General features: G+C 46.8%; 42 protein-coding genes (2 of these 42 cut by a window edge). 30 read left to right on the top strand and 12 right to left on the bottom strand.

Going from position 1 to position 57,671, the window contains the following annotated elements; translation table 11 throughout:
* Both QZW47_RS17315 and QZW47_RS17310 read left to right on the top strand, forming a co-directional pair.
* Positions 1–517, top strand: partial view of a type IV pilin-like G/H family protein gene (locus QZW47_RS17315; RefSeq protein WP_293129014.1) — the 3' portion only. It extends 383 nt beyond the left edge of the window; the window shows 517 of its 900 coding nt (coding positions 384–900); the start codon falls outside the window, past its left edge; the stop codon is at positions 515–517.
* 14 nt (positions 518–531) lie between these two features.
* Positions 532–1,401, top strand: a complete 870-nt coding sequence (locus tag QZW47_RS17310) for a sulfurtransferase (protein WP_293129013.1) — start codon at positions 532–534, stop codon at positions 1,399–1,401.
* Positions 1,402–1,774: 373 nt separating this feature from the next.
* Here QZW47_RS17310 and QZW47_RS17305 read toward each other — a convergent pair.
* Both QZW47_RS17305 and QZW47_RS17300 read right to left on the bottom strand, forming a co-directional pair.
* Positions 1,775–3,345, bottom strand: a protein-coding gene (locus QZW47_RS17305) for an IS5 family transposase (protein WP_293129012.1) whose coding sequence is annotated in 2 segments (ribosomal slippage) — positions 1,775–2,754 and positions 2,754–3,345 — 1,572 coding nt in all. Because the reading frame shifts where the segments join, the coding sequence is not laid out codon by codon here.
* Positions 3,346–4,285: 940 nt separating this feature from the next.
* A complete protein-coding gene (locus QZW47_RS17300; protein ID WP_293129010.1) occupies positions 4,286–4,633 on the bottom strand; it encodes a hypothetical protein in 348 nt (115 codons plus the stop codon).
* Positions 4,634–4,873: 240 nt separating this feature from the next.
* Between QZW47_RS17300 and QZW47_RS17295 the strand changes: the two genes are divergently transcribed.
* On the top strand, positions 4,874–5,836 hold the full coding sequence (locus QZW47_RS17295) for a cation diffusion facilitator family transporter (RefSeq protein ID WP_293129008.1): 963 nt from the start codon (positions 4,874–4,876) through the stop codon (positions 5,834–5,836).
* A 326-nt stretch (positions 5,837–6,162) separates the two neighbouring features.
* On the opposite strand, the gene QZW47_RS17290 is transcribed toward QZW47_RS17295, so the two are convergent.
* Complete coding sequence (locus tag QZW47_RS17290; RefSeq protein ID WP_293129007.1) at positions 6,163–6,339, bottom strand: hypothetical protein; 177 nt, start codon at positions 6,337–6,339, stop codon at positions 6,163–6,165.
* A 36-nt stretch (positions 6,340–6,375) separates the two neighbouring features.
* On the opposite strand from QZW47_RS17290, the gene QZW47_RS17285 reads away from it, so the two are divergent.
* A complete protein-coding gene (locus QZW47_RS17285; protein WP_293129006.1) occupies positions 6,376–6,702 on the top strand; it encodes a UPF0175 family protein in 327 nt (108 codons plus the stop codon).
* Positions 6,695–6,874 carry a hypothetical protein gene (locus QZW47_RS30170; RefSeq protein WP_366930893.1) on the top strand — a complete coding sequence of 60 codons (180 nt, stop codon included), beginning with the start codon at positions 6,695–6,697 and terminating at the stop codon, positions 6,872–6,874. Before QZW47_RS17285 ends, QZW47_RS30170 begins: the two co-directional genes overlap by 8 nt.
* A gap of 246 nt (positions 6,875–7,120) precedes the next feature.
* On the opposite strand, the gene guaA is transcribed toward QZW47_RS30170, so the two are convergent.
* Together guaA and cbiD are read right to left on the bottom strand one after the other, a co-directional pair.
* Positions 7,121–8,734: a glutamine-hydrolyzing GMP synthase gene (gene guaA, locus QZW47_RS17275; protein WP_366930892.1), complete on the bottom strand. Its 1,614-nt coding sequence runs from the start codon at positions 8,732–8,734 to the stop codon at positions 7,121–7,123.
* Positions 8,735–9,066: 332 nt separating this feature from the next.
* A complete protein-coding gene (cbiD, locus tag QZW47_RS17270; RefSeq protein ID WP_293129005.1) occupies positions 9,067–10,188 on the bottom strand; it encodes a cobalt-precorrin-5B (C(1))-methyltransferase CbiD in 1,122 nt (373 codons plus the stop codon).
* A gap of 450 nt (positions 10,189–10,638) precedes the next feature.
* On the opposite strand from cbiD, the gene QZW47_RS17265 reads away from it, so the two are divergent.
* Positions 10,639–11,046, top strand: a complete 408-nt coding sequence (locus QZW47_RS17265) for a hypothetical protein (RefSeq protein WP_293129004.1) — start codon at positions 10,639–10,641, stop codon at positions 11,044–11,046.
* 629 nt (positions 11,047–11,675) lie between these two features.
* Positions 11,676–13,109: an MFS transporter gene (locus QZW47_RS17260; protein WP_293129003.1), complete on the top strand. Its 1,434-nt coding sequence runs from the start codon at positions 11,676–11,678 to the stop codon at positions 13,107–13,109.
* Between the two features lie 329 nt (positions 13,110–13,438).
* Here QZW47_RS17260 and rpsD read toward each other — a convergent pair whose 3' ends face one another.
* On the bottom strand, positions 13,439–14,047 hold the full coding sequence (gene rpsD, locus QZW47_RS17255; protein WP_293129002.1) for a 30S ribosomal protein S4: 609 nt from the start codon (positions 14,045–14,047) through the stop codon (positions 13,439–13,441).
* A 157-nt stretch (positions 14,048–14,204) separates the two neighbouring features.
* Between rpsD and QZW47_RS17250 the strand changes: the two genes are divergently transcribed.
* From QZW47_RS17250 to QZW47_RS17235, 4 genes are all read left to right on the top strand, one after another.
* The gene (locus QZW47_RS17250) at positions 14,205–14,852 is read left to right on the top strand and encodes a hypothetical protein (RefSeq protein WP_293129001.1); all 648 of its coding nucleotides are present in this window, start codon (positions 14,205–14,207) and stop codon (positions 14,850–14,852) included.
* Between the two features lie 450 nt (positions 14,853–15,302).
* Positions 15,303–15,563, top strand: coding sequence for a hypothetical protein (locus tag QZW47_RS17245; RefSeq protein ID WP_293129000.1), 261 nt, complete (start codon positions 15,303–15,305; stop codon positions 15,561–15,563).
* A 683-nt stretch (positions 15,564–16,246) separates the two neighbouring features.
* On the top strand, positions 16,247–19,144 hold the full coding sequence (locus QZW47_RS17240) for a Calx-beta domain-containing protein (RefSeq protein WP_293128999.1): 2,898 nt from the start codon (positions 16,247–16,249) through the stop codon (positions 19,142–19,144).
* 554 nt (positions 19,145–19,698) lie between these two features.
* Entirely contained in the window at positions 19,699–20,037 is a 339-nt protein-coding gene (locus tag QZW47_RS17235) for a rhodanese-like domain-containing protein (RefSeq protein WP_293128997.1), read from the top strand.
* 130 nt (positions 20,038–20,167) lie between these two features.
* Here QZW47_RS17235 and QZW47_RS17230 read toward each other — a convergent pair whose 3' ends face one another.
* A complete protein-coding gene (locus tag QZW47_RS17230; RefSeq protein WP_293128995.1) occupies positions 20,168–21,892 on the bottom strand; it encodes an AAA-like domain-containing protein in 1,725 nt (574 codons plus the stop codon).
* 480 nt (positions 21,893–22,372) lie between these two features.
* Between QZW47_RS17230 and metK the strand changes: the two genes are divergently transcribed.
* The 3 genes from metK to QZW47_RS17215 all read left to right on the top strand — a co-directional run bounded on the left by metK (position 22,373) and on the right by QZW47_RS17215 (position 28,365).
* Positions 22,373–23,635 (top strand): methionine adenosyltransferase, encoded by a 1,263-nt coding sequence (gene metK / locus QZW47_RS17225; RefSeq protein WP_293128994.1) that lies wholly within the window; start codon positions 22,373–22,375, stop codon positions 23,633–23,635.
* A 1,042-nt stretch (positions 23,636–24,677) separates the two neighbouring features.
* On the top strand, positions 24,678–25,841 hold the full coding sequence (locus QZW47_RS17220; RefSeq protein ID WP_293128993.1) for a family 10 glycosylhydrolase: 1,164 nt from the start codon (positions 24,678–24,680) through the stop codon (positions 25,839–25,841).
* A gap of 640 nt (positions 25,842–26,481) precedes the next feature.
* On the top strand, positions 26,482–28,365 hold the full coding sequence (locus QZW47_RS17215) for a HEAT repeat domain-containing protein (protein ID WP_293128992.1): 1,884 nt from the start codon (positions 26,482–26,484) through the stop codon (positions 28,363–28,365).
* Between the two features lie 589 nt (positions 28,366–28,954).
* Here the strand turns inward: QZW47_RS17215 and QZW47_RS17210 are convergent.
* Positions 28,955–29,125, bottom strand: a complete 171-nt coding sequence (locus tag QZW47_RS17210; RefSeq protein WP_293128991.1) for a hypothetical protein — start codon at positions 29,123–29,125, stop codon at positions 28,955–28,957.
* A 216-nt stretch (positions 29,126–29,341) separates the two neighbouring features.
* Here QZW47_RS17210 and QZW47_RS17205 point away from each other — a divergent pair, with 216 nt between their 5' ends.
* Positions 29,342–31,429, top strand: a complete 2,088-nt coding sequence (locus QZW47_RS17205) for a HAMP domain-containing sensor histidine kinase (RefSeq protein ID WP_293128990.1) — start codon at positions 29,342–29,344, stop codon at positions 31,427–31,429.
* 861 nt (positions 31,430–32,290) lie between these two features.
* Here QZW47_RS17205 and mnmG read toward each other — a convergent pair.
* Positions 32,291–34,207 carry a tRNA uridine-5-carboxymethylaminomethyl(34) synthesis enzyme MnmG gene (mnmG, locus tag QZW47_RS17200; RefSeq protein ID WP_293128989.1) on the bottom strand — a complete coding sequence of 639 codons (1,917 nt, stop codon included), beginning with the start codon at positions 34,205–34,207 and terminating at the stop codon, positions 32,291–32,293.
* 277 nt (positions 34,208–34,484) lie between these two features.
* Between mnmG and QZW47_RS17195 the strand changes: the two genes are divergently transcribed.
* The gene (locus tag QZW47_RS17195) at positions 34,485–34,904 is read left to right on the top strand and encodes a retroviral-like aspartic protease family protein (protein ID WP_293128988.1); all 420 of its coding nucleotides are present in this window, start codon (positions 34,485–34,487) and stop codon (positions 34,902–34,904) included.
* 189 nt (positions 34,905–35,093) lie between these two features.
* Positions 35,094–38,381 carry an ATP-binding protein gene (locus tag QZW47_RS17190; RefSeq protein ID WP_293128987.1) on the top strand — a complete coding sequence of 1,096 codons (3,288 nt, stop codon included), beginning with the start codon at positions 35,094–35,096 and terminating at the stop codon, positions 38,379–38,381.
* Between the two features lie 92 nt (positions 38,382–38,473).
* Here the strand turns inward: QZW47_RS17190 and QZW47_RS17185 are convergent, their stop codons facing one another.
* On the bottom strand, positions 38,474–38,608 hold the full coding sequence (locus QZW47_RS17185; protein ID WP_293128986.1) for a hypothetical protein: 135 nt from the start codon (positions 38,606–38,608) through the stop codon (positions 38,474–38,476).
* A gap of 371 nt (positions 38,609–38,979) precedes the next feature.
* Between QZW47_RS17185 and QZW47_RS17180 the strand changes: the two genes are divergently transcribed.
* The 10 genes from QZW47_RS17180 (at position 38,980) to QZW47_RS17135 (ending at position 53,490) form a co-directional block, all read left to right on the top strand.
* The gene (locus QZW47_RS17180; RefSeq protein ID WP_293128985.1) at positions 38,980–39,138 is read left to right on the top strand and encodes a hypothetical protein; all 159 of its coding nucleotides are present in this window, start codon (positions 38,980–38,982) and stop codon (positions 39,136–39,138) included.
* A gap of 302 nt (positions 39,139–39,440) precedes the next feature.
* Positions 39,441–41,681, top strand: a complete 2,241-nt coding sequence (locus QZW47_RS17175) for a response regulator (RefSeq protein WP_293128984.1) — start codon at positions 39,441–39,443, stop codon at positions 41,679–41,681.
* 155 nt (positions 41,682–41,836) lie between these two features.
* On the top strand, positions 41,837–42,166 hold the full coding sequence (locus tag QZW47_RS17170; protein ID WP_293128983.1) for a hypothetical protein: 330 nt from the start codon (positions 41,837–41,839) through the stop codon (positions 42,164–42,166).
* Between the two features lie 201 nt (positions 42,167–42,367).
* Complete coding sequence (psbB, locus tag QZW47_RS17165) at positions 42,368–43,897, top strand: photosystem II chlorophyll-binding protein CP47 (protein WP_293128981.1); 1,530 nt, start codon at positions 42,368–42,370, stop codon at positions 43,895–43,897.
* A 145-nt stretch (positions 43,898–44,042) separates the two neighbouring features.
* Positions 44,043–44,138 carry a photosystem II reaction center protein T gene (locus QZW47_RS17160; protein WP_096830854.1) on the top strand — a complete coding sequence of 32 codons (96 nt, stop codon included), beginning with the start codon at positions 44,043–44,045 and terminating at the stop codon, positions 44,136–44,138.
* A 364-nt stretch (positions 44,139–44,502) separates the two neighbouring features.
* On the top strand, positions 44,503–45,060 hold the full coding sequence (gene nrdR, locus QZW47_RS17155) for a transcriptional regulator NrdR (RefSeq protein ID WP_293128977.1): 558 nt from the start codon (positions 44,503–44,505) through the stop codon (positions 45,058–45,060).
* Between the two features lie 267 nt (positions 45,061–45,327).
* Entirely contained in the window at positions 45,328–46,470 is a 1,143-nt protein-coding gene (locus QZW47_RS17150; RefSeq protein WP_293128975.1) for a 30S ribosomal protein S1, read from the top strand.
* Positions 46,471–47,486: 1,016 nt separating this feature from the next.
* Positions 47,487–48,851, top strand: coding sequence for a chemotaxis protein CheB (locus QZW47_RS17145; protein ID WP_293128973.1), 1,365 nt, complete (start codon positions 47,487–47,489; stop codon positions 48,849–48,851).
* 489 nt (positions 48,852–49,340) lie between these two features.
* The gene (locus QZW47_RS17140; protein WP_293128971.1) at positions 49,341–51,980 is read left to right on the top strand and encodes an ATP-binding protein; all 2,640 of its coding nucleotides are present in this window, start codon (positions 49,341–49,343) and stop codon (positions 51,978–51,980) included.
* Between the two features lie 760 nt (positions 51,981–52,740).
* Positions 52,741–53,490: an HAD family hydrolase gene (locus QZW47_RS17135; RefSeq protein WP_293128969.1), complete on the top strand. Its 750-nt coding sequence runs from the start codon at positions 52,741–52,743 to the stop codon at positions 53,488–53,490.
* Positions 53,491–53,548: 58 nt separating this feature from the next.
* On the opposite strand, the gene QZW47_RS17130 is transcribed toward QZW47_RS17135, so the two are convergent.
* Positions 53,549–54,052 carry a GNAT family N-acetyltransferase gene (locus QZW47_RS17130; protein ID WP_293128968.1) on the bottom strand — a complete coding sequence of 168 codons (504 nt, stop codon included), beginning with the start codon at positions 54,050–54,052 and terminating at the stop codon, positions 53,549–53,551.
* A gap of 574 nt (positions 54,053–54,626) precedes the next feature.
* The gene (tsaD, locus tag QZW47_RS17125) at positions 54,627–55,715 is read right to left on the bottom strand and encodes a tRNA (adenosine(37)-N6)-threonylcarbamoyltransferase complex transferase subunit TsaD (RefSeq protein WP_293128966.1); all 1,089 of its coding nucleotides are present in this window, start codon (positions 55,713–55,715) and stop codon (positions 54,627–54,629) included.
* Between the two features lie 335 nt (positions 55,716–56,050).
* Between tsaD and QZW47_RS17120 the strand changes: the two genes are divergently transcribed.
* The 3 genes from QZW47_RS17120 to QZW47_RS17110 all read left to right on the top strand — a co-directional run.
* On the top strand, positions 56,051–56,539 hold the full coding sequence (locus tag QZW47_RS17120; protein WP_293128964.1) for a Photosystem I reaction center subunit III: 489 nt from the start codon (positions 56,051–56,053) through the stop codon (positions 56,537–56,539).
* A 119-nt stretch (positions 56,540–56,658) separates the two neighbouring features.
* Positions 56,659–56,787 (top strand): photosystem I reaction center subunit IX, encoded by a 129-nt coding sequence (gene psaJ / locus QZW47_RS17115; RefSeq protein ID WP_172188099.1) that lies wholly within the window; start codon positions 56,659–56,661, stop codon positions 56,785–56,787.
* A 266-nt stretch (positions 56,788–57,053) separates the two neighbouring features.
* Positions 57,054–57,671, top strand: partial view of a carbon-nitrogen hydrolase family protein gene (locus QZW47_RS17110; RefSeq protein ID WP_293128960.1) — the 5' portion only. 195 nt of this gene lie beyond the right edge of the window; only the first 618 of its 813 coding nucleotides appear in the window; the start codon lies at positions 57,054–57,056; its stop codon lies beyond the right edge, outside the window.

Below are 57,671 nucleotides of genomic sequence, written 5' to 3'. Positions count from 1 at the left end.
TTTTGTAGGCGGAGTATTTTTGATAGGAAACAACATCCAAAGAATTCTGTGCGAAGCCTCTGTTGCGGGTACAGCAAGACCAGCTAATCCTATCAATAAAAATGGCGTTTTAACTTGCGGTGCAAATACCGCTATGTCTCAACTTGCCAACCAACCTATTCAGACCAACGCAGCAGACGCAAAACAATATCTTAGGGCACTGAACAGAGCTCAGCAAGCCTACTATATAGAAAGGGATAGTTTTACAAGTTCTATTACCAATTTAAATACTGGTGTACCTCCTAAAACTGACAATTATAGCTACTCAATTAGCACGGGGAACAAAGCTGTATTTAATTATGGGATATCGCGGCAACCTAACCTTAAAAGTTTGGTGGGCGGCGTATTTGTGATAGGAAACGCTACCCAAACAATCTTGTGCGAAGCGTCTGTTGCGGGCAGAGCGATACCAGCTAATCCTACGAATAAAAATGGCGTTTTAGCCTGCGGTGCAAATACGACAAAAATTTCTCAATAAATTATCTCGAATTTATGTGTAATTTGTCCGATAATTGGATACTAAGCGCAGATTTAGCTAAGGAATTGCTGTCAGGAGGTGCTACTCTGCTCGATGCTCGTCAACCTATTTTAAAGTGGTTTTGCCCTCTCCCATCAGCTATTCCCGTAACTTGGCAGCAATTTTCGCGATCGCACTTTCCGCATCAAGGCCAAATTATCGAAGATGACACAATCTTAACAGAAAAACTGCAAGCGCTGGGAATTTGTCAAGACCTACCTGTCATCGTCATCGCCGATTCAGTGAAAGGGTGGGGCGAAGACGGGCGAATTGTTTGGATGCTGCGAACTTTGGGACACGAAAAAGCCGTTTTTGTAGATGGAGGATATCGAGCTTTAGTCAAAGCTGGAATTGCTCAAATAAAAGGTGCAAATCATCCACCGCAGCCGGGAGACTTTATCGTATCTCGCCGCTCGAATTGGGAAATTCAGCAAGATGAGTTAAAAGCTATTTTAAGTAATGCTAATTTAGTAGTTATTGATGCAAGAGAGCCGCGAGAATATGCAGGAAAAACGCCTTATGGAGAACAGCGGGGCGGCCACATTCCCGGCGCGGTTAACCTTTATTACAAACAGTTGATGGACAAGCAGGGACAACTGCTGACTCGCGGCGAAATAGTCGCTATTTTGCAGCATAAAGGTGTTTCGCTGTCAACTCAACTTGTGAGTTATTGTAGTGGGGGAATTAGGTCTGCATGGTTGACTTGTGTCTTGACAAATGCTGGATTTAATGCTAAGAATTATCCAGGTTCAATGTGGGAATGGTCGGCTGCGCCTGCTGATAGATATCCGTTGGAAAAAAGTCGTAGGGTGCGGAGCGTCGATTTGAGATTTATAGGTTTGTAGTGAGGACTTCAGTCCGCATCAAAATCTGAGGGATTCTGTCGTAGTCGTAGGGTGCGTCAGCTTGGAGCTTTTAAATCGTAGATGAAATAACTATAGCTGACGCACCCTACAGTTGGATTTGCCGTCGTAGGTGCCTCAGCTTGGAGCTTTTAAATCGTAGATGAAATAACTATAGCTGACGCACCCTACAGTTGGATTTGCCGTCGTAGGTGCCTCAGCTTGGAGCTTTTAAATCGTAGATGAAATAACTATAGCTGACGCACCCTACAGTTGGATTTGCCGTCGTAGGTGCCTCAGCTTGGAGCTTTTAAATCGTAGATGAAATAACTATAGCTGACGCACCCTACAGTTGGATTTGCCGTCGTAGGGTGCGTCAGATTGGAGCTTTTAAATCGTAGATGAAATAACTAGGGCTTGCTGAAAAAGTCAGAAAACGGCATTTACAAAGATGAGTGAATTTGCGATTACCTTGACCTGATAAATTTTGCTCATATTGTTTGGGCGAAATATAGCTTTTCCTGATTGTTAAAAGCCGAAAATATGCGAAAAGGTTGTTGTTATGAAATAAACCGAAAAAAAGCCAAAAAGCCTGCCGCAGCAGGGCAGAAAGATTCATTACCAAAAAAGTTATGGCGATGCCTGTTTCAGATGTATTATCAAGTTTAGCCATGACTCTAGCGAGGCTGAATCTTCTTTTGGCTTCTCCAAATTTTCCTTCTATTAAGTTACGAATTCTCTCGTCATCTTGAGCTTGTTTTTTTTTTGACTTATTAATATTCTTGGGTCGTCTTCCTAGGGGAACACCACTCATTCTGATACCTCTTTCTTTGCACCATGCTCGATTTTCTCGCGTTCTATATATCCGATATACATGAATTGATTCTGGGTAGAATCCCGTGAATCTTTTAAATTCTTCTACTTGTGCTTGTAAGTCTAAAGATTCATTAAAATTATCCCAACTAATTCGGTCTAAAAACACATAGCCGTTACGACAACTTGCTGATAGTTTCGCCCCCAACTCAACGGATTTCCCGGCTTTCCCTCTGACGATGGGGCGAATATGTGGTTGTTTTAAACTTACTATTCTATCGGGAATACTCTGTTTTTTATTTTCATACATCCATAACTGTTGGCGGTAAACTTCTGTGGCTACTAACAGCATTTTATAATGAGATTTACTTAGTAACTCTAGCTGACCCATTTTTTCAATATGAGCCAAATTTCTGTAGATGTATTGAAGTTGTTTCTTAATTGCTTGTTTTCGTTCTTTCCGTAATGGCTTCCGGTTTTTGGCTATTGTTAAGTATTCTTTTCTGGCTCGGTTACGATAGGTTCTTGGTTTTTTTTTACAGGTGACTGATTTTTCTTATGCAGAGCGTCTATAATTTTTTCGGTATGTTCTCTTGCTTGATTTAATAGCCCTAAGTCTGTGGGATATTTGATGTCGGCTGGTGCTACTGTTGCATCTAATATTAATTTGCCTTGGTTTTTGGGTTGACTTGTTTCTGATGACTTGTTTTCCGTTGACTCTGCTGGCATTTCGGTCTGGTCTTTGACCATTTTTTCGTTGATTTTATTAACTAGGTTCACACCTATTCTTTGTCTAAAATGAACAAACATTGATGAGTCAAATGGTGAATCATCACTATAAGATGTCAGACCTATAAAGTATTGCAGGTATGGGTTTTCTCTTATTTGTTCTACTGTTTCTGCGTCGCTAGTTCCCAACCGTTCTTTAATAATTAATGCTCCCAGCGCCATCCGAAACGATTTCGCCGGAGCTCCGGTTGACACTGTAAAATTTTGAGCATATTCGGTTTCAAATTCTGACCACGGAATTAATTTTGCCATGATTACCCAACGATTATTTGATGACAATTTCCCCTGGAAGGGAAATTCAAAGTTGGATGGCGGCTGTGGTGTTGGGTCAACTTTTCGGTACATTACGAAAGTGATGGTGTGCAGGGGTTTTGACCCATTTTAGCTGCATTGCTTGCACTTTTTGAGGATTAAAACGAGCCAACGTCTCTTGCTGTAAGGGTTTTAGGCTTTTTCAGCAAGCCCTAACTATAGCTGACGCACCCTACAGTTGGATTTGCCGTCGTAGGTGCCTCAGCTTGGAGCTTTTAAATCGTAGATGAAATAACTATAGCTGACGCACCCTACAGTTGGATTTGCCGTCGTAGGGTGCGTCAGATTGGAGCTTTTTAATTGTAGATGAAATAACTATAGCTGACGCACCCTACAGTTGGATTTGCCGTCGTAGGGTGCGTCAGATTGGAGCTTTTTAATTGTAGATGAAATAACTATAGCTGACGCACCCTACAGTTGGATTTGCCGTCGTAGGGTGCGTCAGCTTGGAGCTTTTCAATTGTAGATGAAATAACTATAGCTGACGCACCCTACAGTTGGATTTGCCGTCGTAGGGTGCGTCAGATTGGAGCTTTTTAATTGTAGATGAAATAACTATAGCTGACGCACCCTACAGTTGGATTTGCCGTCGTAGGGTGCGTCAGATTGGAGCTTTTAAATCCTAGATGAAATAACTATAGCTGACGCACCCTACAGTTGGATTTGCCGTCGTAGGGTGCGTCAGATTGGAGCTTTTAAATCCTAGATGAAATAACTATAGCTGACGCACCCTACAGTTGGATTTGCCGTCGTAGGTGCCTCAGCTTGGAGCTTTTAAATCCTAGATGAAATAACTATAGCTGACGCACCCTACAGTTGGATTTGCCGTCGTAGTCGTAGGGTGCGTCAGCTTGGAGTCTGTGAATTAACGATAAAATAAAGGTAGCTGACGCACCCTACTAAGCTTTGGCAAAATCCGCTAATAAATTAGCAATTAAACCTTGACAAACGATCGCGCTTCAGGTCGATCGTCTCAACCGACTTGTTCGATATACTGAGCGAGATCGTCGCGTAGGCGGCTGAGTTCGGCTTCGGTGGTGAGGCGCAGGCGATCGTCCCTAACCGTAATCAGCACTTTCGCCGCAAAAGGCGTCGCCCAGATATTCGGGTTGCAGAAAACCTCCAAAAATACATCCCCTGCATACCGATATTCCATCGGTTTTTGGGGAGAGGCTTTACCACCAGCGGTTTTGGCTGCTACGGCTTTCAAGCTGTCCATCAAAGTGGCGATCGCACCTTGCAAATCCCGCGCGGCTTGCGGGGAAAAGCTAAAGGAGACAGAACCTTCAACTAAATTCAGTGTGAGAGGGGAAAGAGACATGGGCAATGAAATTTAACATACGATTGTTAATGATAAAATATACACTAACCTAAAAGAAGTACCTGCCAGCTAAATTGGGCGGCGAGAATGCGATTAATTAAAAATTATCTCAAGAAGCGCGCCTAAATTAATGAAGATAAATCTAGTCGTCAGCCCAATTTTGTAATAGTTTTAACCTTTATGACAGGATCGGCTTTAAACTAGAAGCCAGAAAACTTGATGGCTGATAGAGGAGATTCTATGGTTGCCGATAACCGTTCCGAAGTCCGCAAGGTTTTAATCATTACTTTATTGCTAAACTTGCTGGTGATGGCAATTAAAGCAGTCGTGGGATGGCTGACTGGTTCCCTCAGTTTGCTCGCAGATGCCTTGCACAGCGTCACGGACAGCGCTAATAATATTTTAGGATTGGTAACTAATCATTATGCCAATCCGCAGCCCGATCGCGATCATCCCTACGGACATCAGAAATATGACGCTCTCGGAGCTCTGGGAATTGCTGTTTTTCTGGGAATTGCCTGTTTTGAAATTCTCAGCGGTGCTGTCGAAAGGTTGCTACACGGCGGTAAAGCTGTCAAGATATCCCCAAATGAACTGTGGATTTTGCTGCTGGTACTGGGGATTAATATTTTTGTCACTTTTTACGAGCGCAGAGTTGGCCAACGTCTGGGTAGCGCGATTTTGGTGGCTGACGCCCAACACACGATGAGCGATGTTTGGGTGACAATTATGGTAATTGGCGGGTTGATCGGTGTTTGGCAAGGCCAGATTTTAAAGATACCTCAACTCCAATCCCTAGACGTGTTTTTGTCTTTTCCTGTGGCTCTTTTGGTATTTAGCAGCGGTTGGAAAGTTTTAAGGGAAAATCTGCCTTGGTTGGTGGATGAAATGGCGATCGCACCGGAAGTTATTCAGGCGATCGCCATGGATGTACCCGGAGTTATCAACTGTCACTCGATCGCCTCCCGCGGGCTGATCGGGCGTCAAGTGTTTATTGATATGCACATGATCGTCAATGCTGTGGATGTAGAAACTGCTCACCAGATTACAGAAGAAGTAGAAGACCGTTTGGAAGAACGTTTTAGCCCTGTACGCATCTTAATTCACGTTGAGCCGCCCGCTTACAATTCCGACCAAATTACCTACGATGCTAAAGAGCACGAACAAGTGCGAGGGCACCAGCAAGAACGAGGAAATATTTAGGCTGTATTTTCAGCAAACAGCAAGTTGAGGGATGGAGGAGGAAGGCGATTTTGGCGATCGCAATTCCTCAATTTTTTTAAATGCTATCAATGGATTTAAGGCGAGCGCACTTAATTTAGTTGCAGTTTTCCACAGCAAAATGCGGGTTTTCCACAGAAAACAGCAAGTTTTCCACAATAACTTGGATAATTGTCGGTAATAAATTATTGGTACAAGCTGGCATTTTTTGGGATTTGGGCAGCGATTTCTTGCCACAAGTCCCAAGCTAGCAGAATTTAGACTTGTGCACCGAAAGCTTCCAACCACCGAGCGCGGGTAGCAGTTTGTCACTCGGTAAGTGACGGGGAATCAGCACCGTCGCTTCCGGGAGAGTCGATGATTTCTAAAAAAGTCGATCGGCATTCTGGGTCGAGCGTGTATTCTATGATTAATGTGGCGGCGCGATCGCTCTCAAATTTTCTATACCCACCGCTCGCACCCGATCGCTTTTCCTCTTCAACCATGTTCTAAAATAAAAACAGCCGCCATCAGCGCCCACTATGCAAATCACCCTGACTCTACCCGAAAGTCTCACCCAAACCGATACCTTCAACCAGAGTGACTGGCTGCGGGAAATCGCGATCGCCCTTTGCCAACAAACCAACCTCACCCTCGCCCAAGCCGCCCAACTAGCCCAAATTTCCCCATCAGAATTGCAACAACTGCTAACTAACCGCGCCATTTCTGCAACGACGGAATCTGACGCGATCGATCCCGACAACGAACCAGAGGAACTCATTTTAGAAAGCCTCCATCGCTCCCTCCAACAAGTTCGCGATGGCAAAGTTCATCCGATTTCTGAACTCTGGGATGGCATAGATGTCTAATGAGTTTACCAACTTCGATATCCTATTTTCTGATGAATTTAAAGCTCGGCTGCGAACCCTAGCAAAACGGTATCGCAGCATTCAAAGCGATCTACAGCCACTGATTCATGAACTCCAAGCTGGGAACTTAATCGGCGATAAAATTGTGGGAACTGGATACACCACTTTCTAGGTTAGACTCAAAAATAGCGATATTCAAAAAGGTAAAAGCGCAGGCTATCGTGTGATCTACCAACTAAAAGAAGCAACTATTATTCTTCTAGTTACCATCTACTCGAAGTCCGATCAAGACAGCATTGCCGCAGACAAGATTCGCGACATTATTGTCAATTTTGACAACACAATACCCTAATTTATTTCATTATTTTGGGCGAGACGGACAAATGTATTGTCCGTCCACTCAATAGCTAACTAGCAATCATTCCCACTCGATCGTACCAGGCGGCTTAGAAGTAATATCGTAAACCACCCGGTTCACGCCCTTAACCTCATTCACAATCCGGTTCGAGATCAATTCCAGCAAATCGTAGGGAACCCGCGCCCAGTCAGCCGTCATCCCATCTTCGCTCTTAATAAATCGCAGAACGATCGGGTAAGCATAGGTGCGCTGATCGCCCATAACGCCTACACTGCGAATGGGAAGCAAAACTGCAAAAGCTTGCCAAAGTTCATGGTACAATCCGTGTCGGTTGATTTCTTGGCGCACGATGAAGTCAGCATCCCGCAAAATATTCAGTCTCTCGGCGGTAACTTCTCCCGTAATCCGAATCGCCAATCCCGGGCCGGGGAAAGGTTGTCGGTTGACGATTTCTTCGGGAAGCCCGATCGATCTACCGACTTTTCGCACCTCATCCTTGAACAACTTTCGCAGCGGTTCGATCAGCTTAAAACACAAATCCTTAGGTAATCCGCCCACATTGTGGTGGCTTTTGATTTTAACAGCAACTCGTTCGCCGCTTTTCGGGTCTACATTTGTATCAGCCGACTCAATCACATCCGGGTAAAGAGTACCTTGGGCGAGATAATCGAAGGGGCCGAGGCGCTTCGATTCTTCTTCAAATACACTGATAAATTCGTGGCCGATCCGCTTGCGTTTTACTTCAGGATCGGTAACACCTTCAAGTTGAGCCAAAAAGCGATCGCGAGCTAGAACATACTGCACCGGAATGTGGAATTCCTCTTGAAATAATTTCACCAACCGTTCCGGTTCATACTTACGCATAAACCCTTGGTCGATAAACATACAAGTAAGTTTGTCGCCGATCGCCTGGTGCAACAAGAAAGCCAAAGTTGAAGAATCCACCCCGCCAGATAGAGCCAACAAAACTCGTTGATCTCCTACTCTAGCGCGAATTTCGCGAATAGTTTCCTCGACAAAAGTAGCTGTCGTCCAAGTCGGTTCGCACTCGCAAATATGGTAAACAAAATTGCGAATCAAAGCTTGTCCGCCGATCGAGTGCACCACTTCTGGGTGAAACTGCACGCCGTACAAACTTTTCTCGTGGTGAGCAACAGCAGCAGACGGAGTATTATCTGTGTGAGCGAGAACCTCAAAACCAGGCGGCAACTCGTTACAGGAGTCTCCGTGACTCATCCACATCGTCGCGCCTTCTTCGACATTTGTCAGCAAATCCGTTGGATTGTCAATAAATAGCGATGCTTTGCCGTATTCGGCCAACTTAGCCCGCTCAACTGTCCCGCCGAGTTGCTTTACCATCAACTGCATCCCGTAGCAGACGCCCAACACTGGTATGCCCAAATTCCAGATTTCCGGGTCGCATTGAGGAGCTCTTTCATCGTATACAGAACTCGGCCCTCCTGAAAGAATAATTCCTTTAGGAGCGATCGCTTTTAACTGTTCTGCCGTAGTGCGGTAAGAAATAACTTCTGAATATACTTGAGTTTCGCGAATGCGTCGAGCAATCAGTTCGGAATATTGCGAACCGAAGTCGAGAATCACGATCATCTGGCGATCTATTTGCCCCAGAGAAGAGTTTGTGAGGTCTGATTCAGTTTCTATTTGAGTAGTCACGGTTATTGCGTAGTTACTAATTGCTAATTGGGCAGAGCGTAGCGGAGGTATTTGTCGCAGACATAGTGCAAGACTGAAGTCGGCGAGCGACCGTTAGTCGCTAGGAATAAATCTTATTTGTACTAGATCGCTGTTAGCGATTTTAGTCAATTCATCGGGCCTGCGACCAGCATAGATTTACTTCGAGCTTTACCCTAATCAATTGAACTATTACATCAAAAATTGCGTCCAGCAACCTAGTATAATTAAGGTCTAGGGACTGAGAGTTATTACTTGTTAAATATTATCCCCGACTGATGTTTTAGACAGAAATCAGAGATATTCACACTACATTAACAAATTTGCGTCAAAAATGTATCTCCTGTGTCACTTTTAACAATAATTTTGCGATCGCGCCCAAACATCACCGAACCCACGGGGATACGCTGGTTAGTGTGAGTAAAAATGCAATCAGACGATCGCAAGTCGATTTCTCGGGCAATGTCGCCGTAAATGCGATCGACCCAATTGCTCCCAGTTGCTGCATCCAAAGCCCGCAGTTGTCCGAGAGCATCCTCGGCTGTCGCGGCAGCAAAAATCGCGGAACACGCATCGGCGGGCATTCCAGCTTGAGCACAGAAGGCTGTCAGAATTTCCCGGCGCCCGTCAGCGAGGTGGTGGTGAGTGTGAAAAATCCCCGCCGCCAATTTCATCAATTTACCGTGATAGCCAAACAGCAAGATCGATCGCACGCCCTGACATCCAGCCTCTGCCAGCAGCGGGCCGAGCCAGTTAGCAGTTTTCACCAGCCGCTGGGGATCGATGCCCAGTTGTCGGGCCAAATCCAAGCCGTTTTCGCCGATGCAGAAAACTAAAGTGTCAAACAGTTTGGCTTTTTCTTGCAGTTGTTGGCGGTAAATTTCCAACTGTCCCGGGGCGCTCAGCGGTTGAGAAATGCCAGTTGTACCCAGCAGCGAAAGTCCTTCTACGACGCCGAAAGCTTCGTTAGAAGTGCGGGCCGCCAGTTGGCGCCCTGACGGCAGAATTAGGGTGACAGTAATTTTATCTCCCCCTGCGAGTTCTCGGCTCAGATTCGATCGCAGCAGCCGCATCGCATAATCATAGATTGCCGCTCCACCACCTGCCTTGTGATGTCCAATTCCCTCGCCCCCAACAATCACAATCTGCTCCCCCTCTCCCCCTCTGCACAATTCCACCATCGCCCAAACGGGGGTATTGCGAGTTAGATCGAGGTTATCCCCCGGAGCGGAGCGAGTCACGGCCAAAGCGGTACCAGTTTTGAGTACAGACGCTTGTTCGATCGCAATTTCTGCCGTGATTGGCGGTTCCAGTAAATCTACTGAGACACTATCTACAGACTCAGTACCCTCACGCAAGCAGCGTAGTGCTGCAAGCGCGGCCGCACAGGCAAATACTGGCAGTGTATACCCCGATAAAGGTTGAGTGTTTGTCACGATCGGATTTGAAAATCAGTAAATTTGCCGGCGATCGACATCACACTGTAGTAGTGATGCCCCTCAAACACTTAAGCATAATTCTAGGGTTTGATATTATCAGCAGTTAGCATGATTTTTGTCAAGCGATAATTTTGTCCTACCAGTTGCCGATCGCAGCAACACTCTTTTGGAAGCGCGATCGGCAACAATTCACAGCAAACCCTGACTCGCACGTGCGGCAGATTGTCGTAAAACACCGGAAATCTAGTGAAGTGAAGGTATCCCCACCGAATTGGCCAGGGCGTGTTGGAGTAACCAGCAGATTCCAGAAATTAAGTACAAATACTGTAAACAAATTCAAAAAACCAGATGGTGATAGCAATCTTCCAAACACCTTGTATCCTTTTTCCCCCCATCTCCCCCGTACTGAGTACAGCGATGGCAGCGGTTTCCGAGGGAGAAAAAAAGATGAATAACCCCACTACCCTGACGCCTGCATTTGTTGTTTCCGATTCAATCCCTCAACTCGCCAAAGAAACCAACCCATCCAACACCATTGTTTTGCAACCCAAGGGCTGTCTCGGCGGCTCAGCACTGCTAGATTTCCAAATTAATTTGGAACAGGCTTTAGAAAATGCTGCCCTGAGAGTTGTCGTGGATATGGAGCAAGTTGATGCTGTTGCGCCAGAGGGAATAGCCGCGCTCGCCCGAGGCTTGGAGTTAGCAGCTATACTCGGCAAGTCGATCGTCTTTCATGCTATAGATTTAGCTAGCTCTAAAAATTTGAAAGCCGAGTGGACGATCTCGGAGGAAATATGTTTTGGCCCTTGGGGCGACTTATTTGACAGGGAATTCGAGCAATTTTTGGTAGGGTAAATGCTGCGATCGCTTCTTGGTTAAGCCCTAAAACCTGGGTTTTTACGATCGGTAAATTTATATCCCCCAAGCGGTCGATGCCCCAGGCAGCACTTGCCATTTATATTCATAATAATTACCCGGAAGTGCCAGTCTAGCTTTCAAGCTAACATCTTGAAAGCGCGGCTGGCTTTATCTTAGCCTGGTTAGCTCAGCTATTCCTAGCAGAAAGATTAAGTTGTACAGACGCCAGTGCCCGAACAATAATTTAATCTCCAGCAAGCCTAAAACCTAGAAAAAACAACGATTTGGTAATGACAAAATCTAAAATAAAACATCTATAGCAATCGCCACAGCGGTGAGGACATAAATAACCTCATGAATAGAGCCTATATCCCATAGCAGAAACGGTTTGATTTCCTTGACGAAGCAACTCTTCGACTTCGCTTTTCGCGCTCTTCTGTCCACTCTTCGACTTCCCTCGACTTCGCTCGGGACAAGTCGCTTTTCGCGCTCTTCTGTCCACTGTCCACTGTCAACTGTCCACTGCCATAACATCAACCACTAGCAAGCCCAAAACTTATACCAAGCAACGATTTGGCAATTACCAAATCTAAAATCTAAAATCTAAAATCTAAAATCAGATGACTATGGTTGAACCAGTTGCAGAGTTAAATCAGCCTCTATCTCTTCAGACTCCAGAAATACTAGAAAAGACAAGCTCTCAGCTCGTTCTACCTGCAAAAACAGCTCTCCAAATTTCTAAACAAGACATTCGCTCTACCCTGAGATCCTCAACTTTAGATGGCGTCTTTGCCACTATATTCGAGTCTGCCACCACCGGCGTGATCCTCAGCAGTTTCTTGCTGCAACTCGGCGCTACCAGCGTGGAAATAGGCATATTATCTGCTATTCCGATGGTGGTAAATTTCTTGCAACCACTCGGAGCATACATTGCCGATCGCACAACCAGCCGCCACTGGTACAACCTAGGGATTTTCGGCGTGTCGCGGCTACTGTGGCTGGTACTCGTAGTGGCAATTATTTGGGGCCCAGGGCACGCCGAGGAGCACCAACTGCTCGAGTGGACGCTCGCAACTGTCATCGCCGCTAACGTGCTGGCAGCTTTTGCTACTTCTAACTGGTTTAGTTGGATGGCTGCTGTGGTTCCTCACCGTTTGCGAGGACGCTATTTTGGCTTTCGGAACAGTGCTACCAGCTTAGTTACTTTGCTGGGAGTGCCGCTGATGGGACTGTTCGTGTCAACTTGGGGTGCAGATCCAATTTTCGGCTACGGTGTTGTGGTATTTTTGGGTGTTTTGGCGGGAATGATTAGTTTGGGATGTCAATTTTTCATGGTGGATGTCAACCCACAGGCATACCGCAAAGACGCAGAGAGCGATCGACTTTCCGAAAAAAAAGCAAGCAAACAGATAACAGATTTTGTACCTTCAGTTCTGAAAGATTCTAATTTCTTAATGTTTCTGTTTTACTTCAGCCTGTGGACGTTTGCAGTTAATCTGAGCGCGCCTTTTTTTAATATCTACCTGCTGAAAGATTTAAGCTTGGATGTGAGTTTGGTCACGATTTACAACAGCTTGAGTTCCGGGGCAAATCTGCTGCTGCTGCTGTTTTGGGGCAAGTTAGCCGATCGCTGGGGAAATCGCCCTTTGCTGATTGCGGTGGGGCTGGTGGTGGCCGTGACGCCTTTGCTGTGGCTGGGTACGGGCAATTACCCGTTTGCCGTTTGGGTGTGGCTGCCGCTGCTGCACTTGCTAGGGGGAACGACTTTAGGGGCGATCGGGCTGTGCACTAACAACATTCAAATGGAGATCGCGCTGATCGAACAACCATCGACTTATTTTGCGATCGCCGCAGCAGTTTCGGGAGTAGCTGGGGCTTTGGGAACTACCGTCGGCGGCTTTGTTGCCGAACTTCCCGGCATGAGTTTGGGGGCATTGTTTGCCCTCTCCGCTGCCGTGCGGCTGCTGGGCTTGCTGCCTTTAATTTTCGTGCGAGAGCCCCGCAGCTTGTCATTGAGGGCGATCGTCCCAACTTTTCGACTATTCAACTTCAACGATTAATACGATCTCAAGCGATCCCAAAGGTTTGTAGTGAGGACTTTAGTCCGCATCTATAGAAGGACTAAAGTCCTCACTACAAACCTTTGGGATTCCGGGTAAAGCAACACATAATATAACGGCCAACAATTAACTGTTAAAAGTTAATCATTGACCGTCACAAAGCTTTTTTTCAGCCTTCAGCATAGCTGTGTATTCCTAAAAAATTAGTCCTCAGTCCTTAGCCCTCATTATTCAGTAGCAATCAACCAATAACTAGAGACTAAGCCAATTATTAATTTTTTGCTAGCAACTAACTGATGACTAATGACCAACGACTGATGACTAATAAATTAAGCTTGACGCGAGTAGTATTCCACCACTAGCAGTTCGTTAATCTGAAGAGCAATCCACTCACGTTCGATAACGCCGTTAACTTTGCCAACCAGTTTTTGCTTGTCAAATTCCAAGTGACTTGGCAAGTTAGCCAAGCCTGGATCTTTGAGATTAGCTTCAACCATAGTGCGCGAGCGTTCTCTGTTTTTCACAGCAACCACGTCACCGGGCTTGCACTGATAGCTGGCGATATTGACTTCACGATCGTTAACAGTAATATGACCGTGATTTACCAATTGTCTAGCAGACGGAATGGTTGGAGCCATTCCCATCCGAAACACAGTATTGTCCAAGCGCATTTCCAAAAATTGCAGTAACACTTGACCTGTGGAGCCGGTGACACGGCGGGCTTTGCGGACGTAACGGAGCAATTGGCGTTCCGTCACACCATAATTGAAACGTAGTTTTTGCTTTTCTTGCAATCGAACCGCGTACTCAGAGAGCTTTTTGCGGTTTTGTCCGTGCTGCCCAGGCGGATAATCCCGTCTGGGAGTTTTGCGGGTGAGACCGGGCAACTCTTTCAGGCGACGGACGATTCTTAATCGGGGGCCTCGATATCGAGACATTTATTTTCCTCTCTAATCTCTGTATGCAATTTTATGCAGACTCTATATTATATGTTTGTAACCGTCAAAATTCCCACAAAAATCGATAAAAAAAACCGATCGACCGGAACGCGATCGATCGCGTGCGCTAATTTCTCCAGAAACAGCCAGTCTGTCAATGTCCCAACCAGCCCAAAAACTCACAAATCGAGCTGCCATGCACAACCGCAATATTTCCCGCACAGTTTCCCCAAAACCAACACCGCCTTGGATGTTGGCTCTCGGCACTCCCCTACTCGCGCTGAGTTTGTTGGCCGCAGCACTGCCAATCTCGCCAGCATCAGCCATCACCCTGAGATTCCCGCGAACTCAAAATCCCTATCGCGTCTGCGCTAAGGAACTAATCGAAGCCGGAATAGGAGCCGACGCCGCAGCAGCAGCTTGTGCAGACGCGCTCCATCCCCGCGACATATCCCGATGCGCCCTCCAAATCAACCGCAAAACCAATATTTCTGGTGTCGAAGCCCTTGCTAGCTGCCGACAGGTGAGGCGGCCCGACGAATTGACCACTTGCGTGGTGAATATTAACAGTAAAACTAAAACTCAACCTGCTGCTGCCCTGTTGGTGCTCGACGGGTGCCGCCGCAGTTTATTGCCGGAAAGGTTTGCTGAATGCGTCGTCGGCTTGAGCGGCAGGCTCGACTTTCCCACGGACAGGTTAATTGCGACTTGTCTCGATCCTAGAGACAGAGTGAGCCAGTTGGACGGGCGTCCTGCACCGACGCCTCCGATGGAACTCATGCCGCCGCCTTCCCGACTTAATTAATTAGTTATGGGTAATTGGTAATTGCTAATCGGGAAAAAAGTAGCTGCTAGTTATAGCCCAATACGGTTCACTTAAGATGGTCATTCGAGAGGTACGAAGCAAACAAGAGTCTTGATTTTTAATTGGTTTTCCCTGTTGTTATCTTTTAAGTGAACCGTATTAAATTATAGCCGAGTCTCAGGTACGTCAGGCACAGAGATTAATCTCTAAAATCCAGGTATTCCCAGAATTTGGCACGCCCGATAGAGCTTGAGAACTGCTATCTACAGGAGAAATTACCTTTTTCGCAATTAGCAATAACCATTACCTTCGGGTGCGTCATCTTTCCCTCGCAATACTATATTTTATATTTAATTTGGCATTTTATATTTTCTCTTCATTCGTTAAATTCCGTACCTTATTGTTGGCAAAACTTCCTTCCGAAACCCGGTTTGTTGTTAGATAAAACGGGTGTTGCAAAAATGGTGGTTTTTGTACCAGTTGCTTTGGGGAAAGTTATTTCAAGCCCGTCAGCCTACGGGTAGCAACCACTCTCAAACCTTTATAAGTAAAGCATTTAAGCTGCCGATCGCCCGACGGAACATCGCGTCGTGGGGCGATCGCCCCAGTGAATTGACTGTCGCCCTCTGGCTTCATATGATGTTTGATTTGTCAAGGGTGGCTTTGGCAATTATTCAGGAGCCGAGCTCTGTGGGGCGGGCTGAGTTTTAGTTGGTAGCCCGCAGTCTCCTACACTTATAGTCTTTCTCAAAAAGGTGAGGTACAGGTTGAGATTTTCCATTTTTAGATTTGAGATTTGAGATTGATTGGTCAATAGCTCTTAAATTCATCAGCAATTGTGACGCTAGGTGAAGATTGAAGCCGCGAGGGTAATTCTTGTGGTTCCTCTGCCGTCAAATCTCGATAGTTACCGAGCAACTGACAGCGATTTTTTAACCATTTTAACTTTTGTTTGAGGCGACTTTTGTTCAAAGTTTTAGCCAGCAGGGAGAAGACGCGGCTATGGTGCAACTATCGCGATCGTTATTTAAGTAAATTTACATAGCGTGCTAGTTTTTTAATCTCTCCTCTACGTATGTGGAAAATTAGTTTTAATAGAGCTTAAAAAATATCTGAGAATTTTCCGGATAACAGTTGTTGGTGATGAAACTACTCCTATAAGTGACATACAGCTAGAAAGAAATCCAAACTTTTGAGTTTCTGTTACTCCTAATCAAAGGCTATTTGATTCTTGGTAGGGACAATCTCAGAGTGAATATCCCCGATCCCTGGAAGGACAGACAAATATTCAGTGAGGTCGGCACTCTTGATAGTACATGAAAAACCATAGTTTTTTATGTACTGCAATTGCCCTGAATTCTCATCATTAATTACTCATCATCAAACGAGAAACTATGCCTACTTCCCTCAATGGTTCTTTGGGTCAACCCAATAATTTTACCAGCGTCAACGAACTAATAACAAAATGGCCTACTGCTGCCCAGAATCAAGGCATAAAGCTGTCTGGGATAGCTTTTGACGGCGTGGAAACTGACTATCTTAACCCTACTGCGATCGCCAACCTTACCTTACCAACCAATGAAAACCCTAAAAGCTGGTTGAGCTACGGTAGTAGCCCTGGTATTGGCGTCGCATCATCTTATGATGGTTGGTTTACTGACCCCAATAAAATTAGAGCGGAAATTAACTATAACCCCAACACCAATCAATCTCAGGCACTGAAGGTGAAATGGGCAGATAACCAAGACATCACTAGCGCCACGATCGACCTCAGCGCATTGAGTCCCAAAACCAGCCTAGGAGTGGGCGATCAAGGCAATGAAGTTGGCTTGCTGCAAATCTTTAATAATGGAGCTGCGGTATCCAGCAGCAATTTTACGATCACTCGGCTCAACGCTCCCGTCGCTGCAAAACCGATTACCGCGTCTTCTAATGGAGTGACTTTCATTGGCGATCGCACCGATGGCAGTTTCAAATTCAAAGTAGAAGCAAAACCTCTAAGCGGCGCTACTTTTGACGAACTGCGGTTCTCAGGCAAACCCTACGACAGCCCCACCGCTGCCTACACCGCCACCCCCTTTAAAGACGATAGTTCCGACTATCTGGTGCGGAACATTGAATATCAAGGGACAGAAGATCCGGTTAGCCTGCAATTTAGTGCTCCTACCTTCAGCGTCAACGAAGATGGGACGCCTGTGGCAGCCGTGACAGTCACTCGCACCGGCAGCAGCGCCGGCACCGCCTCAGCTACCGTAAACCTGACTAATGGAACTGCGACAGCCCCCGGAGATTACAGCAATACTCCTATCCCTGTGAATTTTGCCTCAGGAGACACCGCACCCAAGACGATCGTCATTCCCATTGTCAACGATACTTTGGTCGAGCCTACCGAAACGGTTAACTTAAGCTTGACCAACCCCACCGGCAGCAGCCGTGTCACCCTGGGAACCCAAAAAACGGCGACTTTGAACATCCTGGACAATGACAGCAGCCTGCAATTTAGTGCTCCTACCTTCAGCGTCAACGAAGATGGGACGCCTGTGGCAGCGGTGACAGTCACTCGCACGGGCGCCAGCACTGGCGCAGTCTCAGCCACCGTCAGCTTGGCAGATGGAACTGCTACAGCCCCGGCAGACTACAGCAATACTCCCATCCCTGTGAGTTTTGCCTCCGGCGACACTACACCCAAAGTCATCACAGTTCCGATCGTCAACGATACTTTGGTAGAGTCTCCCGAAACTGTTAAGTTAACTTTAGGTAGCCCGATAGGCAATGCCGCGATCGGGACTCAGAGTACAGCCACTTTGACCATCCTGGACAATGACACCAGCCTGCAATTTAGTGCTCCTACCTTCAGCGTCAACGAAGATGGGACGCCTGTTGCAGCCGTGACAGTCACTCGCGCCGGTGTCAGCACTGGCGCAGTCTCAGCCACCGTGAACTTGACAGATGGTACTGCTACAGGGGGTCTTGATTACACCAATACTCCGATCCCTGTGAGTTTTGCCTCCGGCGACACTACACCCAAGACGATCGTCGTTCCGATTATCAACGATACTTTGGTGGAGCCTACTGAAACTGTCAACTTAACTTTAGCTAGCCCGACAGGTGGTGCCACGATTGGGACTCCGAGTACAGCCACTTTGAGCATCCTGGACAATGACAGCAGCTTGCAATTTAGTTCTCCTACCTTCAGCGTCAACGAAGATGGGACGCCTGTTGCAGCCGTGACAGTCACTCGCACGGGCGCCAGCACTGGCCCAGTCTCAGCGATCGTCAATTTGGCAGATGGTACTGCTACAGCCCCGGCAGATTACACCAATACTCCCATTCCTGTGAGTTTTGCCTCCGGCGACACTACACCCAAAGTTATCACCGTTCCGATCGTCAACGACACTTTGGTAGAGCCTAGCGAAACTATCAATTTGAGCTTGGGTAGCGCGACAGGCAATGCCTCGATTGGGACTCAGAGTACAGCGACTTTGACCATCATAGACAATGACAGCAGCCTGCAATTTAGTGCTGCTGCCTTCAGCGTCAACGAAAATGGGACGCCTGTTACAGCCGTGACAGTCACTCGCACGGGTGCCAGCACTGGCGCAGTCTCAGCGATCGTGAATTTGGCAGATGGTACTGCTACAGGGGGTCTTGATTTCGTCAATACTCCCATCCCTGTGAGTTTTGCCTCCGGCGACACTACACCCAAGACGATCTTCGTTCCCATTTTCGACGATAATTTGGTGGAGCCTAACGAAACTGTCAATTTAAGTTTGGGTAGCGCGACAGGCAATGCCTCGATCGGGACTCCGAGTACAGCTACTTTGACGATCGTGGACAATGACACCATTCTGGTGCCCGTTGCTCCGTTGACCGCCAGCCCAGCAAGCTTCACTAGCCCTACAGGCACTACTGCGCTCAGAATGCAAAGCAGTCTCAGTTTGAGCGATGCTGCACCCTCACCAGCAAACGATATTCTCACCAACGGTGGTAAGTCACAGCAGGCTTCTAGCCCGTCTAATGGTGTGGCGCAGTCAACACTTAATCTGGTAAGCGATTTTATCACTAACTCTGTCAACCAGATGATGACGGCTAGCCCGACAGGTGCCTATAACTCCATGATTAATGACAATAAGTCAGGCGGCAACTCCGGTATTGGTTTGTTCAGCAACTCAATTGTGACTGATAATTTGTGGGATTCATCCAAAGTGCTGCCCGGTACCGGCACTGACCCCAATTCTATTGCTGGTGGTGGTTCGATCGCCTTGAACCGATTTGCTACTTCGGTCTTATAAATAGCAAGTTGCGTTAGTAGGTGTTAACCATTGGTGACAACTAGGAAGTTGTCACCAACAGACCAGATTGCAAAAATAGCTAGGAACAGGCTCTCGGGCCTGTTCCTAGCTATTTTTGTGGAGCGCGCCCGAGAGCCTGTTCCAAAATTTAATTAAAAGGACTTTGGTAAGATATCTCATATATAGCCGAGTCTCACTCATGTGAGGTACAGGTTGAGATTTTAGATTTTAGATTTTAGATTTTAGATTTTAGATTGGGGGATTGAGGGATTGAGAGAGCGAGCAGGCTAATACCTCACATGAGTGAGAACTGCTATACTGCGGCGTGACTGGCGCGGTAACTGCTCGAAAAAAAATTGCTTTACGATCGAGTACCTTGGCTGAAAATTGATAATCGAGCAAAAAATATTAAATCGGCCTGCAATCTCTGTTGGAATAATTATTTGCACAATTAATAAATTCGCGTCTGATACCTGTTCCGATACTACTCATAGTTATCAATACACTATTTTGTTGTATTGTCAATAGGTAAGTCCTACAATCAAAGATCGGAAATGTTTGCTCAAATTACAGTCGAAGAATTAGGTCGCTACTTAGCAGAAACGAGTGCGGATAAATTGCAGCTTGTAGACGTGCGGGAACGTTACGAAATTGAACTGGCGGCTCTGCCGGGATTTGCCGTTTTTCCGCTGAGCGAGTTTGCCGAATGGTCTGATGCAATTGACGATCGACTAAATCGTGACACAGAAACCCTAGTGCTGTGCCACCACGGAGTGCGATCGGCTCAAATGTGCGAGTGGTTGAGCGATCGGGGATTTAGCAACGTTAAAAATATCATTGGTGGTATCGATGCTTACTCGATGGTGGTCGATCGCACCATCCCGCGCTATTAATCTAATATCCGCTCCAACTACCGCAGCAATAAAGGTTGGTAGTGAGGACTTTAGTCCTCTGAGCAATGCGGACTAAAGTCCTCACTACGAACCTTTGTGATGATTGCGTTGGGGGGAGATGATATGAATCCTAATTAACCGCCGCAAATCGAAAATTTAACAGCGTGCTCATCGTCAGCCGATCGCGCCCGTGCCTTTTCGAGTCGTAGAGAGCCTCATCAGCCGCCAGTACCAGCGTTGCTGCATCATTTTCCGGGCCGGGAACAACGCTGGCAATTCCCAAACTAATCGTTACCACATCATTAGGCAGACAGTCAACTGTCTCCGGTTGAAAAACAATATTCAAAGCTTTAACTTTTGATCTAATGTTTTCGGCCACCAGCAGAGCGCCCGCGGCATCAGTTTGAGGTAAAATAATAGCAAATTCTTCGCCCCCGTAGCGAGCGGCTACATCAGCAGGACGCTGGAGCGATCGGCGAATTGTCCGAGCTACCGATCGCAAACAACTATCTCCAGCTTGATGTCCGTAGGTATCATTATATATTTTGAAATAATCGATGTCGCACAAAATTAAAGATATCGGCAACCCGTCGCGAGTCATGTGTTTCCACTCCGCTCGCAAGCAACTGTCAAAATGCCGTCTGTTGCCGATTTGAGTAAGTTCGTCCACATTCACCAAAGCTAGCAACCGTTCGTTTTCTTGCTGCAACTCCTCCCAGCCAACACTGGAGAAACTGTCGTCGCACAAATTTTGTTCTTGAAAATAGAGGCGGTACAATTCGCAAGACAAACTACAGTTATTTCCGTTTAATTTAACAAGTCCCATACTGTCTAACTGATAGGCAGTCAAAGGTTCGAGGTGAATGCTATTTTTAGCAGCTACAACCTCTTGGAATGCGGAGGCGAGCTCTGGCTGTTGCTGAATGGCGATCGACTGATTACGCAGGTAGTCGCTATAAATTCCGCTTTGGGTAGGAGCTGATTTTAACAGTTGTTCTAACGCAGTTGCCGCCAGCTCATCCTCTGGCACGTTCTCCCCAGCAGACAGGCGGTTTTGCTGTAAAACTGCTAGGTGGTAGAGTGCTAAATGTACTAAATAAGGATGACCGCCTACCATTTTCATTAATTGCTCAACCGGATAGCTGTCGCTCCAGTTGAGTCCGTGGCGGTGTGCCAAATCTTGGACTTGTGCGGCAGTAAATTCTGAGAGTTTAATCGGCAGCCCTACATTAAAAGGAGATTGATTGAGACTCAAAGCAATATAAATTTCGGTTGAGTGAATGACGGTGATGCGGAGTTTTTGCCAGGTTTCGCTCTGTCGCGCTTGTTCGTACCAAAAACGCAGCAGCGGCAGGAATTCTTGAGCAATATTGGCGCGTTCAAATACTCGGTTGACTTCGTTGAGTACCAAGACAAGCGGACTGTCAATTTGTTCGAGCAAATAGTTTTCAAAGTAAAGAGAGCAGCTTACTTTGCTACCCATATCTTCATCCCAGAATTCATCGAGATTTGGTTCGAGTTTGAGCTGGCGGGCGACATTGACACAAAGCCAGCGCAAAAATTTATCTAAACTCGCAAAAACCGCTGCGTCGGCTTGCTGAAAGTCTACAGTAACTGTGCGGTATCCGCGATCGACCGCAGCCTTAATTATCCGCAGCATCAGCGAACTTTTGCCCATTTTTCGAGGAGCTTTAATCCGAATCAGGCTCCCGGGCTTGCTAATTTCTGCACAAGCTCGGGCTTCGGCGGGCGATCGATCGATATAAAATGGAGAGTCAAGCGGTATGGGCCCACCTGGAAATTCAAGGTCTGCAACCGTTTTGATCGAGTTTGGTGATTTTGGGATTCCTGCCATAGTGCATCCGCGAGGCGATACCCTGACTGTATCTTACATCTCAAGGTTAGGAGGGTAGAGGATTGCTGTCAAAGACTTATTCAATACGAAGGACAGTTTTAGATCCGATCGAGTGTCCGAAACCCTTACTGGCTATATAGTGGACTATTTTTTCAAGGTTTAAGTCGAGCGCCCTTGTTGCCTAAAATGCGTTAAAAATGGCAGGGCTTCCTCGCCCTAGGCTTACAGGGCCGTTAAAAAACTGTCCGAACTATTGTTATTGACAATCCTACAAAATCTAAGTTTTTCAGAACTTCCCGGAACTGAGTTTGCTATAGTGGTGTCACTTTAGCTAATCTCAAACCCTGCTTCAACTCGCACCAGACCGGCACAAATTTTCACACCGATGGAGACGCGATGATTCTGCGCCTCTACCTGAAAAGTCAGTCGTCTGTCGCCAATGTCAAGCAGGATTCGCACGAATCAAAGGAGAAATAATCATTGTCACGCCGCTACCTGTTTACTTCTGAATCCGTCACTGAAGGCCATCCCGATAAAATCTGCGATCAAATTTCAGATACGATTTTAGATGCCTTACTGACTGAAGACCCTAAAAGTCGCGTCGCCGCCGAAGTTGTCGTCAACACCGGCTTGATGCTGCTGACGGGCGAAATTACCACGAAAGCTCAGGTAAATTACATCGAATTAGCGCGGAAAAAAATAGCCGATATTGGCTACATCCATGCTGACAACGGCTTTTCTGCCAATAGCTGCTCGGTGTTGGTGGCTCTGGACTCTCAATCTCCCGATATTGCTCAAGGGGTGAATACGGCTCACGAAAGTCGGGAACAATCCAGTGAAGAGGAGTTGGATGCCATCGGGGCTGGGGATCAAGGTTTGATGTTCGGCTTTGCTTGCAACGAAACGCCGGAATTGATGCCTCTGCCGATCAGTTTAGCGCACCGCATTTGCCGTCAACTGGCAGCAGTCCGCAAAACTGGTCAATTGCCTTACCTGCGCCCTGACGGCAAAAGCCAAGTTACCGTAACTTACGAAGACGGCAAACCTGTTGGCATTGATACGATTTTGATATCTACACAGCATACCGAAACGATCGGCGACATCACAGAAACGAGTGCTGTTCAAGCCAAGATTAAAGAAGACTTGTGGGCGACAGTAGTTCAACCCGTGTTTGCCGATATTAACGTCAAGCCGGATGCAGAAACTCGCTTCCTTGTCAATCCCACGGGCAAATTTGTCGTCGGCGGGCCTCAAGGAGATTCGGGTTTGACGGGCCGCAAAATTATTGTGGATACCTACGGCGGCTATTCCCGCCACGGCGGCGGCGCTTTTTCTGGCAAAGACCCCACGAAGGTAGACCGCAGTGCGGCTTATGCTTGTCGTTACGTTGCTAAGAATATCGTGGCTGCTGGTTTGGCCCAAAAGTGTGAAGTGCAGTTGAGTTATGCGATCGGCGTAGCGCGGCCTGTGAGCATGATGATCGAAACTTTTGGCACTGGCCAAGTTGATGACGATCGCCTTTTGGAAGTTGTCAAGCAGCTTTTTGAACTGCGTCCTGCTGGCATCATTCAGGCATTTAATTTGCAAAATTTGCCTGCGGAAAGAGGCGGTCGCTTCTATCAAGATGTGGCAGCTTACGGTCATTTTGGACGGACTGATTTAGAATTGCCTTGGGAGCAAACTGATAAGGCAGAACGTTTGAAAGAAGCTTTGAGCCAGCAGTTGTCTGGAGTAGCTAAATAGTATAAATTTGGTGCGCCTCGGCGCACCTTAGCCATACATAATCTCGGGTGCCTCGGAAGAAGGAAGAAGGAAGAAGGAAGAAGGAAGAAGGAAGAAGGGAATAATACCAATTTTGAAAAATTATGCAAAGCCGTATTCCGTAGGGTGTGTCGCTACTAAAAATCTCTGCACAAAAATCTATAATACTGCTCGCGACGCACCATTCGCGCCAAGTTGTACGGGGTGCATATGGTTTTTGAAGAGGGCGAAGCATGACCGCACATAACTTATTAGTTATAATCTCCTATTTACTGCGGTCATGCTTCGCCCCTACAGATATATTTGCTTGCACAAGCCGCTGCACCCGTTGTACGATCGACAAATTCAACAATATACTGTTGCAATAATTATTAGAAATGGTATAAAATATGGGCAGCAAGCTCGATCGCGCTCCGTATTTTAGGTTTAATGACGTGGACTTACTTACCAATCAATGTATGATGCAGACTTCGCAAAATATCCATACATAATATCGAGCGTTATTCGCACATATTATTTCTGAATAATATCGGGTACTACCAAATAACTTAGGATGCGGAATGCAAGTTTAGCGGGCGCGAATGAAACGAGATAACGAAGAGAAAACGGCTGTTGCAATTGCCAATTTTTTACACTAAAATAAACCTGCATCGCATTGATTAGCTTTGTTGTTTTGAAATTATTTGCGTTGGATCGTCGGTTGCATCTACAGTTTAGCGATCGCACCCTGATTTAGGCAATTGCTTCTCCAATCAAGGAAAATTGTTCTGAGAGCTTGGGTTCACCATCAAAAAGCTGAAAGTTAGTTAAACGGCGCCAGGGCGATAGACGGCAAAATCAAGATTCCAGGCAGTGCAGACCCTAAAAACTACCTAATTTTAAGCGTTGGATCGGCTTTAAAATCACTCGGGCAGACCAATGATATCATGTCCGGTCAATTTACCGCACTACAAACTGTCATTTTTATGGTAATCGACCGGACACGATATGAATGCTGGTACAGCTTACAATTGAAATCAAACAAATGCCTTTTTTTCTAGATGTTAAGTCAGCAATTAGCAGATTTGGTTGGCAATTCAAACAGCGATTTGCAGAAACAAAAACTGCGCTAAATCCCAGTTTGCAGCCGAGTTCGTTGGCGCCAGAATGTGGAATTCGCGGTGTTTGGATACCCAGCACCGACTGCCAAGTTCTCACCTCAAAACAGCGGATTGCTGAGGCAATGGACTTTCTGGCAGATACGGGATTTAATACTGTATTTCCTGTTGTGTGGAACCGGGGTTTTACTGCTTATCCTTCTCAAATTATGCGCGAACAATTTGGGTGTGAAATTGACGCGCGCTATCAAGGGCGCGACCCTTTGGGTGAGTTAACTGTAGAAGCTAATAGAGTTGGTTTAAAAGTTATTCCTTGGTTTGAATACGGATTTGTGAGTTCTTACAATCTCAAGGGCGGTCATTTGCTGGCGAAGAAGCCGGAATGGGCGGCGCGGGATTTTAACGGCAATTTACTTACAAAAAATAAGTTTGAATGGATGAATTCTCTCGACGTGGAAGTGCAAGATTTTTTGCTGGGGTTGATGCTGGAAGTTGCGAGGAATTATCCGGTAAGCGGCGTTCAAGGAGACGATCGCATTGCGCTTCCCAGTGAAGGCGGTTATGACGAAAAAACGGTTGCACGCTACCGCCAAGAGTGCGGGAGAGAACCGCCGCAGCATCCGAAGGAGCGACATTGGCTGCACTGGCGCGCTGATATAATTACTGAGTTTGTGGCTCGCTTGTACCGAGAATTGAAGGCGATTAATCCTGATTTGTTGCTGTCGCTGTCGCCGAGTCCTTATGAATGGGGACTGCTGGAATATTTGCAAGATTCTCCAGCTTGGGTTGACAAAAAGTTGGTCGATATGCTTCACCCGCAGTTTTACCGCCGCGATTTTAACGGTTACAAACAATTGGTCGATCGACTGGTTGGAGAACAACTCAGCGGCGAGCAACTGCGCTGCGTGTCGCCCGGTATTTTGTTGGCGAATCGAGGCAGCAATTATAGCATGAATCCGGAACTGTTGTTGCAAGTAATTGCTTGCAACCGCCAGAGCGGCATTCCAGGAGAAGTGTTGTTTTTTTACGAAGGTTTGCGAGATAACGGTAATGCTTTGGCTGAGGCTTTGAAACGCGGGCCCTACCGCTGACACGCTGTCTTGAAATCTGGCTGTTTGCGGTTTGCTGCGTTCAACCGAGTCGATCGATATTTGCAGCCAACTCGATCTAAAATAATAAAGCACAGCTTGCCAAACACCAGAGCGTACAGATGCTGGCGCAGCAAGCGCTACTAATTGTCAAGCCGATCGCCCAAAAAAACAGATAATCAATGATTGGGGAGTTGCAACAATAGTGGTATCGGACATACAGCGCTGCGAGATCTCATATCGAGTATTGACCAATTAATCCTTCTATCCCCCAATCCTTACCCTCGCCCGCCACTTGTCAGCCACCAACTTGTGCTGACTTGTACAGCGGAGCCGAGCGCAGCCGAAGCAAGCCGAAGGGCTTAATCTCAAATCTCAAATTGTACCTCATCTTGGCGATAAAAGTTATAGCAGTTCTGAAAAATATCAGGTATTGACCGGCTCAATCTAAAATCTAAAATCTAAAATCTAAAATCTAAAATCTAAAATCTCAACCTGTACCTCATCTTTGTGATAAAAGCTATATTTTATAAGTGGTGGAACTTGGTTAATAAGTTAATTTTTGTAGTGCAGCCGTATTTGTTTATGACAGTGAGTTTAAAAGAGCAATCAGACGCGATCGCCAAAATATGAGGATAAATTAATGAACTCAGCAGCAACCCTCATCCAAGAGCTATCAGAGCTCAGCGACGATCAATTTCACCAAAAGTATCTGAAACAAAAACAAGGGATGCACGCCTTGGCGACAATATTGCCACAAGTTGAAGAGCAAAGTCTGGCTTTGCGGGCAATAAAACTGTCGCTCAAAGTAAATTTAAAACTCGGCTCGAAACTAGCAGGAAAGCTCAAGCCAGAATTTCAAAAAGCAGCACTAAAATTAATCGCAAAAATCACAATTTCTCCCCTGCTCAAAATTCAACTGCTGGCGCTAACTTGTTCGGATATGGCAATTCCGATGCTGGTTAAAGCATTGAGCCACAAAAACAGTGCGGTGCGCGTTCATTGCATTCGGGCGATCGGTAAAATTGGCTCTCCAACAGCAGTAATTGCCTTAGCTCGATCGCTCGAATCGGAAGATTCCCAAGTGCAAGCTTGGGCTGCTTGGGCTCTGGGAGAAATTGACACCAAACCAGCAGCTTGGGCGCTGGTGAAAGCCCTGAACCACAAGTCCGGCGCGGTACGCGCTTGGGCCGTTTGGGCTTTGGGCAAAATTAACCCGAAAACATCTGTCGCCGCACTGCTCAAAGCCCTCAAACATCAAGACTCGGAGGTGCGCTGGCGGGCGGCGGTCAACTGCGGAAAAATTGGCTCCGATGCAGTTGTTTCCAGGCTGATCGACGCCCTCAGAGATGAAAATCAGCTCGTCCGCGCTAGGGCGGCGGCGGCTTTGGGCAAAATTGGCGCGATCGAAGCAGTACCGCGACTAATAGAATTGCTCCAGGATCGCGACTCCTATGCCGTTTCTTTGAGGGCGGCGGAAGCATTGGGACAAATCGGCACGGAAACCGCTGTCTCCGGGCTGCTGCAAGCCCTCAACCATGACGACTCAGATGTGCGCGGCAGTGCAGTTTCTGCCTTGGGGGAAATCAGCAGCGAGGTGGCCGCAGTGGCGGTAATGCGATCGCTCTCGGATCGAGATATTTTCGTGCGCGGCCGGGCGGCGGTGGCTTTGGGGAACATCAATACAGCCGGAGATGATAACTTGCAACAAATGGTGGCGGCCGGACTGGCGATCGCGCGCGGCGACAGCGAATCCTACGTGCGGTGGAGAGTGGCTGCTGCTTTGGGGCAAATTGGCACAGAGGAGGCCGTAGCAGGTTTGGTGCGACTGCTGGGAGACGATACCCCTGGAGTGCGCCAGAAGGCTGTTAAATCCCTCGGTCAAATTGGGTCTCCCGCTGCTGTTTTGGCTCTGGAAGCAGCTTTAAACCGCGAAGTTGCTGACGTTCGCGCCCTGGCCGCCCAATACTTGCCCGATCGCAGCGGTGAGGTAAAAACAGTTTATTTTGATGGTGAAGCTGCTGCGGATTTATCGGAGGCAAAACTGCCGCACATCCTGATTGCTTCGGAAGCCGAAGCCAGCGAATATATTATCGATCGCGCTGCGGGGCCCAATCTCCAATACTTGATCTCGATCGGCACTCCCGGCGCGCCCGAACCCAAAATTTTTCACAAAGTCCCCAACCGACTGCGACAATCGTTTAACGACCTAGAAACCCCCGTAGACGACCCGGATCGCGTCTTGCCTGCACTTGATGACGTACTTGAAATTATTGACTTCGCCCTCAAAATCTCAGCGCGCCCTGGCAATTTGCTCGTCTGCTGCCAAAGCGGCATCAGCCGTTCTGCGGCTGCGGCTTTGACTGTATGTGCTGTACTGACTGGCCGTGGCCTTGAGAGCGAAGCTTGGGCCTTGGTACTCGCCGCCAGACCACAAGCCAGGCCGAACCGCTGGATGGTCGAATTGGCTGATGAAGCTTTGGGTAGGGGCGGTAAGTTATCGAATTTAGGAGTTACGCACGGGTAGTCAGAAACCGGGTTTTTGACGAAAATCTTTCGTTTGAGCCCGCAGATTCGGCAAAAACCCGGTTTCTTTGGCTCGATGTGTAACTCCTGCAATTCTCAATTTTCGATTTGAGATTGGGGAATTACTGATTGTCTGGCGTTCGGGAAGCAAATTGGCAAGTTAGGTGATTTTTTGGATTAACTAGGGCTTGCTGAATAACTCCAAAACCTGTTTCTGATGAGAATTCTCAGGTTCAATAAGTGGAGAGAATGCTCTCTTTGGAGTCAATCACCCAAAAATCTATGCACTTCACTCTTGCCCTGCGCGGGCCAATGCCCAATGCCCTATGCCCTATGCCCTAGCCCAAGCAGATCGCTTATTCAGCAAGCCCTAACTACTGCTACGGATATATCTCGCAACTGCCAAAAGTTGAGGCGGCTTAAAAGCAATAGCAGCCCCCGACAGGAGTCGTGGAAAAATCCAAATTTTAGAATCTTGTTCGAGTTCCCAGATTCATCTTGAGGGTCAGTCTCAAATCGAAAATCTGCAATCCGAAAATCTACTGACTTCCAGGAACCCAGTTTCTTTTGGTAAGTCATAAAGTTATACTCTACTTACACGACTTGACCTCAGACTGGTCTTGCGGAGGCAGCGCTGCTAAAAATCGATCGGCAGTCGCCTTTGTGACATTCTGTGCTACAAGTCGGATGCTCAACAACAACCGCCAAGCAATCGTCGCATTGCTGGCTGCCAAACCCCAAAGCTGAGGAATCGGGTGCATTGTCAAGAGACAATATCAGCTTTGGCCCACTCACAGGCAAAACCTATCAGACAGAATTTTCTGCCTGTAATATTCCATGCGGGAACAATTCACTGCGGGGATGAATTTTTATTTTTTTTGCCTGCTCCAGACTTTTGCGAATCGAAAAAATAATTTGGCAACAGCCATCAACAGCCTAATTATCTATTAGACATCAAGCGAATTTAAATTTATCCTATGGCTCCACAAGAGTCAAAGATGGTTTTTCGCAGGTGTCTGCTGCAAACCAGACAAGATTTTCCGTTTGGAGAACTTAAGAGCGTGGTAAATTTTAACAAAATACAGCGGTTGCATATGTCAAAAATTAACTTGCTAAAAACAACAGGAAACCAAGCAAGTGTATCGGTTGCATCTTGGGAAATAAAGGGCGAAGCAAATCACGAGCCAGAACAATTTAACCACCAAGACAAACCTGTGGAAAGTCGAAAAGTTAACCCCAAAAATAGCAGTTTAGGTAAACTGATGCAGCTCTTTATTTCCGAACAGTTGGCTTCTTTAGCAACAAAATCAAAGCCATCATTTTTCCAAAATATTGCCGAAAAAACATCCTTCAAGCTCGGCAAAATACTGCCAAAAAAAATTGGCGGTTTGCCGCTCCATCAAAAAATTGGTGGGGGGTATTTTCTGGCAATAGGAATCGGTTTTATTGGCTCCTTCAGCGGACTGGTGATTGCTGACTGCCACCAAGGAGAAGGATTAAAACAACTCAATGACGCTCACATACAAGCGCAATTGCTCGGCAATTTTAAAGATGCTGCCCTAGCTGCACAGTTGCAGGGTTCGCAGCTAGATTCTTTTGTAGACAATTATGCTTTATTGAATCAGCAAAAAGCGCAGTTTTTCAATAGTATTGTCAAGGCAAAAAGCCTGCATTCACGCCTAGAAGAGTTTGCCGACAGCCAACCCGCTTGGCTGGCAGCTAAGCCGAAAGTTTTCAAAGCTTTACTCCAAAATTGCACCGAAGAGTTAGAATCCTATGCGGGTAATCTCTCTTTAACTTTACAGCAAATCGAGCCGTCACAAATGTCGCCTCGGGAGATAGAGTCAGCCCGAAAATTGTTGGCGATAGAAAGCGGAGAAGGTGCAAAAGTGCTCGATCGCCATCTTGAGGAATTGAGCAAAATCCTCGATATTGCCCAGCATCAAGAGCGACAAGGTGGCGTAGTGATGGAGGATGCCCAAGGCATCGAAAAGGCGATAATTACGATCAGTATGCTGCTGTCGGTAGCCGTGGCGGGAATGGTGGCTTACCGCACCAGTCGGGCGATCGCCAAACCAGTCGTCAGCGTCACTCAGGTAGCCGAACAAGTAGCCGCCGAGTCAAATTTTGACTTGCGAGCACCAGTCACCGCACAAGATGAAATCGGCTCGCTAGCAGTGTCTCTCAATCACCTGATCGAGCGAGTTTCCGAACATACCAAAGAATTAGAACAAGCAAAAGAAGAAGCTTTAGCAGCCAGCACTGCTAAAAGCCAGTTTCTAGCAAATATGAGCCACGAGTTGCGGACGCCTTTAAACGCAATTATCGGCTACAGTCAACTACTTTTAGAAGATGCTAGGGATTCCGGCTGCAAGGATTTTGTTCCCGACTTAGACAAGATTCAGAATGCAGGCACGCACCTGCTATCTTTGGTTAACGATATCCTCGATTTGTCGAAAATTCAAACCGGGGGAATGAAACTCAACATCGAAGAGTTTGAGATCGCATCCCTAGTCGATAGTGTAGGGATGGCGGAGAAAGTATGTATAGAAAAAAATGGCAATGTTTTAGAAATAGAGTGCGATCGCAATGTCGGGACAATGCACGCAGATTTCCGGAAAATGCGGAAAGTGTTGCAACACCTGCTGAACAATGCTGCGAAGTTTACCAAAAAAGGTAGCGTCAAAATCAGCGTCAGCCGCATTCCGGGAACCGGAGAATTCTATGCTGAGGCTAAGCTATCTGGTTTAGTTGAAAATTCCCGGGCTGGAGGTTGCACAAAATCGAGTTCGATTGCTTGTCCGATTGCTAATGTGACAGCATCGGATTGGATTTGCTTTCGAGTTCAAGATAGCGGTATTGGAATGTCTGAGGAACAGCAGCACAAATTGTTTGAAGCCTTCGCCCAGGCTGATTGTTCGGCGACGCGCCAGTACGGCGGCACTGGATTGGGGCTGACAATCAGCCGCCATTACTGTCAGATGATGGGCGGCGAGATTTTGGTAGAAAGCCAGGAGGGAAAAGGGTCTGTTTTCACTGTCCGCATACCAGCAGGAAATAGTTAATCTCAAATGGCGCGATGTTGGTTTATATCATGTGCGATCGATTATCATCACAATGACAGTTCGTAGTGCGAACTTTACTCCGCAGCCACGGAGCGGACTCAAGTCCGTACTACAAACCTTATTTATTGCAGTTCGTAGTGCGAACTTTACTCCGCAGCCACGGAGCGGACTCAAGTCCGTACTACAAACCTTATTTATTGCAGTTCGTAGTGCGAACTTTACTCCGCAGCCACAGAGCGGACTCAAGTCCGTACTACAAACCTTATTTATTGCAGTTCGTAGTGCGAACTTTAGTCCGCAGCCACAGAGCGGACTCAAGTCCGTACTACAAACCTTATTTATTGCAGTTCGTAGTGTGGACTTTAGTCCGCAGCCACAGAGCGGACTCAAGTCCGTACTACAAACCTTATTTATTGCAGTTCGTAGTGCGAACTTTAGTCCGCAGCCACAGAGCGGACTCAAGTCCGTACTACAAACCTTATTTATTGCAGTTCGTAGTGCGAACTTTAGTCCGCAGCAACAGAGCGGACTCAAGTCCGTACTACAAACCTTATTTATTGCAGTTCGTAGTGTGGACTTTAGTCCGCAGCAACAGAGCGGACTCAAGTCCGCACTACGAACCTGATTTATTGCAGTTCGTAGTGTGGACTTTAGTCCGCAGCCACAGAGCGGACTCAAGTCCGCACTACGAACCTGATTTATTGCAGTTCGTAGTGTGGACTTTAGTCCGCAGCCACAGAGCGGACTCAAGTCCGTACTACAAACCTTATTTATTGCAGTTCGTAGTGTGGACTTTAGTCCGCAGCCTGAGAAAATTCAAGATCCCTTTCAGATATTTTTCAGCTATTTTCAGCTACGAGCCTACTTTCCCACAGCCACTGGTTGCTGACGGTTGCGGACTTCCAAATAAATCAACAAAGCATTAACATCAGCCGGATTTACCCCGCCAATTCTTGCAGCTTGACCAATTGTCAAAGGCCTAATTTTACTCAACTTTTCCCGCGACTCCTTCGAGAGAGTTGTAATTGCCATATAATCCAAATCCGCAGGCAATTGGCGGCGTTCGTGTCTGACAATTTCATCAATTTGATTTTGCTGTTTTTGCAGATAGCCAGAATATTTTATGTCAATTTCTGCACCATCTTTTTCAGCTAATTGTAGACTGGAATCGCCTAAATTGTAGCGTTCCAAATCCACATAGTGAAAACCTGGACGGCGCAGCAAATCAGCCAGAGTAATTGAACCTTTAATCGATTGTTGAGTCTCAGCCAAAATCTGCTGACCAAGATCCTCGTGCTCCTTCACCCGCGTCCCATACAAGCGTTTCTTCTCCGCCACAATATTAGCTTGTTTGCGCTCGAATAAATTCCAGCGGCGGTTATCTATCAAACCAATTTCCCGTCCCAGCGGGGTCAAGCGTTGGTCGGCATTGTCCGATCGCAACAACAGCCGGTATTCCGATCGCGAAGTCAACATCCGGTAAGGTTCCCGCAAATCCTTCGTGCACAAATCGTCGATCAGAGTGCCGATATAACTTTGCTCGCGGGCAAACACAATCATCTCCTGATTTTTCGCAAACCGAGCCGCGTTAATCCCCGCCACAATCCCCTGTGCAGCCGCCTCCTCATATCCCGTTGTACCGTTCACCTGACCCGCGCAAAACAGCCCTTCAATCTTCTTAGTCATCAGCGTCGGATAGCACTGAGTTGCCGGCAAATAATCGTACTCCACAGCATAAGCAGGGCGCATCATCTCGCACTTTTCCAAACCCGGAAGAGTCCGCAGCATTTGCAATTGCAAACTTTCGGGTAAACCAGTCGAAAAGCCTTGGATATACAGTTCAGGAATATCCCTACCTTCTGGTTCAATAAAAATCTGGTGGCTTTCCTTATCTGCAAAGCGCACGATTTTATCTTCAATACTCGGACAGTAGCGCGGCCCCTTCGCATCAACCCAGCCACCGTAAACCGGAGAAAGGTGCAAGTTGTCTTTAATTAACTGGTGAGTTGCGGGGGTAGTTCGAGTTAAATAGCAGGGCATTTGTTCGCGTTCCACCCAAACTTCGGGATCGAAACTAAACCAGCGAACATCTGTATCTCCAGGCTGCGGTTCCAAGTTCGAGTAATCGAGGGTGCGCTTGTCAACTCTGGCGGGAGTTCCTGTTTTCAACCGTCCGGTTTCAAAGCCCAAGCGGTTGAGAGTTTCTGTCAAACCGACGGCGGCAAATTCTCCGGCGCGTCCGGCGGGCATCGACTTGTTTCCTACCCAAATTGTGCCGCCTAAAAAAGTCCCAGTTGTCAGAATTACGGCTTTGCATCCAAAGCCGACGCCGAAGTATGTTTCTACGCCGATAACTTCTTCGTTTTTGCCCAAAACTAAGTCTGTAACCATCGCTTCGCGGACGGTCAAATTAAGTTGATTTTCGACAATATTGTTCATCACAGCGGCGTATTCCCGCTTGTCTGTCTGGGCTCTGAGCGCCCAAACTGCGGGGCCTCTCGAAGCGTTGAGGACGCGCTTTTGTAGGTAAGTGCGATCGGCCATTTTGCCCATTTCTCCGCCTAGGGCATCGACTTCGTTGGTAAGTTGAGTTTTAGCGGGGCCGCCTACGGCTGGGTTGCAGGGTTGCCACGCGATTTTGTCGAGGTTGAGGGTGAGTAAAAGCGTGCGGCATCCGAGGCGAGATGTGGCGAGGGCGGCTTCGCAGCCGGAGTGTCCGCCACCTACTACGATGATGTCGAAACTGTCTTGGAATTGTACGGGGGTTTGTGCGGTCATGGTCTGCGTTTGAGCGGCAAGAACTCGTACTTTATTTTAGCAGTAATTTTGCTCAGTAGGTAAGCGAATAAAAAACAATATTTTTGGTAAAAAATTGTAGGGGCGGGCTAGAAGCCCACCCCACAAGAAATAAATACAATAAATTCATCTCAAAAATCCTTTCTTGTGGAACTGGCCCCAGAGCCCGTTCCTGACGCGGAGCGCAGCTAAAAATCAGTGCCATAATTGAGGTATACTAACCGAGATTAAGATTATGCTGTCAACTGCAAAGACCAAAATGGGCAGAATTATCACAACCTTAACCATCACCAATCGCATCGACCAAGGTTTGGCGGCGCGGGGTATCATTACTGCTGACGAAGTGCGATCGCTAACTCTTGATAATGTCCTCGTAGATACAGGCGCAACAACTCTGTGTTTGCCAAAAAGCGCGATCGCCCAATTGGGATTAGAAATCCTCAAAGAAGTAGACGTTGAGACGGCTAACGGCATTGGCAAAGCGAGAATTTTTCAAGATGCTAAAATTTCTTTGCTGGGACGCGAGGGAACTTTTGAATGTTTGGAACTTCCCGGCGGCGGTTCCCCTTTACTGGGAGTTATCCCCCTGGAAGCATTGGGAATTGAACTCGATTTACAAAATCAACAATTAAAAGTTTTGCCGATTAGTCCGACACAAACTTATTTGACAATTATGTAGAGTTGAGGGTAACAACAGGTAGCGATAGTTTGATTGCGGATTCATAGGGTCTAGAAACCCAGAACCCGGTTTCTATGATTTATTATTGCATTTAGTCACCATAAATATACGAACAAACCGGGTTTATGACGTTAAAATTATGTAGATTCATCCCCATTTCCCCACTTGCCTAACTACCGTTTTATCCTAATGTCAATTAAAACACTCTTCAAGTGTAGCTATCCCGTAGGGAATCACCTAACCGCCACCCTCAAAAACGCACCGCTGCGTGCGGTGTTGATTGTGCCCTTTGTGCTGCAAATTGTGGGGACTGTGGGGCTTGTGGGGTATCTTTCTTACAAAAACGGGGAAAAGGCGGTTAACAACCTGGCAGACCAGCTAGCACTACAAATTGGCGATCGCGTCACGCATTACCTGGATACATATTTGTCCGCGCCGCATTTAATCAACCGCATTAACGCCGATGCGGTGCACCAAAAAACCGTAAATTTGAAAAATTTGTCCCAACTCGAACGCTACTTTTTGTTTCAAATCAAACAGTTCGATTCCGTGACATCAATTATCTTTGGTAGCAAACAGGGAGATTTCGTTGGCAGCGATCGCACTATTCGACAGTATCTGATTATGCGATCCGATGAGTTGGATAATCGGCTGATCAATATGTATGTTCCCGACTCCCTAGGTAAGAGAACCAAACTATACAAAAAAATTCGACAACCTGAGGCCACAAAAAGGCCTTGGTACAAAGCTGCCGCATCTGCGGGTAAATCAACTTGGAGCGAGATTTTTATAGTTGGTGGCAAGACTGATTTAGTAATTAATGGCAATCGACCGATTTACGATCCGAGTACAAAGGAACTGCTGGGAGTCTTTGCCGTCAATCTCAACATTAAAAAAATCGGCGACTTTCTCAACACCATAAAAATCAGCAAATCGGCAAAAATTTTTATTGTCGAACGCAGCGGGTTGTTAGTAGCCAATTCTGGCCCCGAGCATCCCTATATCTCGATCGACCAGCAATTTAATCGATTAAAACCAATATATAGCCGAGATCCTGCGATTAGCGCCACGGGCCGATATTTAACGGAGCGCTTTGGCGACTTTGCTCAAATTAAAGATGTTGAACGCCTGAAATTTGAAATTGACGGCAAACGGCAATTAATCAAAGTAGTAGCATACCGGGATGATTTTGGTTTAGATTGGTTGATTGCGATCGTCATTCCCGAATCTGACTTTATGGCGGAAATAGACGCTAACAACCGCACTACAATTATGCTCTGTACTGCCGCCTCGCTCGGAGCAATTGTTGTCGGCATTCTCACGGCAAAATGGATAACCAAGCCAATTTTACGTTTAAATATTGCTGCTAAAGCTCTAGCCAACCATGAATCGGATATAACCGTCGAAATTGACCGCAATGATGAAGTCGGGCAATTAGCAAACTCGTTCAATAATATGGCAGCCAAACTGCAATCTGCTTTCAACTCGATGCAATCTTTAAATGCTGCATTGACCGAGAGTGAAAGCCGCGTCATACAAATCCTTGAAGCTATGCCAGTGGGAGTATCAGTTTACGATATTACTGGTCAAATAATTTACATGAATCAGATAGGAAGGCAGTTAGTAGATATGAACACTTTGGCAAAAGCTATCATCGACCAAGTTCCACAAATATTGGGAGTTTACCAGGCCCGAACCGATGAATTGTATCCAGTCAAAAAACTGCCTGTCGCCCGATCGCTCAAAGGAGAAACCGCGAGGGTGGAAGATATAGAAATTCGTTTGAGCGATCGCACTGTGCTGTTAGAAGTTTTGAGTACGCCTTTGTTTGACGAAACTAAGACTATTATCGGTGCGATCGCAGCTTCTCAAGACATCACCGATCGCAAAAACGCCGAAAAGTGGCTAAATGACCACAATCGCACTTTAGAACAACAGGTGAGCGATCGCACCGCCGAGATCCAAGCAGCCGCATTAGCCGCGGAAGTCGCATCCCTTGCTAAAAGTGCGTTTCTTGCCAATATGAGCCACGAATTGCGTACCCCCCTCAATGCGATTCTCGGCTACACTCAGATACTTTCCCGACAGCCAGATTTTTGTCCCGCAGACAAAGAGCGAATTCGCATGGTGCAGCAGTGCGGTACTCATTTGCTGACTTTAATTAATGATATTTTAGATTGGGCGAAAATCGAAGCAAAAAAGATAGAATTAACTCCTAATGATATTTGTTTCACAGATTTTTTAAACGATATAGCAGAAATCTTTACGCTAAGATATCAACAAAAAAGCCTGATATTTGTCTCCACAATAGCAGCGAACGTTCCTGAGTTTGTCTCTGTTGATGAAAAGCGTCTGCGTCAAATTCTCCTAAATTTGTTAAGTAACGCGATTAAATTTACCGAGCAAGGCAGCGTGAATTTCAAAGTAGAGGTAATCGAGAAAACTCAACCTGCTACTGAAATAATTGGTGCAGGACAAGACTCCGCTTTTGCATTGGATTCAAGGCAGGCTTTTTCAAGTACAAAAATTCGCTTTCAAGTGCAAGATACAGGAATCGGAATTAGTAGCGATGCCATGGAACGCATATTTCTGCCTTTTGAACAAGCGGGCGAACCCGGACATCAGATAGAAGGTACTGGTTTGGGATTAAACATCGCCCAAACCTTAGTTTCGCTGATGGGAGGAGAACTCAAAGTCGAAAGTAATTGGGGTGTTGGTAGTACGTTTTGGTTTGAAATTGAATTGTCCTCAGTCGATTTTATCCTACCAGTTTCCCCTCCACAGCAACAGCCTGCAATCGCAGGTTATGAAGGCAAACGACGCAAAATTTTAATTGTTGACGACAGCCCGGAAAGCCGCTCTTTGATGGTGGATATTTTAGCATCGCTGGGTTTTGTGTTAATTGAGGCTGACTCTGGTGAAACAGGTTTAGAAACTGCGATTTCCCAGCAGCCAGATTTAATTATTGCTGACTTGTTGATGCGCGGAATCAACGGTTTTGAACTCTGCTCTCAACTGCGTTGTTTGCCAATGTTTCAGGAAACGCCAATCTTGATTACTACTAGCGGGCGGCTTGACTTGAGGTTGGAAAACCAAGCGGAAATAGGTTATAACGATTTTATCAGTAAATTTTTCCTAATCGATGATTTCTTGGCAAAAATACAGCAATATTTGCGACTGACTTGGATTTGTGAGCGTGGGGGCGATTCCGTGCCCGATCGCTGCGCCGCGCCTCCAGTGTCGGAAAGGGCGAGATCCTCAGAACACCTAGAAATGCCTCCTAGCGAAGAGTTGCTGGATTTGTACCAAGCCGCTCAAATCGGTAATTTCGAGCAGGTTAAGCGCGAAGCCCACCGCCTGCAAGAGCTAAATCCGACTTGTGCCGTATTTGCTCGGAAAATTTTGCATTTAGTCGATCGCTACGACGATGACGGGATAATTCAACTAATTGAGTCTTGCTTAAATCCGGGCCGATAAAATTGGTTCGATGTTGCAACTCCGAGCGATCGCAATCCGATTTAGCAACGAGCAATCTAAATAATAGAACTTCTATAGAACCCATTTGATATCTATTCTGCGTAAATCTCAGAAACCGGGTTTCTATCGGTATTTCTCGTCATCCAACCCAAAAACTCGTAGAAACCCGGTTTCTTGCCCTGGGCGTAAATCTCAGAAACCGAGTTAATCTCGGTATTTCTCGTCACCCAACCCAAAAACTCAAAGATGTCAAATGGGTTCTATAGCAGTTCGATCTCCCATATTCGCGGACATTTGGGTAATTTGTAATCGCTGATGAAAGCAAAACGTCATCACCAAAAAGCTTGGCTAGTTCCGCATTTGGTGTGGTACCAATGACTAATTACCACCCTTCGACTGCGCTCTTCGGGCGAGATTACCCATTACCAATAATATCTCATTTTTCTGAGAAAGGCTATAGTTTTGCTAACACTAATCCTTGGTAATCGTGACCTAATATGACAATTTTTATGCCAGAGAATGACTTTCCCAATGCTATAATTCAAGAATCATCACAGTCGCCGATAGCGAGCCAGATTAAAGTATAAACTTTGCGGAAATGACGGAAGAATATGTAAGTAAGCGATCGCGAGTGCAACGCCAGCAGTGCGATGGGCGGCGATCGGCATTTGTGCCGTTGCACTCGCACCCTTACTTCGCAGCCAAAGAAAATATTTTTTTCCTCAACCCAGCCAGCAACTCGGTTTTTTCTCAGTAAATTCACGTAATTTAACGTCTAATCAGGAACGCTATTGACTTGAGTGTATAGATTTATTGTTGCTTGTTATCTGTCCTGATTCTAAATTTAATATGATCGTCAAGCAAATTCTAAATATAAATAGTATCATGTAATCGAGATATTGCTTCTTTCTGCCCTACACAGTTTAATAGTAACAATTAATACACATGACGAGCTACCGGGTAAGAGGGAGGCAATATTTTGGCTTTCAGCTTGGGAGCGAGTACCTCAGGTTAAGTTAGTGGCGGTTAATTACAAGTTTTTAAGTCGAGTATAAAAGTATGAACTCTCAAACAAAAAGCAAAGTATTAATCGTAGACGACCAACCGGATAATATTAATATTCTTTCTTATTTTTTGGTGGAATACGGATTTGAGATTTTTGTAGCGACGACAGGAGAAAAAGCGCTGCACAGAGTCGAGAAAATTTTGCCAGACTTGATTTTGCTAGATATTATGATGCCGGGAATAGACGGATTTGAAACCTGCCGCCGCCTGAAAGCAATAGAACAAGTTAAGGAGACTCCGATTATTTTTATGAGCGCTCTTACGGAGATGGGAGATAAAGTTAAAGGCTTGACGTTGGGCGCAGTAGACTACATCACCAAACCGCTGCAATACGAAGAGGCGATCGCCCGGATCAACGTGCATCTGCAACTGCGGAACCTCGCCAAACAATTAGAACAACAAAATACGCTGCTGCGTGCGGAAGTACGATCGCGCCAGCTAGCCGAGTTAGGCCTGCGCTTTTCCGAAGAAAAATTTGCCAAAGCTTTTCGCAGCAGCCCCGCCGCCATGACAATCGCCACCTTTGAAGAGGGGTACTTGATGGAAGTCAACCAAAGCTTTTGCAACCTCACCGGCTATTTTCCCGAGGAAATTTTGGGAAAAACCGATCGCCAAATCAATTTATGGGAAAATATGGGCGATCGCGATCGTTTCTTGCAAATCTTGCACATATCCGGCGCTATTTACAAACAAGAATTCCTGTTTCGTACCAAGTTCGACCAAATCAAATGTGTCCTCATATCAGCAGAAATGATTAGCATTGGCGACACCAACTGCATTTTGATGACGACTTACGACATTACCGAACAAAAGCGGGCCCAAGACACCTTATACCGCCAAGAACAAGAATTCAGGGCTTTAGCGGAAAATTCCCCAGATATCATTGCCAGATTTGACAGCCAACTGCGCCACCTTTACGTCAATCCAGCATTGGAATCAGTCACAGAAATCCCCGCCGAAACCTTCCAAGGTAAAACCTACCGAGAATTAGAAATGCCCGCAGAAGTGGCGGCGCTGTTTGAAGCAAATGTGTCCGCCGTGTTCGCTAGCGGCACCGAACAGTGCTTTGAGTTTAACTTTTTCACCAAGTGTGGCAGAAAATTCTATCAAGTTTGCGTAGTTCCTGAATTTAAGCGCGATCGGACAATTGCATCTGTCTTGGCTGTGGGCCGCGATACCACCGCTGTCAAACAAGCCGAAATCGAACTGCGAAACAGCGAACTGCGGGAACGAGAAAAAGCTGCTCAATTAGAACTAACATTAAACAACTTAAAACACACCCAAGCCCAACTTATCCAAACCGAAAAAATGTTTAGTCTCGGGCGAATGGTCGCAGGAGTTGCCCACGAAATCAACAATCCCAATAGTTTTATTTTGGGCAATATCAATCCCGCCCGCCACTATTTCCAAGACCTCAACAATCTCCTGACGCTTTACCAAGCCAAATATCCGGAACCCGGATCAGAAATACAACAAATAGCTGAAGATATAGATTTAGAATTTATGCAAAAAGATTGGTCGCGACTGATGCAATCAATCGAATCTGGCTCAACGCGCATCCAACAAATTGTTGAGTCACTCAAGTTGTTTTCTAAACTCGACGAGTTCGGAATCAAAGAAGTGAATTTAAATCAAATTGTCGATCAAACCCTGCAATTTGTGATGGACGTTACCCGCGGCAAAGGTATGAGGAAGAACCGCAACGGCAGCATCGCTAGTAAAGAGATTCAGCTCATCAAAAACTACGGCAACCTGCCACCAGTTGAGTGTTACAGCAGTCAGTTGAATCAGGTATTTGCCAGTTTGCTCAACAATGCCATTGACGCCCTAGAAACTCAACTTTACCCAAAAATTGTGATTCAGACTGAGCTGGAAATAATAGCAGAATGCAGCAGGCCAGCCAAAGACATAGAAGCAAAAGCTGATACTCAGCATTCAACGGCAATTGCTCCCCAGGCTGTGGGCGATCGATTCGCAGTGATTCGGATTGCTGACAACGGTATGGGGATGAGCGAAGAAGTGCAGAAAAAAATGTTTGACCCGTTTTTTAGCACAAAACCTGTGGGAAGCGGCACGGGATTGGGTTTATCCATCAGTCACCAAATTGTTGTGGAACAACACGGCGGTGAAATTAGTTGTATTTCTGCTCCCGGGAAAGGGACAGAGTTTGTTGTCAAGATTCCGATACTTTTTGTGACTTCCGTGCAGGAGACTCGACACCAAGTATGTTTGTAGTTTGTAGTTGAGCTGGCATGGCGCGTACCGCACACCAGTTGAGTTTGTAGTGTGGGTGCGATCGCCAAGTCAACAGGTGCCGAGCGCACACCTACAATGCTTCTTCCTCCTTACGGATGCTATAACAAAAAATAATTAACAAGCGCACACAGCAAATGAAATATTTCTTCTTATCCGACGGCTGGAAAGTGGGGCGCGTCTGGGGAGTTGGCGGCGAGTGGACATTATCCGGCTGGAGGCGCCAGCCGGACATCAAACAGCTCAACGTGTCTCTTTGCGATCGCCACGAAAAAATGTGGCTCTACCGCGTAGAAGACGCCGTACTCATGGTAGAAGTCAAACCCGAAGCCCCTCCCGATCCGGCAGATCCAGCAAAAAATATCGGCAGCGTCACCCTCACCAGACTGATCGATGCCGAGCAAGTCCTCGAACGCCTCGGGACGATCGCCACCCGCTGCGAAATCGAACACCCGCAATTAATGTAATGCCCAACATATTGCAATCGGTTCTAACACTCGATACACTTCTTTAAATAACTTTCATTTTTATGCCTCCACCCCTGTGAGGGTAGAAAGGATTCGGCAAAAGACAGAATTTAAAGCCCGCAGGTAACTGCACGGCAATCAGAATCTGAATTTTTCCGTCAAAATAGACATCATCACTTACACCTTGGAGAACCGCAGTCAATGGGACTACCCTGGTATCGCGTACACACAGTCGTCTTAAATGACCCAGGCAGATTAATTTCTGTACATTTAATGCACACTGCCCTCGTGGCAGGTTGGGCCGGCTCGATGGCCCTTTACGAACTAGCAGTTTTTGACCACGCAGATCCAGTTCTGAACCCGATGTGGCGTCAAGGGATGTTCGTCCTACCGTTCATGACTCGCTTGGGAGTCACCGGCTCTTGGGGCGGTTGGAGCATCACCGGCGAAGGTAACGTCGATCCTGGCTTCTGGTCTTTTGAAGGCGTCGCCGTCGCTCACATCATCCTCTCCGGTTTGCTGTTCTTAGCAGCAGTCTGGCACTGGGTATTCTGGGATTTGGAACTCTTCAGAGATCCTCGCACTGGCGAACCAGCCCTCGACTTGCCAAAAATGTTTGGCATTCACTTATTCCTTTCCGGCTTGCTCTGCTTTGGCTTCGGCGCATTCCACCTTTCGGGACTCTTCGGCCCGGGAATGTGGGTTTCCGACCCCTACGGCTTGACCGGTCACGTCCAACCAGTGGCACCTGCTTGGGGCCCTGAGGGCTTCGATCCGTTCAATCCGGGTGGCATCGTGGCTCACCACATTGCAGCGGGCGTAGTCGGCGTAATTGCCGGTTTGTTCCACTTGACAGTGCGGCCGCCGGAACGTCTTTACAAAGCCCTGCGGATGGGTAACATCGAAACTGTACTTTCTAGCAGTATCGCTGCTGTGTTCTTTGCAGCTTTCGTGGTTGCGGGTACGATGTGGTACGGTTCTGCTGCAACTCCGATCGAGCTTTTTGGCCCGACTCGCTATCAGTGGGACGGTGGATATTTTCAACAAGAGATCGATCGTCGGGCTCAAGCTAGCTTAGCCGCCGGCCAAAGCTTCCAAGAAGCCTACGAACAAATTCCCGAAAAATTGGCTTTCTACGACTACGTGGGCAACTCTCCAGCTAAAGGCGGTTTGTTCCGCGCTGGCGCCATGGTCAACGGCGACGGTATCGCTAAAACATGGCTGGGCCACCCAGTATTCACAGACAACGATGGTCGGGTGTTGTCGGTACGCCGCCTCCCGAACTTCTTTGAAACTTTCCCAGTAATTTTGACGGACAAAGATGGAGTCGTTCGCGCTGACATCCCCTTCCGTCGTGCTGAATCAAAATACAGCTTTGAACAAAGCGGAGTTAATGTCAGCTTCTACGGTGGCGAACTTAACGGTCAAACCTTTAAGAATCCTCTAGATGTCAAGAAGTTTGCTCGCGCCGCCCAAAAGGGTGAAGTATTTGAATTCGATCGCGAAACCTTGAATTCTGACGGGGTTTTCCGCACTTCAACTCGCGGTTGGTTCACTTTCGGACACGTTTGCTTTGCTTTGCTATTCTTCTTCGGCCATATCTGGCACGGTTCTCGGACTATTTTCCGCGACGTGTTTGCTGGAGTTGAGGCTGACTTGGAAGAGCAAGTCGAGTGGGGCTTGTTCCAAAAACTGGGCGACATGAGCACAAGAAGAGAAGAATCTCTCTAGTTTTTTGCCGCCTCACGGCACCGGGAAACTTGTCCGGTGCACAAAAACCCGGTTTCTTCAAGAAACCGGGTTTTTTTAGTTAATAATCAAACCACTAATTTATAAGATAAAATAATACGGCAAGGGAAGATAGGGAAAATTTAACATGGAAAGTGTTGCTTACATTTTGATGCTGGCTTTAGCCTTGGGCGTGATATTTTTTGCGATCGCCTTTCGCGAACCGCCCCGGATTGGCAAATAATTAGCTACACGCCCGCGGTCAAGGGGTGTCAACAAAGGTCTAAAAACCTTTGTATCTCTTGTTTGTAGCTGAGGCCCGATCCCCCTCGCATCCCCCGAAAGCAAGGGGGACTTTGAGAGAAGACTCCTGTCCCCCCCCCTGATAGTCGGGGGACTTTGGTGCTCTTGTCCCCCCCTTCTTAAGGGGGGTTAGGGGGGATCGATCCCAGTCATCAAACAGCAGTCTAGAAGTAGGTTTTAGCTTAATTTGACACACATCCTGGGCGGTGTATGCCCAGTCATTTTTTAGAGTCCAGCCATTGATCAGACCCCGCGCGGTTAGATGAATGGCAATTTGCTAGCAACGCCAGTTAAAATCAGCAATCATGCGCTGTTCCTCCTGCCAACACACAAATAGTCGCGTTCTCGAATCGCGTTCAGCCGAATCAGGTCAAAGCATCCGTCGGCGGCGCGAATGTTTGAGCTGTCAGCACCGCTTCACAACCTACGAACGCATAGAATTTGTGCCGATAACGGTGATCAAGCGGGACTCCAAGCGCGAATCATTCGATCGGTCAAAATTAGTCAGAGGACTGGTTCGGGCCTGTGAAAAAACAGGTTTGTCCAACAGCGCCCTCGAAACTCTCGCAGAAGAAATCGAAGCGCAACTCCAGGGTCGATCGCTCCGGGAAATTGCCAGCTCAGAAATTGGGGAACTGGTGCTGTTGCACCTGCGCCCGCTCAGCGAAGTCGCTTACGTCCGTTTTGCCTCGGTATACCGACAATTTCGAGGCATCCGAGATTTTGTAGATACCTTAAATCACCTTCAAAATCCCCTCAACTGTATCCAGAATCAAGATACTCCCTCTGATTTGGAGGCTGGTACGCCTGCTGCCGATGCGTGCGATCGAGAAAGCCCCGCATCTTGTGCTACTGGCAGCTAAACTCAGAGAAATTAATTTATAAAGCAGTATGCGGGTAAGTTATAATAATTTACTTGACTCTGAATGTTAAGATCAAACGTTTTAACGCAGAGTTTGCAGCAATAGCAGTGGCGAGCCCGGATGCACAGTTGCAGCGGGCAAAAGTTAGCAAAAACTGACTTTAGTAACAGATTTTGCAAGAAGTTAACCGCTTTTTCACCAAAATCTCTAATATCTGCCGGCACAAACGAAAAACATGAAGGAGAGAAATCCTAGGAAACTATTCGCATGGTCAATCTCAAAACCACAGTCAAAGACATCGGCTTTACTCACGAGGATTTTGCAGCCCTACTTGATAAATATGACTATCACTTTAGCCCGGGCGATGTAGTAGCGGGTACAGTTTTTAGTATAGAACCGAGGGGCGCTCTGATTGATATCGGTGCTAAAACAGCAGCGTACATTCCCATTCAGGAAATGTCGATCAATCGAGTGGAAAGCCCAGAAGAGGTATTGCAATCAAACGAAACTAGAGAATTTTTCATCCTCACCGATGAAAACGAAGACGGACAATTAACCCTGTCCATCCGGCGCATCGAGTATATGCGGGCCTGGGAAAGAGTGCGACAACTGCAAGCAGAAGATGCTACGGTGCGATCGCAAGTATTTGCCACCAACCGAGGCGGCGCACTCGTCAGAATTGAAGGATTGCGAGGCTTTATTCCCGGTTCTCACATCAGTACCCGCAAACCGAAGGAAGAATTAGTCGCCGAAGAATTGCCATTAAAATTCTTAGAGGTAGACGAAGACCGCAACCGCCTAGTCTTGAGTCACCGTCGCGCCTTAGTCGAACGCAAGATGAACCGCCTCGAAGTCGGGGAAGTGGTCATCGGTACAGTGCGTGGCATCAAGCCCTACGGTGCCTTTATCGACATCGGCGGCGTCAGCGGCTTGCTGCACATCTCAGAAATTTCGCACGATCACATCGATACGCCTCATAGCGTCTTCAATGTCAACGACGAAGTGAAAGTGATGATCATTGACTTGGATGCTGAGAGAGGCCGGATTTCTCTCTCCACCAAGCAGTTGGAACCGGAACCGGGCGCGATGGTCAAAAATCGCGAATTGGTGTACGAAAAAGCTGAGGAAATGGCAGCTAAGTTCCGCGAGAAAATGCTCGCTCAAAAGCAAGCTAAAGCTGGTATGGACATTCCTGTAGAATCAACTGATGTTGATGACACATCCGACGAAATACTCGAAGATGTGCCCTCAGCAATGGAAGAGGACGAACCAGAAGTAGCAGCAGAAGCCGCACCAGAAGTAGCAGCAGAAGCCACACCGGAAGTAACAGCAGAAGCCACACCGGAAGTAGCAGCAGAAGCCGCACCGGAAGTAGTAGAGGAAGAAATCCCTGCTGCGACGGTCGAATAACATTGCAGTCACTGTGATTAAAAGAGGGAATTGTCCCTCTTTTTTTGTCTTTAATGTGTCAATTATTAATAATTAGTTATACTCTTTTTCCAAGCTTATACAACAGTATTCGTAGGATTCGTCTAAGAAACAAAATCCCTAAATTCAATCGACGGCACTGCCGTTCTTCTACCCGTAGGATATCTGTAGGGACACGGCATTGCCGTCTCATCATTGGCAACGACAGGGTAGGAGAGGACACGGCAATGCCGTTTCCCTACCCGTAGGATATCTGTAGGGACAGGGTAGGAGAGGACACGGCAGTGCCGTGTCCCTACCCGTAGGATATCTGTAGGGACACGGCATTGCTGATTGGCAACGACACGGGAAGAGGAGACGGCAGTGCCGTTTCCCTACCTGTAGGATATCTGTAGGGACACGGCATTGCCGTCTCCTGATTGGCAACGACACGGTAGGAGAGGACACGGCAATGCCGTGTCCCTACGGGGATGATAGACATGGCAATGATGTTTTTCTATAGTAATTGTGGACACGAGAATGCCTTTTCCCTAAGGGAATTATGGACACGGTAATGCCATTTTTCTACTCGTTAATAGACTTAAAATTGGGAACAATTTACAATTTACAATTTACAATTTACAATTTACAATTTACAATTTACAATTTACAATTTACAATTTACAATTTCAAAGGGAATATAAAAGCCACAAGTCGTTTTTACTGCTAGAATTAACACGGAATCTGTAATAGCGCTGTCTACCGATCGCGCCGCTGAAAAAAAGCTAATTAGGTAAGCAAATATACCTGATTGTTGCCAGCCTCTCGTTGTAATCTGGGCAACAGCAGATAGAGTTGTTCGATCGCCCTAATCCGATCGCTCCAAAGCTACACCTCATCCTTAAGCTACTTGCGTAATTGTACTAACTTAAGCTCTACTAAAAATCGTCCGAATTACTCAGCCGCGCAGTCAACAGATACATTTGCTGCGAAATAGCTGGGGTATAGGATTTAAAACCATGACTTCTAATCAATCGTCTCCTGAAAATACACCTGAATCGATCGCCCCAGCCACCCTAGACATCGAACAATTAGTTACAACCGATGCCCCGTTTCCGATTGTGGGGATTGCCGCCTCAGCAGGAGGGTTGGAAGCATTCACCGAGTTACTCAGCCATTTACCAATAGATACGGGTATGGCGTTTGTGCTGATTCAGCATTTAGACCCCAATCACAAGAGTTTGCTCACCCAGATTCTCGCCAGACAGACGCAAATGCGTGTCTGTGAGGCACAAGACGGCATGGCTGTAGAGCCCAATCAAGTCTACGTCATTCCCCCCAACACCAAGATGGTGCTATCTAAAGGCGTGCTGCGACTATCTCCCCGCGAGAAGATTTATGGCAAATATATGCCGGGAGATGCGTTTTTTACCTCATTGGCGATCGATCGCGGACATCAGGCGATCGCCGTAGTATTATCCGGGGGAGACGGAGATGGTTCACTGGGGATCAAGGCAATCAAAGCAGCCGGAGGCATGACTTTTGCTCAATGTCAAGACACGGCAAAATTCGATAGTATGCCGAATACCGCTGTGGCTACAGGGAATGTCGATTTTGTTCTGACACCGGAAAAAATTGCCGAGGAATTGACAAACTATAGTCGCAATCCCCCGATCATTTGCTCGGTTCCCCTGACAATAGTTGAGGAATCCCCCGCACACGAAGATGTCCTGGCTACTATTTTTGGGGTGCTGAAATCGACGACAGGCGTTGATTTTACTCACTACAAACGCACTACTATCGCTCGACGCATCCAGCGCCGGATGGTGTTGTACAAGCTAGAGAGTTTGGATGCTTACGCTCAATATCTGCGAGAGAATTCGGCTGAAGTCAAAGCCCTATATGAAGAAATTCTGATTCATGTTACCAGTTTCTTTCGCGATTCCGAAGTCTTTAATAAGTTGAAAAAGCTGGTTTTTCCCACGATTACCGAAAATAAATCGGCAAAGGTGCCAATTCGGATTTGGGTGGCGGGATGTTCGACTGGTGAAGAAGTTTATTCGATCGCCATTTGTTTGTTAGAGTTTTTGAGCGATCGAGTTATTCCGCCGCCGATCCAGATTTTTGCTACGGATATTAGTGAAGGGGCGATCTGTAAAGCGAGGTCTGGCGTTTACTTAGAAAACCAGATGGTAGATGTTTCACCAGAGAGACGTACTCGCTTCTTTATTCCCCAAGAAGGAGGTAGCTATAGAATCAGTAAGGCAGTCCGCGAATTGTGTGTATTTGCGCGACAAGACTTAGGTAGCGATCCGCCTTTTTCCAAGATAGATGAATCTTTCCATTACCGCCTTGGGATTGCTTGGCTAGGTGTACTTTTGTAATGTACTTTCAATGGGACAATTACCATTTCAAGCTTCACAATCCTGTACGCATAATGGTTGCCTTTGTTGGACTCCCTTGCGGGGTAATGTTCGCTTCGCCAATGTTATAAGGGCTTTTTCGGCTAGCAGCACTGTCTCAGTGACTTTAAGACTGTTTAACTACTAACGATAGAGCGGAAAACTAGCGTCGCATTCTCCGGTATCGTGACCCAAATAACGTAGACCTCGAAAGTCTTAGGCTGGTCAGAATAGCTTACTCGATTTCTCTTGCAAGCTCAGTGTCTTTAGACCTGAGTTCCTGACTACAGTCTTAACTCAACAGGATTTCTGCTGTTGGGTACTTCTGATAGTACCGGAAAATGTTCGTACTTGTTTACTTCTGTTCATAAAAAGTCTAAAATTTATACCAAAAAGTTGAGTGTGACTCGTCCCACTTTTTCTTTTACGCCCAGTTCCTATCCCGTTGTTAAAGTAGCTGAAAGGCAGCGAATGAATGAAAATTTTACGAATAGCTTCGACTTACAGCAAGAAACTGAGCAACTCATTTTGCATCGCTATGCCCCAGCTAGTGTGGTTGTCAACGAGCAGATGCAAATCCTGCAAGTGCGGGGAGACATCGATCCTTACTTTAAAGTGGCAGCCGGAACGCCGGACTTAAACTTGCTGATCGTGGCAAGGAAAGGGTTGCTGGTTGAGCTTCGCACCGCGATTTATCAGGCACAAACACAGAACGCGAACACGAGGAAAGAAGGGGTTTCTGTTGAGGCGGGCGGGCGATCGACTATGGTCAATTTTGAGGTGATGCCGTTCCAGTCGAAAACCGTCGCAATACGCTACTTTTTGGTGGTGTTTGAAGAGGCTTTACCGAGGGCGAGCGACTTTGGCACCGTCATTTCAGAAAGCTGCGAGCAAGATGATTTAGCTCGTGAAAATGAGCGACTGAGAGAGGCACTTGCCACCGCTAATCAAGAAAAAACTGCGGCTCAAGCGCACCTGGAAGCGGTGATTGAGGAACACGAAAATCTCAACCAAGACCTCAAAGTTGCGAACGAAGAAATCCTTTCGAGCAACGAGGAATTGCAAAGCACCAACGAGGAACTAGAAACGGCGAAAGAAGAGATTCAAGCGACTAATGAGGAACTGATCACTACTAACGATGAACTTTGCAACCGAAATGCCGAACAAAACCTGGTCAATAACGATCTCACAAATTTGCTGTCTAGTATCAATATTCCAGTCTTAATGCTGGCAAACGATTTACAGATTCGACGCTTTACACCAACCGCGCAGCGACTATTTAATCTGATTCCCACAGATGTGGGACGACCCTTTAGCGACATCCGCACGACTCTGAATATTCCTGACTTGGAACAGATGATTTTGCAGGTAATTCAGACTCTGAATACGCAAGAACAAGAAGTTCAAACTCAAGCGGGATATTGGTATAATCTGCGTATTTGTCCTTACCGCACTACGGAAAACCAGATTGACGGTGTGGTTATGGTTCTAATTGATATTGATGCTCTTAAACGCAGTGCCATAATTTTAGAGCAGGCGCGAAATTACGCTGAAATTATCGTAGAAACGGTGCAAACGCCTTTAGTCGCGCTAGATGCTGATTTCCGAGTGAACACAGCAAATCGATCGTTCTATACAACGTTTGAGGTTTCACAGTCAGAAACGGCGAAATGTTCGCTGTTTGAGCTAGGAAACGGGCAGTGGAATATTCCGAAATTGCGATCGATCTTGGAAGATATTCTGGTGAGTGATGTTGAGCTACACAACTTTGAGTTGGATCACGTATTTGAGCAGATTGGGCAGAAAACTATGCTGCTGAATGCTTGTAAACTTGAAGGAGAAGACCAAGCTTTAATGATTCTGTTGTCGATCGAGGATATCAGCGATCGCAAGCAGTTTGAAATAGAGCGATCGCAGTTATTGCAGCAAGAAAAGTTAGCTCGCCAACAAGCAGAAAGCGCCAACCGTGCTAAGGATGAATTTCTGGCGAATCTCTCCCACGAGCTCCGCAATCCCCTGACTCCGATCCTGGGGTGGGCGCAACTGCTGCAATCCGGCAAGCTTAAGGAAGCAGCAGTTACTCGCGGTTTAGAGGTGATCGATCGCAGCGCGAGGGCGCAATCTCGGTTAATCGAAGATATGCTGGATATTGCCAGGATTACGAGCGGCAAACTGGATCTCGATAGCAGTCCGATCGATCTCCAGTTAGTGGTGCAAGCTGCGATTGATGGGGTGCAATTATCAGCGGATGCTAAAAACATTAAAATTGTTTCGCAGTTGAGTTCTACGGCTGTTCTAGGTGATGCTGCTCGCTTGCAACAAGTTGTGTGGAATCTGCTATCTAATGCGATTAAGTTTACTCCTGCGGGGGGACGAGTGGAAATTGCATTGGAGTCGATCGACGATCGCGCTCAACTCCAAGTCAAGGACACAGGAAAAGGGATTAGTGCCGAATTTTTACCGTATATTTTCAATCGTTTCCATCAAGGCGATTCTAGCAGTACGAAGACTAATCAAGGGCTGGGATTGGGTTTGTCGATCGTGCGTCATCTGGTAGAATTGCACGGGGGAACGGTGCAAGCAGAAAGTCCGGGTGAGGGACAAGGAACTACAATTACGATGAGATTGCCGTTGGGAGAGTTGACTCAAGTGTTGACAGAGGCGATCGATTTACAGCCAACTATATTTGCGTCTGTAAATATACCGAGTAATGATGTCCCTTCTTTGGAGGGTTTGCACATTTTAGTTGTGGACGATCTGGTTGATACCTGCGAGCTCTTAGAATTTGTGCTCGAAGGCTACGGGGCGGAGGTTTTGGCAGTTGCATCTGCTAGAAGTGCGATCGCGGCTTTGATTGAGAATCCGGGCAGATATGACGTGCTAATCTCGGATATCGGGATGCCAGAAGAAGATGGGTATTCTTTGATTCGAGAGGTGCGAACCCTTGCTGCGTCAGCCGGAGGAGAAATCCCAGCGGTGGCGCTGACTGCGTATGCTGGGGATAAAGAACGCGAAAGGGCGATCGCAGCGGGTTTTCAAGCACATATTGCTAAGCCTATGAAGCCTATTCAATTAGCATTAATTGTCGCCAATTTAGCAGGACGATTTTGAATTATTTTGAGATAAGACTCGGCGGTTGAAACCGCGGCGATACATAGGAAACTCGGCGGTTGAAACCGCGGCGACATAAACAAAACCCGCCTCCGCGGGTTGAAGAGAATCGGCGGTTGAAACTGCGGCGATACATAGGAAACCCGGCGGTTGAAACCGCGGCGACACAAACAAAACCCGCCTCCGCGGGTTGAAGAAAATCGGCGGTTGAAACCGCGGTGATACATAGGAAACCCGGCGGTTGAAACCGCGGCGACACAAACGAAACCCGCCTCCGCGGGTTGAAGAAAATCGGTGGTTGAAACTGCGGCGATACAAACAAAACCCGGCGGTTGAAACCGCGGCGACACAAACAAAACCCGCCTCCGCGGGTTGAAGAAAATCGGTGGTTGAAACTGCGGCGATACAAACAAAACCCGGCGGTTGAAACCGCGGCGACACAAACAAAACCCGCCTCCGCGGGTTGAAGAAAATCGGCGGTTGAAACTGCGGCGATACATAGGAAACCCGGCGGTTGAAACCGCGGCGACACAAACGAAACCCGCCTCCGCGGGTTCAAGAATGACGTTTAAAATTACCTTTTTTTTCTTCAGTCCGCGGAGGCGGACATCGTTTGTGTAGACGCGGTTTCAACCGCCGTCTTATGCGGACATTGTTTGTGTAGACGCGGTTTCAACCGCCGTGTTATCTAAAAATAATTGCCAAAAAGAACACAACATGAGACAATACAAAAAATATATAAACTCTGGAGTTCAAATTCTTGGTAACTATTAAATGTCGGGGCATTACCTTCTCAAATATCGAAGCCGTAATCTTCGACAAAGACGGCACTCTAGAGGATTCTCAGGAGTTATTGCGATTATTGGGAATTAAGCGATCGCGCCTCGCAGATGCTCAAATTCCTGGCGTTGGAGAGCCTTTACAAATGGCTTTCGGTATCGAAGGTGCTAACATTGACCCCACAGGCTTGATGGCCGTCGGTAGTCGCAGAGAAAATGAGATTGTGGCGGCGGGATATATCGCTGAAACTGGCAGGGGATGGTTGGAATCTTTAACTATTGCGCGTCGGGCTTTTGATGAAGCTGACCAAATGTTTAAAAGTAGTGCTTCTTCTCCGATGTTTGTCGGCTGCTTGGAAGTTATCAAAGAGTTTTCGGAAGCGGGTTTAAAACTGGGAATTCTTTCTGCTGCTACGACTGCTGCTGTGCAAAATTTTGTGAAACATCACGCATTAAGCGAATGGATTCAGTTAGAAATGGGTGTGGATTCAACGGAACTTAATAAACCCGATCCGAGATTGTTTTTGCAAGCTTGCGAAAAACTGGGAGTAAACCCGGCGGCGACTTTGATGGTGGGAGATTCAGCGGGTGATATTCAGATGGGTAAGAATGGGGGCGCGGCTGGCTGTATCGGGATTTGTTGGGGAAATGCTAAGGTTAGTCAGTTGGAAAAGGCTGATGTGGCGATCGCATCTTTGGATGAAATTACAATTGTAGCAGAAGGTTTGTAGTGAGGACTTCAGTCCGCATAAAAATCATAGGACTTGCACTCCAAACATCCCACAAATCTTATCGCGATTGTGTACTCAAGCGCAAACCCAGAATCATCACATCTCTTTCCACGCCATCAAGTTCGGCCACTTGTGGCAAATATCCCCACTGCTGAAAGCCAAATTTTTGGAACAAAGTTAAACTAGGCTGATTGTGAGCAAAAATTATGGCCATCAGGGTTTTCAGTCTCAATTTTGGACTTTGGGTAATTGCCGATTGCAGTAATTTTTGTCCGATTTTGCAGCGTTGGCGATCGGGCGCGACGTAGAGGCTAATTTCTGCGGTATGCTGATAGGCGGCGCGTCCATAGAAAAGCTGAAAACTCAGCCAGCCCACGATATTTTGGTCTGATTCCATTACCCAAATCGGTAAGGAATTTGGGGAATGTTCTTTGTACCACGCGAGGCGGCTTTCTACTGAGATTGGTTGTAAATCTGCTGTGGCCATTCTCCCAGGTATTGCTGCATTGTATATTTGAACAATTGCGGGTAAATCGCTTTCAATTGCGTCGCGGATTTTCATGGGTTAAGGAAGAAGGAAGAAAGAAGTAATTGTAGGGTGCGTCGCGCTCAAAAAATCCCAAATAAATACCGACAATCTTAGGGCGACGCACCTGAGATACCATTTATAAAAAGTCTTGCTACAAGAAATTTTTGGGCTTGTTTCCTCAATTATGGTATGAGGTGCGTCGCTACGAGATTGTCGATCGACTTTTAGGTATTTTTGAGGGCGACGCACCCTACAAATACTCAATTATGGTATGAGGTGCGTCGCTACGAGATTGTCGATCGACTTTTAGGTATTTTTGAGGGCGACGCACCCTACAAATACTCAATTATGGTATGAGGTGCGTCGCTACGAGATTGTCGATCGAATTTAGGTATTTTTGAGGGCGATACACCCTACAAATACTCAATTATGGTATGAGGTGCGTCGCTACGAGATTGTCGATCGAATTTAGGTATTTTTGAGGGCGACGCACCCTACAAATACTCAATTATGGTATGAGGTGCGTCGCTACGAGATTGTCGATCGAATTTAGGTATTTTTGAGGGCGACGCACCCTACAATACTGTCAACTGTCAACTGTCAACTGTCAACTGTTAACGTCAATATTCAAATTGTACAGTTCCATGACATCGCTAACGGGCATCCGCGAATTTACTCCCAAAGTCAGCGGCGATGTGTGCCCTCGCTGCAAGTGTTCTGCCGCCGCACAGCCGATCATTGCTGCGTTGTCTGTGCAATATTTTAATGGGGGAAACAATACTCGCAAGTTATTTTTGGCTGCTGCTGCTTGTAAGTGCGATCGCAGCCCGCTGTTGGCTGCAACTCCGCCACCGACTACAATAGTCGTGAGTCCGAAATTTATCGCACAGTCGATCGCCCTTTTAGTTAAACCCTTCGCTACAGTTTCCTGAAAACTCGCCGCAATATCATTAATTGTAGAAGCAGCCAAGACGCCTTCACCACCAGCATTAATATCTAGTTTTTGTAGTTTCTGCACTAACTGCAAAACAGCCGTTTTCAACCCACTAAAACTGCTGTCGTAGGGATGATAGCCACCACCCGGTAGCGAAATTCTGCCTTCAGGTAGGGGGTATGCTTGGGGATTCCCCAAGGCGGCTAATTTGTCCATCAGCGGCCCGCCGGGATATCCTAGCTGCAACAATCTCGCGACTTTATCAAAAGCTTCCCCCGCCGCATCGTCGCGCGTTTGTCCTACTGTTTCGTAAACGCCGCAATCTTTAACATAAATTAAGCTAGTGTGTCCCCCGGAAACTAACAGACACAAAAACGGCGGCTGCAAGTCGGGTTCGATTAGGTAAGAAGCATAGATGTGCCCTTCGAGGTGGTGGACGCCTAAAAAAGGTTTTTGGTGGACTATTGCCAAGCTTTTCGCCGCTGTCAGCCCGACTAACAATGCACCTACTAAACCGGGGGCACAAGTCGCTGCAATGCCGTCAATTTCTGACCAACTCAGGTTGGCTTCACTCAGACACTGGGCAATTACCTGATTTAGCATTTCTAGATGGCTCCGCGAAGCTACTTCCGGGACTACCCCACCGTACTGTTCGTGGATTTTAATTTGTGATGCTACAACATTGCTGCAAACTTGACGATTCTTAACAATTGCTGCTGCTGTTTCGTCACAACTTGTTTCGATTGCGAAAATGGTTGCCATTAACTGGTAATTTTATTTGATAGGTTAGCTATTGCTAGCTTAACGAATTCGGCGCAAGTCCCCGGATCGATCTGTTCTCAGGTTATTCGCGGGATATTTGGCAGCCGTTTGACAGGCCCTGGCGATCGAAGTAATGCAAGCTGTGAAATATTCTCGCGGTATTGCTAAGCTCTCGCACTGACCTATAAAACCCGAATCCCTCATTCTTTTGGGCTTTGCCGCCTCTGTGATGGAGACTTTACACTGTCAGCAAGTGCGGTAATCTGGATTCGGGATCGGCAAGTTGAAATGCTTGTAAAAAAACTTATTGTTTTGTAACAAAAGGAAACAATTTCATGCGACGATTGTTTGCTGCAATTTTAGTGGTTAGTCTGTGGATCAGTTTTGCTCCAGTTGCTTCGGCTTACAATTTGGTGCCGTGCAAGGACTCTCCCGAATTCAAGGAACTGGCTAAAAATGCACGTTCTACCAATGGCGACCCCGCATCTGCCAAGGCAAGATTCGATCGCTATTCTCAAGCTATGTGCGGCCCGGAAGGATACCCGCACTTAATCGTAGACGGTAGCTTGGACAAGGCTGGCGACTTTTTGATTCCTAGCTTGCTGTTCTTGTATATGGCTGGTTGGATTGGTTGGGTAGGCCGGGCTTATCTGCAAATTGCCAAAAAATCAGCGACTCCAGAGGAAAAAGAGATTATTATCGACGTTCCTGTGGCAATCAAATGTATGCTGAGTGGCCTTTTGTGGCCTTTGGCAGCTCTCAAAGAAATCACCACTGGTGAAATGTTTGCCAAGGATGACGAAATTACTGTTTCCCCCCGCTAAAATAGGGAAATGGAGCGAGGGCTAAGGGCTAACAGTTAATTTATTAACGGCAAGTTAGCAATTAGCACAAGTAGCGATCGGCAATTACCAACTGTCTCGAATTTTCAGGAGCAGAATTCATGCAATATTTTGTCAAGTTTCTTTCGACCGCGCCAGTATTGGCAATCCTCTGGATATCTATTCAAGCTGCCGGTTTGATTGAATTTAACCGCTTTTTCCCTGACTTGCTTTTCCACCCGATGCCTTAAGATTTGACCGAAATTAGGTTTCAAAATCTGGGGACAAAAAGTTGAGAGTTTTGAGTTTTGAGTTGTAAGTTAAAGGTTAATTTAAAACTCAAACATCAAAACTCTCAAACTATACATAGCCTTTCTCAGTGACATGATCTGAGCATAGGGCATAGGGCATAGGGCATAGGGCATAGGGCATAGGGCATTGTTGACTGCTGACTAATGACTAATGACTGCTGACAAATGACAAATGACTATTGACTAATGACTAATATTGTGAATCGATGAAGTCTTATATCGCCGCAGCAATTCAAATGACTAGCTTGCCTGACCTGCAAAAAAATTTGGTTCAGGCAGAGGAATTAATAGACCTGGCAGTGCGTCGGGGTGCAGAGTTAGTTTCCTTACCAGAAAATTTCTCGTTTATGGGAGAAGAGGAGGAGAAGATTGCTTCTTCAGAGGCGATCGGACTCCAAAGCGAAAAATTTATCAAAACCATGGCCCTGCGGTTCCAGGTAACGATTCTGGGCGGCGGATTTCCCGTGCCGACAGAGGGGGGGAAGGTATACAATACTTGCTTGCTGGTAGATCCAAATGGCACTGAGGTGGCAAGGTACAAAAAAGTACATTTGTTTGATGTGAATGTGCCAGACGGGATTACCTACAGGGAATCGAGCACGGTGAAAGCTGGTGAAGATTTGCCGCCGGTTTATGTGTCGCCGGAGTTGGGGACGCTGGGACTTTCGGTGTGCTATGACGTGCGGTTCCCGGAAGTGTACAGGCATTTGTCACACAAGGGTGCTGATGTTTTGTTCGTGCCGGCGGCGTTTACGGCTTACACTGGCAAGGATCACTGGAAGGTTTTGTTGCAAGCTAGGGCGATCGAGAATACTTGTTATACG

Origin of the sequence: Microcoleus sp. bin38.metabat.b11b12b14.051 (assembly GCF_013299165.1) — a bacterium.
Lineage (GTDB): Bacteria > Cyanobacteriota > Cyanobacteriia > Cyanobacteriales > Microcoleaceae > Microcoleus.
Note: the sequence above shows the minus strand (reverse complement) of the source record. Positions and strands in the feature narration are given on the sequence as shown.

Coding starts and splice junctions, on each gene's coding strand:
- QZW47_RS17310 (WP_293129013.1), top strand. CDS start 532: ATGTGTAATTTGTCCGATAATTGGATACTAAGCGCAGATTTAGCTAAG.
- QZW47_RS17300 (WP_293129010.1), bottom strand. CDS start 4,633: ATGTCTCTTTCCCCTCTCACACTGAATTTAGTTGAAGGTTCTGTCTCC.
- QZW47_RS17295 (WP_293129008.1), top strand. CDS start 4,874: ATGGTTGCCGATAACCGTTCCGAAGTCCGCAAGGTTTTAATCATTACT.
- QZW47_RS17290 (WP_293129007.1), bottom strand. CDS start 6,339: ATGGTTGAAGAGGAAAAGCGATCGGGTGCGAGCGGTGGGTATAGAAAA.
- QZW47_RS17285 (WP_293129006.1), top strand. CDS start 6,376: ATGCAAATCACCCTGACTCTACCCGAAAGTCTCACCCAAACCGATACC.
- QZW47_RS30170 (WP_366930893.1), top strand. CDS start 6,695: ATGTCTAATGAGTTTACCAACTTCGATATCCTATTTTCTGATGAATTT.
- QZW47_RS17265 (WP_293129004.1), top strand. CDS start 10,639: ATGAATAACCCCACTACCCTGACGCCTGCATTTGTTGTTTCCGATTCA.
- QZW47_RS17260 (WP_293129003.1), top strand. CDS start 11,676: ATGGTTGAACCAGTTGCAGAGTTAAATCAGCCTCTATCTCTTCAGACT.
- rpsD (WP_293129002.1), bottom strand. CDS start 14,047: ATGTCTCGATATCGAGGCCCCCGATTAAGAATCGTCCGTCGCCTGAAA.
- QZW47_RS17250 (WP_293129001.1), top strand. CDS start 14,205: ATGTCCCAACCAGCCCAAAAACTCACAAATCGAGCTGCCATGCACAAC.
- QZW47_RS17240 (WP_293128999.1), top strand. CDS start 16,247: ATGCCTACTTCCCTCAATGGTTCTTTGGGTCAACCCAATAATTTTACC.
- QZW47_RS17235 (WP_293128997.1), top strand. CDS start 19,699: ATGTTTGCTCAAATTACAGTCGAAGAATTAGGTCGCTACTTAGCAGAA.
- QZW47_RS17230 (WP_293128995.1), bottom strand. CDS start 21,892: ATGGCAGGAATCCCAAAATCACCAAACTCGATCAAAACGGTTGCAGAC.
- QZW47_RS17220 (WP_293128993.1), top strand. CDS start 24,678: ATGCCTTTTTTTCTAGATGTTAAGTCAGCAATTAGCAGATTTGGTTGG.
- QZW47_RS17215 (WP_293128992.1), top strand. CDS start 26,482: ATGAACTCAGCAGCAACCCTCATCCAAGAGCTATCAGAGCTCAGCGAC.
- QZW47_RS17210 (WP_293128991.1), bottom strand. CDS start 29,125: ATGCACCCGATTCCTCAGCTTTGGGGTTTGGCAGCCAGCAATGCGACG.
- QZW47_RS17205 (WP_293128990.1), top strand. CDS start 29,342: ATGGCTCCACAAGAGTCAAAGATGGTTTTTCGCAGGTGTCTGCTGCAA.
- mnmG (WP_293128989.1), bottom strand. CDS start 34,207: ATGACCGCACAAACCCCCGTACAATTCCAAGACAGTTTCGACATCATC.
- QZW47_RS17195 (WP_293128988.1), top strand. CDS start 34,485: ATGGGCAGAATTATCACAACCTTAACCATCACCAATCGCATCGACCAA.
- QZW47_RS17190 (WP_293128987.1), top strand. CDS start 35,094: ATGTCAATTAAAACACTCTTCAAGTGTAGCTATCCCGTAGGGAATCAC.
- QZW47_RS17180 (WP_293128985.1), top strand. CDS start 38,980: ATGACGGAAGAATATGTAAGTAAGCGATCGCGAGTGCAACGCCAGCAG.
- QZW47_RS17175 (WP_293128984.1), top strand. CDS start 39,441: ATGAACTCTCAAACAAAAAGCAAAGTATTAATCGTAGACGACCAACCG.
- QZW47_RS17170 (WP_293128983.1), top strand. CDS start 41,837: ATGAAATATTTCTTCTTATCCGACGGCTGGAAAGTGGGGCGCGTCTGG.
- psbB (WP_293128981.1), top strand. CDS start 42,368: ATGGGACTACCCTGGTATCGCGTACACACAGTCGTCTTAAATGACCCA.
- QZW47_RS17160 (WP_096830854.1), top strand. CDS start 44,043: ATGGAAAGTGTTGCTTACATTTTGATGCTGGCTTTAGCCTTGGGCGTG.
- nrdR (WP_293128977.1), top strand. CDS start 44,503: ATGCGCTGTTCCTCCTGCCAACACACAAATAGTCGCGTTCTCGAATCG.
- QZW47_RS17150 (WP_293128975.1), top strand. CDS start 45,328: ATGGTCAATCTCAAAACCACAGTCAAAGACATCGGCTTTACTCACGAG.
- QZW47_RS17145 (WP_293128973.1), top strand. CDS start 47,487: ATGACTTCTAATCAATCGTCTCCTGAAAATACACCTGAATCGATCGCC.
- QZW47_RS17140 (WP_293128971.1), top strand. CDS start 49,341: ATGAATGAAAATTTTACGAATAGCTTCGACTTACAGCAAGAAACTGAG.
- QZW47_RS17130 (WP_293128968.1), bottom strand. CDS start 54,052: ATGAAAATCCGCGACGCAATTGAAAGCGATTTACCCGCAATTGTTCAA.
- tsaD (WP_293128966.1), bottom strand. CDS start 55,715: ATGGCAACCATTTTCGCAATCGAAACAAGTTGTGACGAAACAGCAGCA.
- QZW47_RS17120 (WP_293128964.1), top strand. CDS start 56,051: ATGCGACGATTGTTTGCTGCAATTTTAGTGGTTAGTCTGTGGATCAGT.
- psaJ (WP_172188099.1), top strand. CDS start 56,659: ATGCAATATTTTGTCAAGTTTCTTTCGACCGCGCCAGTATTGGCAATC.